The sequence below is a fragment of the Pseudomonas sp. TWRC1-2 genome, from assembly GCF_049896685.1.
In the GTDB taxonomy this organism is placed as follows: domain Bacteria; phylum Pseudomonadota; class Gammaproteobacteria; order Pseudomonadales; family Pseudomonadaceae; genus Aquipseudomonas.
Window position 1 is genome coordinate 1 of record NZ_JAFCUU010000003.1, and the last position, 56,268, is coordinate 56,268.

At 59.9% G+C, this 56,268-nt stretch carries 54 protein-coding genes and 1 pseudogene (1 of these 55 only partly in view); 33 read left to right on the forward strand and 22 right to left on the reverse strand.

Annotated elements, in window-relative coordinates; genetic code table 11:
* Positions 1-492: 492 nt before the first annotated feature.
* Positions 493-1,713 carry a CaiB/BaiF CoA transferase family protein gene (locus tag ACP7B3_RS08855; protein ID WP_262206009.1) on the reverse strand — a complete coding sequence of 407 codons (1,221 nt, stop codon included), beginning with the start codon at positions 1,711-1,713 and terminating at the stop codon, positions 493-495.
* A gap of 12 nt (positions 1,714-1,725) precedes the next feature.
* A complete protein-coding gene (locus ACP7B3_RS08860) occupies positions 1,726-2,907 on the reverse strand; it encodes an acyl-CoA dehydrogenase (protein WP_053253703.1) in 1,182 nt (393 codons plus the stop codon).
* A gap of 157 nt (positions 2,908-3,064) precedes the next feature.
* Here ACP7B3_RS08860 and ACP7B3_RS08865 point away from each other — a divergent pair, with 157 nt between their 5' ends.
* The 20 genes from ACP7B3_RS08865 to ACP7B3_RS08960 all read left to right on the forward strand — a co-directional run bounded on the left by ACP7B3_RS08865 (position 3,065) and on the right by ACP7B3_RS08960 (position 23,535).
* Complete coding sequence (locus ACP7B3_RS08865) at positions 3,065-3,964, forward strand: LysR family transcriptional regulator (RefSeq protein ID WP_426178655.1); 900 nt, start codon at positions 3,065-3,067, stop codon at positions 3,962-3,964.
* A 452-nt stretch (positions 3,965-4,416) separates the two neighbouring features.
* A complete protein-coding gene (locus ACP7B3_RS08870) occupies positions 4,417-5,538 on the forward strand; it encodes a Re/Si-specific NAD(P)(+) transhydrogenase subunit alpha (RefSeq protein ID WP_426178656.1) in 1,122 nt (373 codons plus the stop codon).
* Between the two features lie 15 nt (positions 5,539-5,553).
* Positions 5,554-5,874, forward strand: coding sequence for an NAD(P) transhydrogenase subunit alpha (locus ACP7B3_RS08875; protein ID WP_003187417.1), 321 nt, complete (start codon positions 5,554-5,556; stop codon positions 5,872-5,874).
* On the forward strand, positions 5,874-7,310 hold the full coding sequence (locus tag ACP7B3_RS08880; RefSeq protein ID WP_119741358.1) for an NAD(P)(+) transhydrogenase (Re/Si-specific) subunit beta: 1,437 nt from the start codon (positions 5,874-5,876) through the stop codon (positions 7,308-7,310). The genes ACP7B3_RS08875 and ACP7B3_RS08880 overlap by 1 nt, the downstream gene beginning before the upstream one ends.
* A gap of 179 nt (positions 7,311-7,489) precedes the next feature.
* Complete coding sequence (locus ACP7B3_RS08885) at positions 7,490-8,983, forward strand: acetyl-CoA hydrolase/transferase family protein (RefSeq protein WP_145158558.1); 1,494 nt, start codon at positions 7,490-7,492, stop codon at positions 8,981-8,983.
* Positions 8,984-9,301: 318 nt separating this feature from the next.
* Positions 9,302-9,517, forward strand: coding sequence for a DUF1127 domain-containing protein (locus tag ACP7B3_RS08890; RefSeq protein ID WP_003214752.1), 216 nt, complete (start codon positions 9,302-9,304; stop codon positions 9,515-9,517).
* Positions 9,518-9,780: 263 nt separating this feature from the next.
* Complete coding sequence (locus ACP7B3_RS08895; protein ID WP_426178657.1) at positions 9,781-9,960, forward strand: DUF1127 domain-containing protein; 180 nt, start codon at positions 9,781-9,783, stop codon at positions 9,958-9,960.
* A 157-nt stretch (positions 9,961-10,117) separates the two neighbouring features.
* Positions 10,118-10,438: a DUF2388 domain-containing protein gene (locus tag ACP7B3_RS08900; protein ID WP_106576061.1), complete on the forward strand. Its 321-nt coding sequence runs from the start codon at positions 10,118-10,120 to the stop codon at positions 10,436-10,438.
* 105 nt (positions 10,439-10,543) lie between these two features.
* Positions 10,544-10,852, forward strand: a complete 309-nt coding sequence (locus ACP7B3_RS08905) for a DUF2388 domain-containing protein (protein ID WP_106576060.1) — start codon at positions 10,544-10,546, stop codon at positions 10,850-10,852.
* A gap of 26 nt (positions 10,853-10,878) precedes the next feature.
* Positions 10,879-11,199 carry a DUF2388 domain-containing protein gene (locus tag ACP7B3_RS08910; protein ID WP_145158555.1) on the forward strand — a complete coding sequence of 107 codons (321 nt, stop codon included), beginning with the start codon at positions 10,879-10,881 and terminating at the stop codon, positions 11,197-11,199.
* Positions 11,196-13,157 (forward strand): DUF4105 domain-containing protein, encoded by a 1,962-nt coding sequence (locus ACP7B3_RS08915; RefSeq protein WP_426178658.1) that lies wholly within the window; start codon positions 11,196-11,198, stop codon positions 13,155-13,157. Before ACP7B3_RS08910 ends, ACP7B3_RS08915 begins: the two co-directional genes overlap by 4 nt.
* Positions 13,158-13,431: 274 nt before the next feature.
* Positions 13,432-14,739 (forward strand): CitMHS family transporter, encoded by a 1,308-nt coding sequence (locus tag ACP7B3_RS08920; protein WP_242200462.1) that lies wholly within the window; start codon positions 13,432-13,434, stop codon positions 14,737-14,739.
* A gap of 65 nt (positions 14,740-14,804) precedes the next feature.
* Positions 14,805-15,572, forward strand: a complete 768-nt coding sequence (locus ACP7B3_RS08925; RefSeq protein ID WP_106576056.1) for a TerC family protein — start codon at positions 14,805-14,807, stop codon at positions 15,570-15,572.
* Positions 15,573-15,783: 211 nt separating this feature from the next.
* Positions 15,784-17,442: a Na/Pi cotransporter family protein gene (locus tag ACP7B3_RS08930; RefSeq protein ID WP_106576055.1), complete on the forward strand. Its 1,659-nt coding sequence runs from the start codon at positions 15,784-15,786 to the stop codon at positions 17,440-17,442.
* 57 nt (positions 17,443-17,499) lie between these two features.
* Positions 17,500-18,882, forward strand: a complete 1,383-nt coding sequence (locus ACP7B3_RS08935) for a M16 family metallopeptidase (RefSeq protein ID WP_426178659.1) — start codon at positions 17,500-17,502, stop codon at positions 18,880-18,882.
* Between the two features lie 70 nt (positions 18,883-18,952).
* On the forward strand, positions 18,953-19,984 hold the full coding sequence (locus tag ACP7B3_RS08940; RefSeq protein WP_426178660.1) for a DUF5924 family protein: 1,032 nt from the start codon (positions 18,953-18,955) through the stop codon (positions 19,982-19,984).
* A gap of 54 nt (positions 19,985-20,038) precedes the next feature.
* Entirely contained in the window at positions 20,039-21,187 is a 1,149-nt protein-coding gene (locus tag ACP7B3_RS08945) for an ABC transporter permease (protein ID WP_145158549.1), read from the forward strand.
* A complete protein-coding gene (locus ACP7B3_RS08950) occupies positions 21,184-21,987 on the forward strand; it encodes an ABC transporter ATP-binding protein (RefSeq protein ID WP_426178661.1) in 804 nt (267 codons plus the stop codon). Before ACP7B3_RS08945 ends, ACP7B3_RS08950 begins: the two co-directional genes overlap by 4 nt.
* Position 21,988: 1 nt before the next feature.
* Positions 21,989-22,927: an MlaD family protein gene (locus ACP7B3_RS08955; RefSeq protein WP_262206017.1), complete on the forward strand. Its 939-nt coding sequence runs from the start codon at positions 21,989-21,991 to the stop codon at positions 22,925-22,927.
* Positions 22,924-23,535, forward strand: a complete 612-nt coding sequence (locus ACP7B3_RS08960) for an ABC-type transport auxiliary lipoprotein family protein (protein ID WP_426178662.1) — start codon at positions 22,924-22,926, stop codon at positions 23,533-23,535. The genes ACP7B3_RS08955 and ACP7B3_RS08960 overlap by 4 nt, the downstream gene beginning before the upstream one ends.
* 94 nt (positions 23,536-23,629) lie before the next feature.
* Here the strand turns inward: ACP7B3_RS08960 and ACP7B3_RS08965 are convergent, their stop codons facing one another.
* The 5 genes from ACP7B3_RS08965 to ACP7B3_RS08985 all read right to left on the reverse strand — a co-directional run bounded on the left by ACP7B3_RS08965 (position 23,630) and on the right by ACP7B3_RS08985 (position 28,013).
* Entirely contained in the window at positions 23,630-24,859 is a 1,230-nt protein-coding gene (locus ACP7B3_RS08965) for a nucleoside recognition domain-containing protein (RefSeq protein WP_145158541.1), read from the reverse strand.
* Positions 24,860-24,956: 97 nt separating this feature from the next.
* On the reverse strand, positions 24,957-26,288 hold the full coding sequence (gene gltP, locus ACP7B3_RS08970; RefSeq protein ID WP_145158539.1) for a glutamate/aspartate:proton symporter GltP: 1,332 nt from the start codon (positions 26,286-26,288) through the stop codon (positions 24,957-24,959).
* Positions 26,289-27,015: 727 nt separating this feature from the next.
* Positions 27,016-27,483 (reverse strand): inhibitor of vertebrate lysozyme family protein, encoded by a 468-nt coding sequence (locus tag ACP7B3_RS08975; RefSeq protein WP_119741338.1) that lies wholly within the window; start codon positions 27,481-27,483, stop codon positions 27,016-27,018.
* A 2-nt stretch (positions 27,484-27,485) separates the two neighbouring features.
* Complete coding sequence (locus tag ACP7B3_RS08980; RefSeq protein WP_003170804.1) at positions 27,486-27,650, reverse strand: DUF1328 domain-containing protein; 165 nt, start codon at positions 27,648-27,650, stop codon at positions 27,486-27,488.
* Between the two features lie 78 nt (positions 27,651-27,728).
* On the reverse strand, positions 27,729-28,013 hold the full coding sequence (locus tag ACP7B3_RS08985; protein WP_106576045.1) for a hypothetical protein: 285 nt from the start codon (positions 28,011-28,013) through the stop codon (positions 27,729-27,731).
* Between the two features lie 392 nt (positions 28,014-28,405).
* Between ACP7B3_RS08985 and algB the strand changes: the two genes are divergently transcribed.
* Positions 28,406-29,752, forward strand: a complete 1,347-nt coding sequence (algB, locus tag ACP7B3_RS08990; RefSeq protein ID WP_426178663.1) for a sigma-54-dependent response regulator transcription factor AlgB — start codon at positions 28,406-28,408, stop codon at positions 29,750-29,752.
* Positions 29,753-29,762: 10 nt separating this feature from the next.
* Entirely contained in the window at positions 29,763-31,550 is a 1,788-nt protein-coding gene (locus tag ACP7B3_RS08995) for a KinB sensor domain-containing domain (protein WP_369302746.1), read from the forward strand.
* A 3-nt stretch (positions 31,551-31,553) separates the two neighbouring features.
* Here ACP7B3_RS08995 and ACP7B3_RS09000 read toward each other — a convergent pair whose 3' ends face one another.
* The 6 genes and pseudogenes from ACP7B3_RS09000 to ACP7B3_RS09025 all read right to left on the reverse strand — a co-directional run bounded on the left by ACP7B3_RS09000 (position 31,554) and on the right by ACP7B3_RS09025 (position 37,131).
* Complete coding sequence (locus ACP7B3_RS09000; RefSeq protein WP_426178664.1) at positions 31,554-32,330, reverse strand: N-acetylmuramoyl-L-alanine amidase; 777 nt, start codon at positions 32,328-32,330, stop codon at positions 31,554-31,556.
* Positions 32,331-32,418: 88 nt separating this feature from the next.
* Positions 32,419-34,476, reverse strand: coding sequence for a diguanylate cyclase (locus tag ACP7B3_RS09005; RefSeq protein WP_426178665.1), 2,058 nt, complete (start codon positions 34,474-34,476; stop codon positions 32,419-32,421).
* A complete protein-coding gene (locus tag ACP7B3_RS09010; protein WP_119741332.1) occupies positions 34,473-35,351 on the reverse strand; it encodes an endonuclease/exonuclease/phosphatase family protein in 879 nt (292 codons plus the stop codon). The genes ACP7B3_RS09005 and ACP7B3_RS09010 overlap by 4 nt, the downstream gene beginning before the upstream one ends.
* 10 nt (positions 35,352-35,361) lie before the next feature.
* Complete coding sequence (locus ACP7B3_RS09015; protein ID WP_119741330.1) at positions 35,362-36,000, reverse strand: thiol:disulfide interchange protein DsbA/DsbL; 639 nt, start codon at positions 35,998-36,000, stop codon at positions 35,362-35,364.
* 169 nt (positions 36,001-36,169) lie between these two features.
* Positions 36,170-36,796 carry a c-type cytochrome gene (locus ACP7B3_RS09020; protein WP_106576039.1) on the reverse strand — a complete coding sequence of 209 codons (627 nt, stop codon included), beginning with the start codon at positions 36,794-36,796 and terminating at the stop codon, positions 36,170-36,172.
* A gap of 33 nt (positions 36,797-36,829) precedes the next feature.
* Positions 36,830-37,131, reverse strand: a pseudogene (locus tag ACP7B3_RS09025) (c-type cytochrome).
* Between the two features lie 192 nt (positions 37,132-37,323).
* Between ACP7B3_RS09025 and yihA the strand changes: the two are divergent.
* On the forward strand, positions 37,324-37,965 hold the full coding sequence (yihA, locus tag ACP7B3_RS09030; protein ID WP_262206022.1) for a ribosome biogenesis GTP-binding protein YihA/YsxC: 642 nt from the start codon (positions 37,324-37,326) through the stop codon (positions 37,963-37,965).
* A 268-nt stretch (positions 37,966-38,233) separates the two neighbouring features.
* Here yihA and polA read toward each other — a convergent pair whose 3' ends face one another.
* Positions 38,234-41,029 (reverse strand): DNA polymerase I, encoded by a 2,796-nt coding sequence (gene polA / locus ACP7B3_RS09035; protein ID WP_426178666.1) that lies wholly within the window; start codon positions 41,027-41,029, stop codon positions 38,234-38,236.
* A gap of 74 nt (positions 41,030-41,103) precedes the next feature.
* On the opposite strand from polA, the gene ACP7B3_RS09040 reads away from it, so the two are divergent.
* Together ACP7B3_RS09040 and ACP7B3_RS09045 are read left to right on the forward strand one after the other, a co-directional pair.
* Positions 41,104-41,394 carry a DUF2782 domain-containing protein gene (locus tag ACP7B3_RS09040; protein ID WP_145158523.1) on the forward strand — a complete coding sequence of 97 codons (291 nt, stop codon included), beginning with the start codon at positions 41,104-41,106 and terminating at the stop codon, positions 41,392-41,394.
* A gap of 56 nt (positions 41,395-41,450) precedes the next feature.
* The gene (locus tag ACP7B3_RS09045) at positions 41,451-42,404 is read left to right on the forward strand and encodes a homoserine kinase (protein ID WP_426178667.1); all 954 of its coding nucleotides are present in this window, start codon (positions 41,451-41,453) and stop codon (positions 42,402-42,404) included.
* Positions 42,405-42,548: 144 nt separating this feature from the next.
* On the opposite strand, the gene ACP7B3_RS09050 is transcribed toward ACP7B3_RS09045, so the two are convergent.
* Positions 42,549-43,478 (reverse strand): zinc ABC transporter substrate-binding protein, encoded by a 930-nt coding sequence (locus tag ACP7B3_RS09050; RefSeq protein ID WP_426178668.1) that lies wholly within the window; start codon positions 43,476-43,478, stop codon positions 42,549-42,551.
* 58 nt (positions 43,479-43,536) lie between these two features.
* Here ACP7B3_RS09050 and ACP7B3_RS09055 point away from each other — a divergent pair, with 58 nt between their 5' ends.
* Genes ACP7B3_RS09055 through ACP7B3_RS09070 form a run of 4 tightly spaced genes read left to right on the forward strand, consistent with a single transcriptional unit; the run spans position 43,537 to position 46,342 of the window.
* Positions 43,537-44,019: a Fur family transcriptional regulator gene (locus tag ACP7B3_RS09055; RefSeq protein WP_106576033.1), complete on the forward strand. Its 483-nt coding sequence runs from the start codon at positions 43,537-43,539 to the stop codon at positions 44,017-44,019.
* The gene (znuC, locus tag ACP7B3_RS09060) at positions 44,019-44,804 is read left to right on the forward strand and encodes a zinc ABC transporter ATP-binding protein ZnuC (RefSeq protein WP_426178669.1); all 786 of its coding nucleotides are present in this window, start codon (positions 44,019-44,021) and stop codon (positions 44,802-44,804) included. The genes ACP7B3_RS09055 and znuC overlap by 1 nt, the downstream gene beginning before the upstream one ends.
* Positions 44,797-45,585, forward strand: coding sequence for a zinc ABC transporter permease subunit ZnuB (gene znuB / locus ACP7B3_RS09065; RefSeq protein ID WP_094949676.1), 789 nt, complete (start codon positions 44,797-44,799; stop codon positions 45,583-45,585). The genes znuC and znuB overlap by 8 nt, the downstream gene beginning before the upstream one ends.
* A 37-nt stretch (positions 45,586-45,622) precedes the next feature.
* Positions 45,623-46,342, forward strand: a complete 720-nt coding sequence (locus ACP7B3_RS09070) for a PA5502 family lipoprotein (RefSeq protein WP_119741320.1) — start codon at positions 45,623-45,625, stop codon at positions 46,340-46,342.
* A 50-nt stretch (positions 46,343-46,392) separates the two neighbouring features.
* Here ACP7B3_RS09070 and katE read toward each other — a convergent pair whose 3' ends face one another.
* Complete coding sequence (gene katE, locus ACP7B3_RS09075) at positions 46,393-48,534, reverse strand: catalase HPII (RefSeq protein ID WP_426178670.1); 2,142 nt, start codon at positions 48,532-48,534, stop codon at positions 46,393-46,395.
* Between the two features lie 265 nt (positions 48,535-48,799).
* Between katE and ACP7B3_RS09080 the strand changes: the two genes are divergently transcribed.
* Genes ACP7B3_RS09080 through ACP7B3_RS09090 form a run of 3 tightly spaced genes read left to right on the forward strand, consistent with a single transcriptional unit; the run spans position 48,800 to position 51,305 of the window.
* On the forward strand, positions 48,800-49,807 hold the full coding sequence (locus ACP7B3_RS09080) for a methionine ABC transporter ATP-binding protein (protein WP_145158580.1): 1,008 nt from the start codon (positions 48,800-48,802) through the stop codon (positions 49,805-49,807).
* Positions 49,807-50,481 carry a methionine ABC transporter permease gene (locus ACP7B3_RS09085; protein ID WP_106576027.1) on the forward strand — a complete coding sequence of 225 codons (675 nt, stop codon included), beginning with the start codon at positions 49,807-49,809 and terminating at the stop codon, positions 50,479-50,481. Before ACP7B3_RS09080 ends, ACP7B3_RS09085 begins: the two co-directional genes overlap by 1 nt.
* Before the next feature lie 50 nt (positions 50,482-50,531).
* Entirely contained in the window at positions 50,532-51,305 is a 774-nt protein-coding gene (locus ACP7B3_RS09090; RefSeq protein WP_106576026.1) for a MetQ/NlpA family ABC transporter substrate-binding protein, read from the forward strand.
* A gap of 478 nt (positions 51,306-51,783) precedes the next feature.
* Here ACP7B3_RS09090 and ACP7B3_RS09095 read toward each other — a convergent pair whose 3' ends face one another.
* From ACP7B3_RS09095 to ACP7B3_RS09115, 5 genes are read right to left on the reverse strand one after another with little or no spacing between them, the layout of a single operon-like run.
* Positions 51,784-52,419 (reverse strand): SCO family protein, encoded by a 636-nt coding sequence (locus ACP7B3_RS09095; protein WP_145158510.1) that lies wholly within the window; start codon positions 52,417-52,419, stop codon positions 51,784-51,786.
* Positions 52,416-53,315, reverse strand: a complete 900-nt coding sequence (cyoE, locus tag ACP7B3_RS09100) for a heme o synthase (protein ID WP_106576024.1) — start codon at positions 53,313-53,315, stop codon at positions 52,416-52,418. The genes ACP7B3_RS09095 and cyoE overlap by 4 nt, the downstream gene beginning before the upstream one ends.
* Positions 53,303-54,382: a COX15/CtaA family protein gene (locus ACP7B3_RS09105; protein WP_426178671.1), complete on the reverse strand. Its 1,080-nt coding sequence runs from the start codon at positions 54,380-54,382 to the stop codon at positions 53,303-53,305. The genes cyoE and ACP7B3_RS09105 overlap by 13 nt, the downstream gene beginning before the upstream one ends.
* 10 nt (positions 54,383-54,392) lie before the next feature.
* Complete coding sequence (locus ACP7B3_RS09110; protein ID WP_426178672.1) at positions 54,393-54,977, reverse strand: hypothetical protein; 585 nt, start codon at positions 54,975-54,977, stop codon at positions 54,393-54,395.
* Entirely contained in the window at positions 54,943-55,707 is a 765-nt protein-coding gene (locus ACP7B3_RS09115) for an SURF1 family protein (protein WP_426178673.1), read from the reverse strand. The genes ACP7B3_RS09110 and ACP7B3_RS09115 overlap by 35 nt, the downstream gene beginning before the upstream one ends.
* A gap of 28 nt (positions 55,708-55,735) precedes the next feature.
* Between ACP7B3_RS09115 and ACP7B3_RS09120 the strand changes: the two genes are divergently transcribed.
* On the forward strand, positions 55,736-55,939 hold the full coding sequence (locus ACP7B3_RS09120; protein ID WP_016969525.1) for a twin transmembrane helix small protein: 204 nt from the start codon (positions 55,736-55,738) through the stop codon (positions 55,937-55,939).
* 6 nt (positions 55,940-55,945) lie between these two features.
* Here the strand turns inward: ACP7B3_RS09120 and ACP7B3_RS09125 are convergent, their stop codons facing one another.
* A protein-coding gene (locus ACP7B3_RS09125) for a cytochrome c oxidase subunit 3 (protein WP_145158502.1) crosses the window boundary here: on the reverse strand, positions 55,946-56,268 show its end. Its footprint extends 565 nt past the window's final position; 323 of the gene's 888 nt are visible here — the last part of the coding sequence; its start codon lies off the right edge, out of view; its stop codon occupies positions 55,946-55,948.

Consider the following 56,268-nt stretch of genomic DNA (forward strand, 5'->3'; position numbering starts at 1 on the left):
TGCTTGATTCAGTTGTTAAAGAGCGGTTGGTTAAGATCTTTCGTCTCAACCGAGGCGCGCATTCTACAGCAGCCTCATTTGCTGTCAAGTGATTATTTTCAGAAGTTTTCGAAGATTTCCTCAACAACTTCAACCACTTGCACTTCCGATCTCTCGTTAGCGGGAGGCGAATTCTACAGCGTTACACGCTGCTGTCAACACCTCTTTTTCTCCGCTTTCGACCGAGAAGATCGAAACGTTATTAGAGCCAAACAACACCGCCCTACCAACTCCTTCTGGGCTTCGATGAACTGAAGCAGCTCGCTGTCGAATCTCGCGTAACTCTTTGTTTACCAAGGAGTTTTCCGTTTCGACTGCGCCGGAAGTGGGGCGAATTATAGACTTCCAGAATCTGCCGTCAACCCTTAATTTTGCTTTTCTATCAATTAGTTAGGATTGATTAAAAAACAACCGACATTGAGCCCTTCACACCCTCTATATAGAGGGAAACGCTCATATAACCCCCGCCTCCTTTAAAGCAGCCACACTCGCCGGCCCCAGCCCAAGCACACCTTGCAGCACCTGAACCGTGTGCTCTCCCAATAGAGGAGGCGCGCTACGGTACTCCACCGGCGTCTTGGAAAGCCTTATCGGATTCGCTACCTGAGGCACCATCCCCGCCAACGCATGCGGTAATGCCATCGCCAACCCCCGCGCCTTGACCTGCGGGTCGGCGAACACCTGTGCCAAGTCATTGATAGGCCCGCACGGCACACCCACTCGCTCCAGCTGCGATACCCACTCAGCGGTGGTCTTAAAGACGGTAGCCTGGCGAATCAACGGAATCAGCTCCGCGCGATTAGCCACCCGCAGCTTATTAGTAGCAAAGCGCGGATCCTCTGCCCATTGAGGCTGCCCCGCCACCTCAGCGAACTTGCGAAACTGCCCGTCGTTACCCACCGTGAGGATGAAGTCACCATCAGCCGTGGGAAAATCCTGATAAGGCACGATATTGGGGTGAGCATTGCCCAAACGCTTTGGCGAAACACCCGTCGTCAGGTAATTCATCGCCTGGTTAGCCAGGCATGCTACCTGCACATCCAATAACGCCATATCAATGTGCTGCCCGCCACCGTCATGATCGCGATGAGCCAGCGCTGCGAGAATGGCCACCGTCGAGTAGAGCCCGGTCAGGATGTCGGTCAATGCCACGCCCACCTTCACAGGCCCAGCCCCTTCATCACCCTCTGGCCTACCGGTCAGGCTCATAAGGCCACCCAGCCCCTGGATCATGAAGTCATAACCCGCGCGTGTCGCATAAGGCCCCGTCTGACCAAAGCCCGTGATCGAGCAATAGATCAACTCGGGATTGATCTCCTTCAGCGATTCATAGTCCAGCCCATATGCCGCCAGGCCGCCCACCTTGAAGTTCTCGATCAGGATGTCGGACTTGGCCGCCAGGTCACGCACCAGCTTCTGCCCCTCCGGCCGCGTGAAGTCGATAGTCACCGACTCCTTGTTACGGTTGGCCGACAAGTAATACGCCGCTTCACTGGTGTTCTCGCCAAATGCATCCTTAAGAAAGGGCGGCCCCCATGCACGCGTGTCGTCGCCATTACCAGGCCGCTCGACCTTGATCACTTCAGCCCCAAGGTCCGCAAGGATCTGCCCGGACCAGGGGCCCGCCAGCACTCGCGATAAATCCAGTACACGCAGATGTGAAAGCGCGCCCATACCGTGCTCCTATTAATAGAACGCCTGAAGACCGGTTTGCGCACGCCCAAGAATCAAAGCGTGCACGTCGTGCGTTCCTTCATAGGTGTTGACCACCTCCAGGTTGACCAAGTGGCGCGCCACCCCGAACTCATCGGAAATACCGTTGCCACCCAACATGTCACGCGCCATACGGGCGATATCCAGGGACTTGCCGCACGAGTTGCGCTTCATGATCGAAGTGATCTCAACCGCCGCCGTTCCTTCATCCTTCATGCGCCCCAGACGCAGGCACCCTTGCAGCGCCAGCGTGATCTCGGTCTGCATATCGGCCAGCTTCTTCTGGATCAATTGGGTTGCCGCCAATGGACGCCCGAACTGATGACGATCCAGGGTGTACTGGCGAGCGGTATGCCAGCAGAACTCGGCGGCACCCAGCGCGCCCCAGGAAATGCCGTAGCGCGCCGAGTTAAGGCAGGTGAAAGGCCCTTTCAAACCACGCACATCCGGGAAAATGTTTTCTTCCGGCACAAAGACGTTATCCATGACAATTTCACCGGTAATGGAAGCCCGCAGGCCGACCTTGCCGTGAATCGCCGGAGCGCTCAGACCTTTCCAGCCCTTCTCAAGGACAAAACCGCGGATATCCCCGGCATCATCCTTGCCCCAAACCACAAACACATCGGCGATCGGGCTATTGGTGATCCACATCTTGGCGCCAGTCAGGCTGTAGCCGCCGTCTACCTTGCGCGCCCGCGTAATCATCGCGCCCGGGTCAGAACCATGGTTAGGCTCGGTCAGGCCGAAGCAGCCGATCCATTCCCCGGATGCCAACTTCGGCAGGTACTTCTGCTTCTGCGCCTCGGTACCAAATTCGTTGATGGGCACCATGACCAGTGACGACTGCACACTCATCATCGAGCGATAGCCAGAGTCGACACGCTCGACCTCACGGGCGATCAACCCATAACTGACGTAATTCAAGCCACTGCCACCGTACTGCTCAGGGATCATCGCGCCGAGCAGGCCGGTTTCGCCCATCTCGCGAAAAATCGCGGGGTCGGTCTTTTCATGGCGGAAGGCTTCGAGCACACGCGGCGCCAGCTTGTCCTGGGCGAACTGCTCAGCACTGTCACGTACCATGCGCTCCTCTTCGGTGAGCTGTTGATCCAGCAGCAGCGGATCGATCCAGTTGAAGCTTGCCTTACCAGCCATGAATAAGCCCTCGCGGAAAAAATCAGAAGTCGTAGGTGCAGCCTAGGCTGGGCAGACGCAGAGGGCAAACGAGGTTTCTGCATAGGGTTGTGCTAATTTCTCACTCCGAAACGACTGAGAAGGGCGCAGACGCGCTTTATAAGTGAGTACTCCGTACATGCGCAGAAAAATTCCCAGTACGACTGCTCTGGTCAGCTTTGAGGCTGCGGCCCGCCACGAGAGCTTTACCAAGGCGGCGCACGAGCTTTCCATCACCCAAGGCGCCATCTGTCGACAGATCGCCAGCCTTGAAGAGTTTTTGAGTGTCGAGCTATTTCGGCGCTCAAGGCGCGGGGTAAAACTGACGGAAGCGGGCCTGTCCTATAGCCGGCGCGTCGCCATGCAACTGGACGCCGTAGAGCGCGACACCTTGTCAGTAATGGGACAGCAGGGCGCCAACGTCATTGAATTGGCCGTGGTGCCAACCTTCGGTACCCAATGGTTGATCCCTCGCCTCAAAGATTTTCAACGACACCACCCAGAGGTGACCGTCAATCTCACCAACCGGACGCGCCCGTTTCTATTTGCCGATACCGAATTCGATGCTGCGATCTACTTCGGCGATGCCGACTGGTCCGGCACCGAGTCCCACCATCTGATGGGGGAAAATCCGCTGCCGGTGTGCAGCCCGCGCTTGCTGGGTGACCGTGACCACTTCAGCCCTCAGCAGATCGCGCAATTGCCGCTACTGCAGCAAACCACTCGGCCATACGCCTGGCGCCAATGGTTCAGCGCGCAACAACTGAACATACCCCGTGACATGACAGGCCCTCGTTACGAGCTATTCTCGATGTTGTCTCAAGCCGCCATGCATGACATGGGCATTGCGCTGATTCCGCCATTCCTTATCCAGCGCGAGCTTGAGGAGAAGCAATTAGTGATCGCAAGCCCCGAAGCCCTCAGCAGTTCGAAGGCGTATTACCTGATGATTCCCGAACGAAAAGTCGAATCCGCCTCACTGCACGCCTTCAGAGACTGGTTAATTGATCAATCACAGCGTTATAGCCCCAATGTTTAAAGGCTCTACGCTAGTTACTGACCCTGTAGTCAAGATATTCCAAATCCTACAGATGTACGGATATGTCGCATTTACGCAGACTGTACTTGCCAGCCAGAAATCAAGCTCAAAGCTATGATCCACATGGCTTGCAGCGACCATATGCGGCCAATGCCCGCCCATTCACAGCGACGATTGGAAAAAGTCTCAAAAAAGCCTGAACCCCTCTAAACACCTGTATTTAAAACAGTTATTAGGGTGCATTGCGACAATCAGTCACAGGGTGACTTGTAGTTAATTTTTCGTCACCCGTCATAATCCCTTGATGGCCGTAAAGTTCGCCTGCAAAATGCCGCGCCCCGCTGTCATTTCGGCGGGATCGTGCTGATCGGCCGCCCCAGTTGCGCCACTCGCGGTGCACTGGCCTTTTTACAAAAAGATCAAAAGCAAAAAGATCATGCAGGAGATTTGACGTGCACATTGGTGTTCCTCTCGAAACCCAGACCGGTGAAACGCGGGTGGCTGCCACCCCGGAAACCATCAAGAAGCTGATCGGCCAGGGCCATAAGGTCACTGTTCAAAGCGGTGCAGGCATTAAAGCCAGTGTCGTGGACAGCGCCTATGAAACCGCAGGCGCAACCATTGGCAGTGCCGAGGATGCGTTGGGTGCCGAGCTGATTCTCAAGGTGGTTGCCCCCAGCGACAGCGAACTGGCGCTGATCAAAAGCGGCACCGTGTTGGTGGGCATGCTCAACCCGTTCAGCAACGAAACCATCGCCAAGCTTGCCGAGCGCGGCATTACGGCCTTCGCCCTTGAAGCTGCACCGCGCACCTCGCGGGCCCAGAGCCTTGACGTGCTTTCATCGCAAGCGAACATCGCCGGCTATAAAGCGGTATTGCTGGCAGCCCATCACTACCCACGCTTCATGCCAATGCTGATGACTGCCGCCGGCACCGTCAAAGCCGCGCGCGTGCTGATCCTCGGCGCCGGCGTTGCAGGCTTGCAGGCCATTGCCACGGCGAAACGCCTGGGTGCAGTGATCGAAGCGTCCGACGTGCGCCCGGCAGTAAAAGAGCAGATCGAATCCCTGGGTGCCAAGTTCGTCGACGTGCCCTACGAAACCGACGAAGAACGCGAATGCGCCGTCGGCGTCGGCGGTTATGCGCGCCCCATGCCTTCCAGCTGGATGCAACGCCAGGCCCTGGCCGTACACGAACGCGCCAAGCAAGCCAACATTGTTATCACCACCGCGCTGATCCCGGGCCGCAAGGCACCGACGCTGTTGAGTGCTGAAACCGTCGCACAAATGAAACCCGGCTCTGTGGTCATCGACCTCGCCGCCGCCCAGGGCGGTAACTGCCCGCTGACGGTCGCCGATCAGGTGATCGTGGAAAACGGCGTGACCATCTGCGGCCCGACCAACCTGGCCGGCGCAGTCGCTGCTGATGCTTCTGCTCTGTATGCGCGCAACCTGCTGGACTTCCTGAAGCTGGTCTTCACCAAGGAAGGGCAGTTTGAAATCAACCTCGAAGACGACATCGTCGCCGCGTGCCTGATGTGCCGCGACGGCCAAGTCATCCGTAAAAACGCCTAAGCAGGGATTCAGACGATGGAAGAGCTTATCTCCCCCGGTATCTACAACCTGATCATCTTTGTGCTGGCGATTTACGTCGGTTACCACGTGGTTTGGAACGTCACACCCGCGCTGCACACGCCATTGATGGCCGTGACCAACGCGATCTCGGCGATTGTGATCGTCGGCGCCATGCTGGCGGCGGCCCTTACCGTTACCCCCTTGGGCAAGACCATGGGCACTCTGGCCGTGGCTCTGGCGGCAGTCAACGTGTTCGGCGGCTTCCTGGTAACGCGCAGGATGCTCGAGATGTTCAAGAAAAAAGCCCCGAAAGTAAAAGAAGAGGCGCCAAAGTAATGAGCATGAATCTTGTAACGACGCTCTACCTGATCGCGTCGATCTGCTTTATCCAGGCCCTCAAAGGCTTGTCACACCCCACCACGTCGCGACGCGGCAACCTGTTCGGCATGCTCGGCATGGCGCTGGCGGTGCTTACCACCGTGGGCCTGATCTATAAGCTGGGCGCTGAGCTGGCCACTGCTGGCATTGGTTACGTGATTGTCGGCCTGTTGATCGGCGGCACCGCCGGTTCAATCATGGCCAAGCGCGTAGAAATGACCAAGATGCCTGAGCTGGTGGCATTCATGCACAGCATGATCGGCCTGGCCGCGGTGTTTATCGCCATTGCCGCCGTGGTCGAGCCGCAATCCCTGGGCATCGTCAAACACTTGGGCGACTCGATCCCTGCCGGTAACCGCCTGGAACTGTTCCTCGGCGCGGCCATCGGTGCCATCACCTTCTCCGGTTCGGTGATCGCGTTCGGCAAGCTGTCGGGCAAGTACAAGTTCCGCCTGTTCCAAGGCGCACCGGTACAGTTCGGCGGCCAGCACAAGCTGAACCTGGTGCTGGGCCTTGCAACCCTGGGTCTGGGCCTGGCGTTCATGTTCACTGGCAACCTCAGCGCCTTCGCATTGATGCTGGCCCTGGCGTTCGTGCTTGGCGTGCTGATCATCATCCCGATTGGCGGCGCCGACATGCCGGTCGTCGTGTCGATGCTCAACAGCTACTCCGGCTGGGCAGCGGCGGGTATCGGCTTCTCGCTGAACAACTCGATGCTGATCATTGCCGGCTCGCTGGTGGGCTCCAGCGGCGCGATCCTGTCGTACATCATGTGCAAGGCGATGAATCGCTCGTTCTTTAATGTACTGCTCGGCGGCTTTGGCAACACAGCCGATGCGGCGGGCCCTGCGGGCTCGAAAGAAGCGCGCCCGGTCAAATCCGGCTCTGCCGACGACGCCACTTTCCTGCTGACCAACGCCGACACCGTGATCATCGTGCCGGGCTATGGCTTGGCGGTGGCACGTGCGCAACATGCGCTTAAAGAGCTGACCGAGAAGCTGACCCACCGCGGCGTGACCGTGAAGTATGCGATCCACCCGGTGGCGGGCCGTATGCCTGGCCATATGAACGTGCTGCTGGCCGAGGCCGAAGTGCCTTATGACCAGGTGTTCGAGATGGAAGACATCAACTCCGAGTTCGGCCAGGCCGACGTGGTGCTGGTGCTGGGCGCGAACGACGTGGTCAACCCGGCCGCCAAGAACGACCCTAATTCGCCGATCGCCGGCATGCCGATCCTTGAGGCGTTCAAGGCCAAGACCATCATCGTCAACAAGCGCTCGATGGCCAGCGGCTACGCGGGCCTGGACAACGAATTGTTCTACCTGGACAAGACCATGATGGTCTTCGGTGATGCCAAGAAGGTCATCGAAGACATGGTCAAAGCCGTCGAATAACACTGCGCCAGCGCAATACCCGAAACCCTGGCCTGCAGTAGGCTGGGGTTTTTTATTGCTGGATTAAAACCGACCAAAGGCTCTAAATCGCCGCCTGGCATTCGACCATGGTAGCGGGCCGAAATTTTTTGAAATCACTACACTGCCCACCTTGCTTCCGTAGCCTGAGATAACAATTCATGTACCGTGATCGTATCCGCTTGCCTTCGTTGTTGAACAAGGTCATGAGCGCGGCAGACGCCGCCGCACTGATCGAGGACGGCATGACCGTCGGCATGAGCGGCTTCACCCGCGCCGGTGAAGCCAAGGCCGTCCCTCACGCCCTGGCCGAACGCGCCAAGACTTCGCCGCTGAAAATCACCCTGATGACCGGCGCCAGCCTGGGCAATGACCTGGACAAGCAACTGACAGAAGCCGGCGTGCTGTCCCGACGCATGCCATTTCAGGTCGACAGCACCCTGCGCAAGGCAATCAACGCCGGTGAGGTGATGTTCATCGACCAGCACTTGTCCGAAACCGTCGAACAACTGCGCAACAACCAGCTCAAGCTGCCAGATATTGCCGTGATCGAAGCCGTCGCGATCACCGAGCAAGGCCATATTGTGCCGACCACCTCCGTGGGTAACTCGGCCAGCTTTGCGATTTTCGCCAAGCACGTGATCGTAGAGATCAACCTGGCGCACAACCCGAACCTGGAAGGGTTGCACGACATCTATATTCCCACCTACCGGCCGACGCGCACGCCGATCCCGCTGGTCAAGGTCGACGACCGCATCGGTAGCACCGCAATTCCGATCCCGCCGGAAAAGATTGTCGCCATCGTAATCACCAACCAGTCTGATTCCGCATCCACTGTGACGCCGCCGGACGCCGATACCCAAGGCATCGCCAATCACCTGATCAATTTCCTCAAGCAGGAAGTGGACGCCGGTCGCATGACCAACAAGCTCGGCCCGTTGCAGGCCGGGATTGGCAACATCGCCAACGCCGTGATGTGCGGTTTGATCGAATCGCCGTTCGAAGACCTGACGATGTATTCGGAAGTCCTGCAGGATTCGACCTTCGACCTGATCGATGCGGGCAAGCTGAGTTTCGCCTCCGGCAGCTCGATTACCTTGTCGGAACGGCGCAACGCCGACGTGTTCGGCAACCTGGAGCACTACAAGGACAAGCTGGTGCTGCGCCCACAGGAAATCTCCAACCACCCTGAGGTGGTGCGTCGCCTGGGCATTATCGGCATCAATACCGCGCTGGAATTCGACATCTACGGCAACGTCAATTCCACCCATGTGTGTGGCACGCGGATGATGAACGGTATTGGCGGCTCCGGGGACTTCGCGCGCAATGCGCACCTGGCCATCTTCGTAACCAAGTCGATCGCCAAGGGCGGCGCCATTTCCAGCGTCGTGCCGATGGTCAGCCATGTGGACCACACTGAGCATGATGTCGACATTCTGGTCACCGAAGTGGGCCTTGCCGACTTGCGCGGTCTGGCGCCACGGGAACGGGCTCGGGTGATCATCGACAACTGTGTGCATCCGGCCTACCGCGATGCGCTGAACAGCTACTTCAACGCGGCCTGTGCTATCGGCGGGCATACCCCGCATATCCTGCGCGAGGCACTGAGCTGGCACATTAACCTGGAAGAAACCGGGCACATGCTCAAGGCGTGATTGATACAGATTCGAGCTGATGCTCATACAGTTGCATCAGCTCGAATGCATCAGAATCAGATCTGCAAAAAACTGTACTGCTGTACCGGTCATTTCCCGCCGTATATTCCTACATACATCATCGAAATTGCTCATTTCGCACTGTTTCAGTGCGGACAGGTACAGTTGCCCCATTTCCGTACAGTACAGCGGGTATAAACAGTTAACTGGCCCTTCACAATACAGTTGAACTGTATCTACAGAGTCTTGCGTCGGAGGAGGATCATTGGCATCAGTTAAACCACTACCTAATCCCGCCACAAGCGGAAGGATGTCATCATGGAACGTACACTCAGTTCCGATCTGTTCTTCGAAGAAAAAGCTGTAAACACCCAGGCTTCCCTGCCTTTGCGCGTTCTCGCCAACCTGATGTTGTGGCAGCGCCGCATCTCCAGCCGCCATCAACTGGCTCGTCTGGATTCGCGTCTGCTGGCTGACGCCGGTATCAGCGAAGCTCAACGCTACGAAGAGCTGAGCAAGCCGTTCTGGCGCTAATTGGCGCCCGCTGGCCCTGACCCGCCGGGTCCACCGCCAGCATTCAGATTTGTCAAAGCAAAGCCCGCCCCGGGTAACCGGAGGCGGGCTTTGCTGTTTCTGGGATTCAGCTTTTTAGATCGCAAACAGATGAGCTGCTTCGTAACCAGTACAGTTTAAAAAATATTACAGTTAAGCAGTACAATTTAGACTTGGTGTATCTGTATTGGTGTCAGAGACACGCCCAACATGGAGTTCCACTACCTCATAAAAAGGCGCTCCCCATGCGAGCCTCGTCCAGTAAACGACTGATTATTCGTAGCGCCAGTGCACTGGCTCGATGGGCGAAACAGGCCCATGAACGCCAACAACTGGCACAACTCGACGCTCGCGAGCTGTCCGATGCTGGCATCAGCCAGGGCGACCGAATCGCCGAGCTGTCCAAACCGTTCTGGCGCGACTAAAACGGTGGGGCTTTCCGAATAGATAAACGGCAGCTTAAGATCGCGTCATCACGTGGCGAACCTTGTAGAACCGACGTCTGATGCTCAATTGCAACAACGTCGGTTTCACAGTGGCCGCTTTGCGCCGCTTTATTTGTTCATCTACAGGAGTCATTCCATGTCCCGTCTTCGCCTGCTGAGTGCTGCAGCCCTGTTGGCCGTGGCTGCCAATGCCAACGCAAGCAGCCTTATCGTGACCACCGATTCGATCGTCGGCGCGCTGAAAGCCACCTCCGATGCCAGCTCGGATGCCACGTCCTCCCTGCGGGACAACAAGGTCGTCCAGGCCGCTCGCGATGACGCCGCCAGCTTTGTTGCCAGCGAAGGCGCCATCCGTGGCGTGAAGCTGGAAAGCGCCTTGGCCCAGATCCGCCAACAAGCCCCCCAACTGAATGCGGCGAGTGACACGCAGCTCGCTCAAGCGATCCTGGCTATCTGACGCAGATCGACAGAGAAGGGCGCCAGCTGCTACCTCATGTGTCAGCGCTGGCTCTCGCCCGGGCGTTGCGCTAGCCTTGGCGCTCGCTTTCAGTTGTCGAGTCTCATGGTTTTTTCATACCGCCTGTTGATCGTTCCCGTATTATTTTCCGTCTGCTGGTCACCCTTGGCTTCGGCCTTTGATGTGTCCACCCAGAGCACCGTCATCAGTGCGTACGCCACCAGCAAGGTGACGTCAGCGCCCTTTGACAGAAAGTTGGTAATGGCCGCCCAGGATGACGCTGCCGCTTTTATCGCCACTGACGGCCAATGGCGGGGTGCTCGTCTGGAATCCGCGCTGGATTATCTGCGCCGCACCCAGCCAAAACTTCATGCAAGCGACCTTGAACTGGCGCAAGCAATTCTCGTCCAATAATCATCTTTGTATTTTGGAGTTATTTCATGCGTAGCCCGCTGATCGCCGCCGCTCTCGGCCTGCTGTTGTTGGCCGATGTCGCCCACGCGCAAACCTTGAAGGCCACCAGTAACATCGTCGTGCGTGCCTCGGCCCGCACCATCGACTTCACCTCGGACACCACCACCTCCATACGCGACTCCAAAGTCGTGCGCGAAGCCCACGACGATGCCGCCAGTTTCGTCGCCACCAATGGCGAGATCCGTGGCGCCCAATTGGAAGCCGCCTTCGACACCCTGCGAACCCGCGTGCCGGAAGCTCGCGATGCCAGTGACCAGACGCTCGCCGAAGCCATCCTCGCTCTGTGAGGCGCCTGGTCGCCTGGCTATTGGCCGGGACTGTGCTGCTCTGTGCAGGCGCAGCCCAGGCCAGCCTGCAACTGCGGCTCAAGACCGATGGCTTGAGCCCGGCCGAACAGCAGGCCAGCCAGGCATTGCTTGATGAAGCGATGCGCGCTTTGCCGCCGCGCTTTGTCGAGCAACTGGACCGACGTATCGATGTCGGCTGGACCGACAAAATGCCTGAAAACGCCTATGGTCAGGCCTCACTGGTGTCTGAGCTTGATCTGAATCAGAACCTGCTCGCCAGCCTGACCGACGGCAGCGCCGCCACCCAAAAAACCAATCGCCCACACGGCACTGTGCGCCGCGAAATGCTCGCCACCGTGCTGCATGAGCTGACCCACATCTATGACCGTGCGCGACTGTGGTCCAAAGACGACCGCACGCTCATCCAACGCTGCAGCCGCCAAAACAACATCACCGGCCTGATCGGCCTGCCCGATCAATGCCGTGGCCAGAATGATCGCCGCTTTACCTTGAGTGACGACCCGCGCCTGCTGGACCTCGCCGGCTGGCCGCAATACGTGGGCCGTCGCGGCGAACGTGAACAACACAACCACCAGGTTGCCCGTAGCCCGGACATCTACGAAACCACCAGCCCGCTGGAGTTCGTGGCAGTCAACATGGAGTACTTCCTCCTCGACCCGAGCTACGCCTGCCGTCGCCCCGCGCTGTTTCGCTACTACAAGGAACACTTCGGCTGGGCGCCGCCCGAGCAAGACACCTGCGCCAAAACCTACGCATTTCTGAATGCAGGCAACGATTTCGCCAAGACGCCACTGGGTCAGATCGATCCGGAGCGCGTGTACGAAATCGACTACCTGCTGGCCGAAGCCAACCAGAACCTGGTCAGCCGCTGGGGCCATAGCATGTTGCGCCTGGTGATCTGCGCGCCCGGTCGCCCGCGCGGCCCGGATTGCCGCCTGGATCTGGACCAACACCTGGTCCTGTCCTACCGCGCCTTTGTCGGTGACGTACAGCTGTCGAGCTGGGATGGCCTGGTGGGCAAATACCCGTCACGCCTGTTCGTGCTGCCACTGGCCCAGGTCATCGACGAATACACCAAGACCGAGCTGCGCGGGCTGGCCTCCGTACCGCTGAAACTCACCCGCCAAGAGATCAACGACACCGTCGAGCATGCCGCCGAAATGCATTGGAGCTACGACGGTAACTACTTCTTCATCTCCAACAACTGCGCGGTCGAAAGCCTGAAACTCCTGCGCAGTGGCAGCGCCAACCCACAGCTGACCGGGCTCGACAACATCACCCCCAACGGTCTGCTGGAAGTGCTCAGTGCACGCGGCCTGGCCGACACCAGCGTCCTCGAGGATAAACGCGAGGCATTGCGCCGGGGTTATCACTTCGACTCGTTCCGCGAGCGTTACCAGGCGATGTTCGATGTCCTGCGCAAACACTTGCCGATCAAGCAGACCGAGGTCGAAGACTGGCTGTCGCTCAGCGCAGAAGAACGCCGCCAATGGTTCAGCCAGGCCGACCTGCGCACCAGCGCCGCGCTGTTGCTGCTGGAACAGGCCAGCTATCGCAAACAGCTGATGCTGGCCCAGGATGAAGTCAAACAACGCTACCTCGGTGCCCGCGAGCTGAAAAACGGCGGCATGGAAAAAGCCAACAACACACTGCAACAGATCCTCGCCAACAGCGGCTTCCTCAGCCGCCCGGCGGAACTACTGGGCAGTAGTGGCTACGGCCTGCCACAACCTTCGGAATCCAAACGCCTGGAATCGGAAAGCGCCGAGCGCCAGAAGCAGCTGCAATCGTTGACCGGCGATCTGGATAAAGAGGTGAGGGTGCTGCTCGAGCCTTCCCGCGCCGCCGAAATTGCTGCGTGTGAAGCCAATCTCAAACAGGTGGGCGAGCACCTGCGCGCGCTGCACAAAGCGGCGGGCGGCCTTGAGCTTCCATAATTCGCCCCACACAAGCTGACTTGCCCTACAGAAGAAACAGAAAAACCTCTCATCACCTGATTACACAGCGAAAGCTGGCTGAAAGCTTCCACGTCTAGGATCGCCCCCACTGTCGGCAACAGACCGGCTGTTAACAACAACAATGGTGATTCCCGATGTCCGCTCGTCCTTGCCCTTTCGCTCCAACTCCACCCGTACGCCACGTGCCTTTCGTACTGCGCTGACCCCAAACCGGTTCGCCATTCCCTAGCCGCGCTACGCCTGGAGTATTCCTATGCTGACTTTCCTTGGCTTTGCCATGGTCATCACGTTCATGTTCCTGATCATGACCAAGCGCCTTTCCGCGCTGATTGCCTTGATCATCGTGCCCATCCTGTTCGCCCTGTTTGGTGGCTTTGCACCCGAGATCGGGCCGATGATGCTTGCGGGCATCACCAAGCTTGCGCCGACCGGCGTGATGCTGATGTTCGCCATTCTCTACTTTGCCCTGATGATCGACTCCGGCCTGTTCGACCCGGCCGTGCGCAAGATCCTCAAGATGGTCAAGGGCGACCCGCTGAAAGTGTCGGTCGGTACCGCCGTGCTGGCGCTGGTGGTGTCCCTCGACGGTGACGGCGCGACTACCTACATGATCTGCGTCGCCGCCATGCTGCCGCTGTACCAGCGCATCGGCATGAGCCCACGGATCATGGCCGGCCTGATCATCCTCGCCGGTGGCGTGATGAACATGACGCCATGGGGCGGCCCGACCGCCCGCGCCGCCAGTGCGCTGCACGTAGACCCCTCGGATATTTTCGTACCGATGATCCCGGCCATGGCCGCCGGCGTAATAGCAATCCTGGCGATTGCTTACATGTACGGCAAACGCGAACGAGCGCGCTTGGGCGAACTGCACCTGCAGGGTGACGAGATCGACCACAGCGAGATCAGCGTGTCGCAGTTCCCGGATGCTCGCCGTCCGAAGCTGATCTGGTTCAACGGCGCCCTGACCTTTGCCCTGATGTGCACCCTGATCGCCGGCTTGTTGCCGCTGCCAGTGCTGTTCATGGTGGCGTTCAGCATCGCGATGATCGTCAACTACCCGTGCCTGCAACAACAGAAAGACCGCGTCGCTGCCCACGCAGGCAGCGTACTGGCGGTGGTGGGGCTGATCTTCGCCGCCGGTATTTTCACCGGCATCCTGTCGGGCACCGGCATGGTCGACGCCATGTCCAAAAGCCTGCTGGCGGTCATCCCTGAAGCCATGGGCCCTTACCTGGCGGTGATCACCGCGCTGGTGAGCATGCCGTTTACTTTCTTCATGTCCAACGACGCGTTTTACTACGGCGTACTGCCGGTACTCGCCGAAGCCGCCAGCCACTATGGCATCACCGCCGTGGAGATGGCCCGCGCGTCTATCGTCGGCCAACCCGTGCATTTGCTCAGCCCGCTGGTCCCTTCGACCTACCTGCTGGTAGCCCTGGCCGGTATCGAATTTGGCGATCACCAACGCTTTACCCTCAAGTGGGCAGTGCTGGTGTGCCTGTGCATAATGTTCGCCGCTTTGCTGATGGGGATTTTTCCGCTGTTCAGCACTCTATAATCGTACCCACTCACCCGCGCGGCGCTGCAGCTTGCGCGGTTTAACATTTGCTCAAAGGAATACACATGGAATGGCTGACCAATCCGGAAATCTGGATTGCCTTCTTCACCCTGACGGCCCTCGAGATCGTCCTGGGCATCGATAACATCATCATGATTTCGATCCTGGTCAGCCGCATGCCCAAGCATATGCAGGCGCGCACCCGGATCTTCGGCCTGGCCCTGGCCATGGTCACGCGAATCCTGTTGCTGCTGTCGATCACCTGGGTCATGCAATTGACCGCCGACCTGTTCGTGGTCTTCGGCCAAGGCATTTCCGGCCGCGACCTGATCCTGTTCTTCGGTGGCCTGTTCCTGCTGTGGAAAAGCTCCCAGGAGATGTACCACGCACTGGAAGGCGAAGACGAAACCCACGATGAGCCGAAAGGCGCCGGCGGCAAGTTCATCTACACCATCATTCAGATCGCCATCATCGACATCGTGTTCTCGCTGGACTCGGTGATCACTGCGGTCGGCATGGTTTCTCACGTGCCGGTGATGGTGGCGGCGATCGTGGTGGCCGTTCTGGTGATGATGCTGGCTGCCGGCACCATCAGCGAGTTCATCGACAAGCACCCGTCGCTGAAGATGCTCGCGCTGTCGTTCCTGCTGGTGGTGGGTACGGTGCTGATTGCCGAATCCTTCGACGTGCACGTGCCAAAAGGCTACGTCTACTTCGCCATGGCGTTCTCGCTGGCGGTGGAAGCGATCAATATCAAGATGCGCACCGCTATCGCGAAAAAGAAGAAACAGCAGGATCCAGTGAAACTGCGCAAGGACATTCCGGGTCAATAACACTGACCCGCTGCTGAAAAAGGGGCTTTCGAGCCCCTTTTTTTCATCTGCAAAAAACTGATTTCATGACAGTTTTATTTCAAACACGACTTTAGCTATGCGATGCTGGCGCGCAGCCCATTCGCCAACTACAGCTTAAGTACAAGACGTAGAGCGGCACGCGGCAATTCTTATTTGCTCTTTTTGAGCTAACCCACACGGGGGGCCGAGCATGCTGACCTTGCTCAATCTGCTTTCCGCCGTGACCCTGCTTATCTGGGGCACGCATATCGTCCGTACCGGCATCTTGCGGGTCTACGGCTCTAACTTGCGCCAAGTCATCGGGCAGAACATGTCCAAGCGCTGGCTGGCGTTTGTCGCCGGTATCCTGGTGACGGCCATGGTGCAAAGCAGTAACGCCACGGCAATGCTGGTGACATCCTTTGTCGGCCAGGGCCTGATGGGGCTCACGCCTGCCTTGGCGACCATGCTCGGTGCCGACGTCGGTACAGCGTTGATGGCGCGCGTGCTGACCTTTGACTTGTCCTGGCTGTCGCCGCTGCTGATTTTTCTCGGGGTGATTTTCTTCCTGTCGCGCAAACAGACGCGAGCAGGGCAGATGGGCCGCGTCGGCATCGGCCTGGGCTTGATCATTCTGGCACTGCAACTGATTGTCGAAGCCGCCGGGCCCATTACCCACGCCCAAGGCGTCAAAGTGCTGTTTGCCTCGCTGACCGGCGACATCCTGCTGGATGCCTTGGTCGGTGCATTGTTCGCGATGATTTCCTACTCCAGCCTGGCTGCCGTACTGCTCACGGCAACCCTGGCCGGGGCGGGCGTGATCGGCCTGCACGTGGCCATCGGCCTGGTGATCGGCGCCAACATCGGCAGTGGCGTGCTGGCGTTTCTTAGCACCAGCATGCAGAACGCGGCCGGTCGGCAAGTGGCACTGGGCAGCCTGCTGTACAAACTGATCGGCTTGCTGCTGATCATCCCGGTGCTCGACCCGCTCGTAGGCTGGATGGACGGCCTGGACTACAGCGCCCAAGGCATGGTCATTACCTTCCACCTGCTCTACAACGTCAGCCGCTGCCTCATCCTGCTGCCGACGATCGGCCCAATGGCGCGCCTGTGCGCTTGGTTGCTGCCGGAACAGGCCGAGACCAACGGCAAAGCCAAACCGCGCCACCTCGACCTTGCCGCGCTCGACACCCCAAGCCTGGCATTGGCCAACGCCGCGCGCGAAACCCTGCGCCTGGGCGACCTGATCGACAACATGCTCACCGCAATGCTCGAAGTGTTGCGCGGCAAGCAAACCGCCATCACTCAGGAAATGCGCAGCCTCAGTGACGACGTTGAAGCCCTGTACAGCGCGATCAAGCTTTACCTGGCGCAAATGCCGCGTGAAGACCTCAGCGAACAGGACAGCCGTCGTTGGGCCGAGATCATCGAGCTGTCGATCAACCTGAAACTGGCTGGCGACCTGATCGAGCGCATGCTGCGCAAAGTTCAGCAGCAGAAAACCTCGCAACGTCGGCAGTTCTCCGAAGTAGGTCTGGAGGAGCTGGCCGGCCTGCACACCCAGCTGATTGCCAACCTGCGTCTGGGCCTGTCGGTGTTCCTCAGTGCCGACCCGGAAAGCGCCCGCCAACTGCTGCGCGAGAAGCGCCGCTTCCGCGCTCAGGAACGCCGCCTGGCCCACGCCCACGTCAGCCGTCTGCAACGCAAGATCGTACAGAGCCTGGAAACCAGTTCCCTGCACCTGGAGCTGATTGCCGACATGAAACGCCTCAACTCGCTGTTCTGCAGCAGCGCCTACGTCGTGCTCGAAACGTCCGACACCGGCGCGCTCTCGGCCGAAGATATCGCCGACATCACCCATTCACCCTGAACGTACGACGGTGAGTGAAGTCAGTTAACAGTGGACCTCACTCGCCAGGAAGCTGTTATGCGTCGCCTGTTATTCGCCTGCCTGCTCATGGGCTCGGCACATACCTTTGCCTTTGACCGCCTGCAAGTCGAGGGCTACACCTTGCCCAACGGCCTGCAGCTGCTGCTCAAACCGGGCACCGAGCGCGGGCACGTGGCTATCCGCCTGGTGGTAGGCGTAGGCCTGGATGACTTCCCTTGTGAAGAAAAAGAGCTGCCGCACCTGCTCGAACACTTGTTGTTCAGTGGCATCGACGGCGGCGGCGAAGGCGACCTCGAAGAACGCATGCAGGCCTTGGGCGGCGACTGGAACGCCTACACCAGTAACGCCGACACCACTTTCGTGATTGAAGCGCCCGCGCAAAACCAGCGCAAAGTGCTGGATTTGCTGTTGGCCATCATCACTCGCACAGAATTGACCGACGCCAACATCTCTGCGGCCAAGCGCGTGGTCGAACGCGAAGACGGCGGGCATTACTCGCACCTGCAACGCCTGCTCGACCGCCAGGACCTTGGCCACACCGCCAGCAACCAATTGGCCGTTGAGCTGGGGCTCAAGTGCGCTGAGCGCGCCGAGGTCGACCACTTGACCCGCGATCAATTGCAAGCGCTGCGCAAAAACTGGTACGCGCCCAACAACATGACCCTGATCATCGTCGGCGACCTCGACAAGCTGCTGCCAGCCTATCTGGAACGTACTTACGGCCAACTTGACCCCATCGAGCCGAGCGAGCATTTGCCGCTTCCGGAAATTCAACACGCCGCCGCCAACCATCGCGACCTGATACACGGCTGGATCGGTGACAGCGCCAAACTGCACTGGCTGTTCCCGGAACCGGTACTCGACGACCAGCATGATGAAACCTACGACCTGCTCAAGGACTACCTCGACTGGGCGCTGTACCGCGAACTGCGCCTCAAGCACGGTTTGTCCTACGGCCCGTGGAGCGAGCGTGAAGTGCTCGGCGGCGTCGGTTTCCTGAGCCTGAATGCCGACCTTGAGCGTGAAAACCTGCCGCAGGCCGAACAGGTGCTGCAAGCGCTCAAGGCGCAACTGCTCAAGGACGGCCTCGACGCGGCCACCTTCGCCCGCCTGCAGCAAGCTGCTATCGCGCGCCAGGCGTGGGCCGTGCAGGGCAACAGTGCGCTGGCCGATTACTACTGGAGTGCATCCGGCGACTACGCCGACGGCCACTTCAGCGACCCGGTTAAACGCATCAAGGCCGTCAACCTGAAACAGGCCAACCAGGCCATGCGCCAAGTGTTTGACCAGGCGGGCTATTGGCGTATCGAAAAACCGCTGTTGAGCTACGACAGCCTGACCTGGATCGGCGCGGGCGTGCTCGGGCTGATCGCCATTGTGTTGGGCGGCCTGCGGCTTTATCGCAAACGGATCGCGTAATGAGGCACCGAACACAGGACTAAGACGTTATTCTGTCCGGGTTTTTTCCTACACACATTGTGGATCGCTCATGCCAAAGCTGCCGCCCCTTATCCAGCGCATTCTCGTCCTGATCAAGCGCTACCCTGGGGTCATCGCACTCGGCGGCTTTATCTCGGGTGTGTGCAGCTTCATGCTGGTGGATCGCCAGCAGGGCATGGCCAGCTGGATCGCCGTGATCATGCTGGTGAGCTGGCTGTGGCTGATGCTGGAAAACAGCTTCACCCAGCTGTTCGCCAAGGTCTTCAAACGCGAAATCCCCGAACCCCTGCTGCGCTACGCCACCCAGATGATCCACCAGGAAAGTCTGTTTTTTGTGTTGCCTTTCTTTTTCGTCACCACCACCTGGAACAGCGGCCAGTCGGTTTTCACCGGCCTGCTCGGCGCGGCGGCACTGGTGTCGATCACCGACCCGCTGTACTACAAGTGGCTGGCGCCGAAACGCTCACTGTTCCTGGCGCTGCACACACTGACCTTGTTCGCCGCGCTGCTCACCGCGCTGCCGATCATCCTGCACCTGACCACCGCCGAAAGTTACAAATTGGCGCTGGGTGTGGCCATGGCGCTGTCGATCCCGAGCCTGGCGGTCAGCTTGCCGCTGCGCAGCTTCAAAGGTTGGGCGATGCTGCTGGGGGTGACGGCCGCCATTGGCTGCGCCGGCTGGTTCCTGCGCACGTGGGTGCCGCCGGCCACGCTGTGGATGACCGAAGTGGCGATCAGCACCCAACTGCAGGACCGTACGCCCGGTGACGACCTCAAGGAAGTCACCGCCGCCCAACTGCGCAGTGGCGGGCTGTACGCCTACACCGCGATCAACGCGCCGCGCGGGCTGGATGAGCGGATTTACCATGTGTGGAAATTCAACGGCAAAGAGGTCGACCGCATTGCCCTGGATATCCACGGCGGGCGCGACGAAGGCTACCGCGCCTGGACGCACAAGCAGAACTTCCCCGCCGACGCGGTAGGCCGCTGGCAAGTGCGGGTGCTGACGGAGGACGGCCAGGTCATTGGCGTGCTGCGATTCAAAGTCACTGACACAGTACAAACGGACACGCCAAAGTAGGCCGTATCGTGCTATTACGTAGGAATTCTGGATAGCCAAACAAGCTCGGAGCTTATGACCACCAGTACCACGGCGGGCGCCGCCCATCTCGACACGACTACCGCTCCTCCGTTACTCAGGATTACGGGGGACTGGACGCTTGCCCACTATGCAAACCTCAAGAAGCTGTCGGACACACTCGACGGCCAATACGACGCCGGCGCACGCATCGACCTCAATGGATTGGGCGCCCTGGATACCGCGGGCGCGTCGCTGCTGGTAGAGCTGCTGGGGCCGCACCGTATCGAGCAATCGGCCGAACAGACCGATTGCAGCCTGTCCGCCGCCGACCGCGCGCTGCTGAAAACCGTCTACCGCTCGCTGAATGATTTTTGTGTGCCGGACAAAGCCCCGGAAGAGGCCGCCGGCATCCAGGTGCTGGCGCGCATCGGCCGCGCGGTGGACACCGTGTGGCAAGACAGCAAGAAGCTGCTCGGCTTTATCGGCCTGATCCTGGAAACCTTTGCCCGCGGCATCTTGCGCCCCAAGCGCTGGCGCATTACGCCCATGGTTGCGCATATCGAACAGACCGGCCTCGACGCCGCCCCCATCGTGGCCTTGCTGACCTTCCTGGTCGGCGCAGTGGTGGCATTTCTCGGCGCTACGGTGCTCAAGAGTTTCGGCGCGACCATTTTTACCGTGGACTTGGTGGCGTTCTCTTTCCTGCGTGAATTTGGCGTGCTGCTCACTGCGATCCTGATCGCCGGCCGCACCGCCAGCGCCTTCACCGCGCAAATCGGCTCGATGAAGGCCAACGAAGAAATCGACGCCATCCGCACCCTGGGCCTGGACCCGATGGAGCTGCTGGTGCTGCCGCGCGTGATGGCGCTGCTGGTGTCGCTGCCGATGCTGACCTTTCTGGCGATGCTCTCCGGGATCGTCGGCGGCGGCGTGGTGTGTGCGGTGGCACTGGATATTTCACCGGCGATGTTTCTCTCGCTGCTGCAATCGGACATCGGTGTACAACATTTTCTGGTGGGCATGGTGAAAGCGCCGATCTTTGCCTTCCTGATCGCCGCGATTGGCTGTCTCGAAGGCTTCAAGGTCAGCGGCAGCGCCGAATCGGTCGGCGCCCACACCACCTCCAGCGTGGTGCAATCGATTTTTGTGGTGATCGTGCTGGACGCAGTTGCTGCGCTGTTCTTTATGGAGATGGGCTGGTGAGTCGTCTACACCGTGCGCCCACCGAGGCGGTGATCGAAGTGCGCGGCCTGTGCAACCGCTTTGGCAGCCAAAGCGTGCACGAGTACCTCAATCTGGATTTGTACAAGGGCGAGATCCTCGCGGTGGTGGGCGGTTCCGGCAGCGGCAAGTCGGTGTTGCTGCGCAGCATCGTCGGCCTGCGCCGCCCCAGCGAAGGCGAGGTGCGGGTGTTCGGCAAGAACCTGCCGAGCCTGCCGGAACAGCAACGCTCACTGGTGGAGCGACGCTTTGGCGTGCTGTTTCAGAAGGGCGCGCTGTTTTCCTCGCTGACCGTCACCGAAAACGTCGCCCTGCCGCTGATCGAGCACGCGGGCCTCAGCCGCGCCGACGCCGAGCACCTGGCCGCGGTCAAGCTTGCCCTGGCGGGGTTGCCGCTGTCGGCGGCCGACAAGTACCCGGCGTCACTCTCCGGCGGCATGATCAAGCGTGCGGCTCTGGCCCGAGCCTTGGCGCTGGACCCGGACATCCTGTTTCTCGACGAACCCACCGCCGGCCTCGACCCGATTGGCGCGGCGCAATTCGACCAACTGATCCTGACCTTGCGCGACGCGTTGGGCCTGAGCGTGTTCCTGGTCACCCACGACCTCGACACGCTGTACACCATCACCGACCGTGTGGCGGTGCTGGCACAGAAAAAAGTGCTGGTGGCCGATGCCATTGATGTCGTCTCGGAAACGAACGACCCCTGGATTCACGAATATTTCCACGGCCCCCGCGGCCGCGCGGCATTGGATGCCGCTCAATCGCTCAACGAGGTATGACATGGAAACCCGAGCCCATCATGTGATGATCGGTCTGTTCAGCGTAATCGTGGTGGTCGGCGCGATGCTGTTTGGCCTGTGGCTGGCCAAGTCCAGCGTCGACAGTGCCTTCCAGGATTATGAAGTGGTGTTCAACGAGGCGGTCAGCGGCCTGTCGCAAGGCAGCTCGGTGCAGTACAGCGGGATCAAGGTGGGCGACGTCACCAGCCTGCGCCTGGACCCCAACGACCCGCGCCGCGTACTGGCACGTATCCGCCTGGCCGGGCAGACGCCGATCAAGGAAGACACACAGGCCAAGCTGGCCCTGACCGGCATCACCGGCACCTCGATCATCCAGCTCAGCGGTGGCACACCGCAAAGCCCGGAACTCAAGGGCAAGGACGGCAACCTGCCGGAAATCATCGCCTCGCCATCGCCGATCGCGCGCCTGCTCAATAACAGCAACGACCTGATGACCAGCATCAACTTGCTGCTGCACAACGCCAACCACATGTTCTCCCGGGAGAACGTCGAGCGCCTGAGCAACACCCTGGACAACCTGCAACAAACCACTGGCGCCATCGCCGAGCAACGCGGTGACATCAAGGTGGTGATGCAGCAACTGATGCAGGTGAGCAAACAGGCGACGGCCGCCCTGGAGCAAACCACCGTGCTGATGCGCAACGCCAACGGCCTGCTGAACGATCAAGGCAAGCAAGCCTTCGGCAGCGCCGAGCAGGCAATGAGATCGCTCGAACAAAGCACCGCAACCATCAACACCTTGCTGACCAATAACAAGGACTCGGTGAACAGCGGCATGCAAGGCCTCAATGAACTGGCGCCGGCCGTGCGCGAACTGCGCGAAACCCTGGGCTCGCTGCGCGCCATCTCCCGCCGCCTGGAAGCCAACCCCAGCGGCTACCTGCTGGGCAGCGACAAGAATAAGGAGTTCACGCCATGAAGCGCGCTTATCAACTGATCGCCCCTGTGGCCCTGGTGCTGGTCAGCGCCTGCTCGATCCTGCCCAAGCCCGACCCTTCGGACGTGTACCGCCTGGCTTCGGCCCAGACGACCACCCAAGGCGCGCCGGTGAGCTGGTCGCTGCGCGTGAGCAAGCCGCAGAGCAGCGAGTTTCTCGACAGCCCGCGCATTGCCGTGGTGCCCAACGGTGACCTGATCAGCAGCTATGCGAACTCACGCTGGAGCGACCCGACGCCCGTGTTGCTGCGCAACCGGTTCATGGACGGTTTCCAGCGCGATGGACGGGTGACGCTGTTGAGTACCGACGAGACCAACTTGCAGGCCGATTACGAGCTGGGCGGGCAATTGCAGGCGTTTCAGAGCGAGTACCACGGCAGTGCTGTAGAGGTAGTCGTCCGCCTGGACGCAAGGCTGGTGCGGGGCAGTGATCAGCGCATTATTGCCAGCCGGCGGTTTGAGGTGAAGCAGCCGGTGGGTGCCACCCAGGTGCCGGCGGTGGTGGCCGCGTTTGGGCGGGCGGGGGATCAGTTGAATAAGCAGGTGGTGGATTGGGTGGTGGCGCAGGGCAATGCGGCACCGAAAGGCTAAGGGCCTCATCGCAGGCAAGCCAGCTCCCACATTTTTGAATGTATTTACACATCAACATGTGGGAGCTGGCTTGCCTGCGATAGCCATTTAAGCCTTAACCGAAGAACCAGTAGCACACCGAAATCGCCGCCACGACACCGGCAAACTCCGCCAGCAACGCACACCCCACCGCATGCCGCGCCCGCTGGATCCCCACCGAGCCGAAGTACACCGCCAACACGTAGAAGGTGGTTTCCGTACTGCCCTGAATCGTCGCTGCCACCAACGCCGGGAAGCTGTCCACACCCTTGGTTTGCATGGTCTCGATCAGCAGCGCCCGCGCGGCACTGCCGGAGAAGGGCTTGACCATGGCGGTCGGCAACGCGTCGACAAAACGCGTGTCCAAACCCGTCCAGGCCACCAGGTGGCGAATGCCTTCAAGGCCAAAGTCCAAGGCTCCCGAGGCGCGTAACACGCCCACCGCGCACAGCATCGCCACCAGATACGGCAGCAGGTTCTTGGCAACGTCGAAACCCTCTTTGGCGCCTTCGACGAACGCCTCGTACACCTTGACCTTGCGCAGCGCACCGATCAGCAAAAACAGCATGATCAACCCGAACAGCGTCAGGTTGCCAAGGATCGATGACAAACCGGCCAGCGCCGTGGCGGACAAGGTCGCCAGCAACGCCATAAAGCCACCGAGGATCAATGCGCCGGGAATCAGGTAGGCCAGCACCACCGGATCCCACAGCCGCAGGCGCTGCATCACCGCCACCGACAATAGGCCGACCAGGGTCGAGGCACTGGTTGCCAGCAGGATCGGCAGAAACACCAGCGTCGGGTCCGCTGCGCCTTGCTGGGCGCGGTACATGAAGATGGTCACCGGTAACAGCGTCAGCGACGACGCGTTAAGCACCAGGAACAGAATCTGCGCGTTACTGGCGGTGTTGGGGATCGGGTTGAGTTCCTGCAGCGCCTTCATGGCTTTCAGGCCAATCGGGGTGGCGGCGTTGTCCAGCCCAAGGCCATTGGCGGCGAAGTTGAGGGTGATCAAGCCGATAGCGGGGTGGCCGGCCGGCACTTCCGGCATCAGGCGGCGAAACAGCGGGCCAAGGGCCTTGGCCAACCAGTCGACGATCCCGGCTTTTTCGGCGATGCGCAAAAAGCCCAGCCATAAGGTCAGGGTGCCGAACAGCAGCACCATGACTTCCACCGACAATTTGGCCATGGCGAAAATACTTTCCACCATCGCCGCAAAAATCCCGGCATTACCGCCAATCAGCCATTGCGCCAGTGCTGACACCATTGCCACGACAAAGAAGCCAAGCCACAGGCCATTGAGCATCTGTTGAATCCCCCGAAAGATGGGGCGAATGATAGCGGGGCTGGCAGAAACGACAAACCCCGGAATTTTCCGGGGTTTGTGTTCACGCCGCGGGCTATCAGCCGCGAGTGGCTTGGGCGGTTGGCGAGGCCTGTTTGCTGCGCCAGTGCGGCAGGGAGTTCCAGTAGCGCTCGCCTTTGGCGTCGTCGTACATGCCTTCCCAACGGGAGATGACCAACACGGCCAAGGCGTTGCCGATCACGTTGAGTGCGGTACGCGCCATGTCCATCACACGGTCGACACCGGCGATGAACGCCAGGCCTTCCAGCGGAATGCCCACGCTGCCCAGGGTAGCCAGCAATACGACGAAGGACACACCCGGTACGCCGGCGATGCCTTTGGAGGTCACCATCAGGGTCAGCACCAGCATCAGCTGCTGGCCGATCGACAGGTCAATGCCGTACAGCTGGGCGATGAAGATCGCCGCGATGCTCTGATACAGGGTCGAACCGTCGAGGTTGAACGAGTAGCCGGTCGGTACCACGAAGCTGCAGATGGCCTTCGGCGCGCCGTAGGCTTCCATCTTCTCGATGACGCGCGGCAGCACGGTTTCGGAACTGGCGGTGGAGTAGGCCAGCACCAGCTCATCCTTGAAGATGCGCATCAGCTTGATCACCGAGAAGCCGAACAGGCGAGCGATCAGGCCCAGCACCACGAAGGCGAAGAACAGAATGGCGACATAAACCAGAATCACCAGCTTGGCCAGCGGCAGCAGCGAGGCGAAGCCGAAGTTGGCGACGGTCACCGCGATCAACGCGAATACGCCGATCGGGGCGTACTTCATGATCATGTGGGTGACTTTGAACATGCTCTCGGAAACGCCCTGGAACATAGTGACCAGAGGCTCACGCAGTTCCGGCTTGAGGCTCGAGAGGCCGAGGCCGAACAGCACCGAGAAGAAGATGATCGGCAGCATGTCGCCACGGGCGACGGCGGCGAAGATGTTCGAGGGAATCAGGTTGAGGATGGTCTCGATGAACGCATGCTCATGCTGCACTTCGGCAGCGGTGGCGGTGTACTTGGAGATATCGACGGTACCCAGGGTACTCATGTCGATGCCAGCGCCTGGGTGGAACAGGTTGGCCAGCAACAGACCGACCACAATGGCGATGGTGGTGACCACTTCGAAGTAAAGGATGGTTTTGACGCCGATGCGACCGAGCTTCTTCGCGTCACCCACGCCGGCGATGCCAACGATCAGCGAGGAAATCACAATCGGGATCACGATCATCTTGATCAGGCGGATAAAGATATCGCCCGCCGGCTGCAACACATTGCTGATCCACCAGGCTTTTTCAGCACTGAAATGGTTGAGCACTGCACCGATTGCGATCCCCAGCACCAAACCGATGAGGATCTGCCAGGCGAGGCTTAGCTTTGCCTTCTTCATGTCATTACCCTTACTTCAAGTGGACTTAAGGCACATGCGCCATCTGGAACGCTCGGAAGCGAAAAAGTGTGTGCATCTGCCTCCGTAGAAGGTCACCGCAGCGTGGCCGAAATGGCTTACTGGCAGGCGAAAAAAGGCGCAACTATTCCCATGCAAGGGGGCGACGTCTAATGCCGTAAACGCCTACCCTATGCCGAATCGGCATGGCTTTTTTTGAAAATAGTTTTCTGAACGGTCAGTTCGATTCCGCCATTCCGTCCGGTGAATATGCCGTGAACCGGCCACGAGCGGCTCGCTCAGAGAGGTTGGACGTCTGTGAGTCATCGGCAAAAATGCCTGGAATTAGATGGGGTTGGCGCGCGAAGAGTCCTATAGCGCGAGCATAATTTTCTAGATAGAAGGTCGCACCGACACACCAAGTAACGGTTGGGAGGAAGCGAGATAGAAAATAGCGACTATGGGCGACATACAAGAGGATTAATGCGCGATAAGCCCGCCGCAAGTTCAGCAAGCTTGAGGACTTGTGAACTTGCGTCGCAGCTTTTCGCCTGACCCGGCCCTTGCGCAGGCACTCCCTGTACCCGTAGGTCACGCCGATCCGAATCGATCAGAGCAACCCGGCCCCCTGGTCATGCACCACCCTTGGCGAGTGGTGCAGACAGAAAGAAGCAAAGGGCTTCTTTCTATGGACGCCGGCTCCGTTGACGACAGAGGCGTCAGACGGAACCTAGTACCAATTCGGGTCTTTCTTAAGCTGTTCCATCAGCAGTTGTTTCATGCCTTCGTTCGGCTTACCGATAAAACGGTAATCGGCATGCCGCGTCGGGGATTTGTCTGCCGGCAAACCGGCCGGGACTTCCACCAACATGGCATAGGCGTCTTCCTTGTCGTAGCTGAAGGCGACGATCAGGCGCTTGTTCAGGCAGGTGTCTGCAGTCTCGCAGAGTGGCCCGACCAGGTACTTATCGCCATCTTCTTCCACGGCATTCATTTGTTCGGCCGTACCGGACAGGTTCATCACCCATTCCGGCAGGCGTTGTTCTTTCTTCACCACGCTTTGCCAGGTTTCGCGGTACTGCTTGTCCGCACTGAGCAATTCGTTAGCCCGGGATTGACCGTCATTGGCGGCCATCGCCAAGCCGCTACCGCCCAGAATCAGGGCGGCAGCACAGGCTTTGATAAACAAAGTGGTCATATTCAGCCTCGGCCGCGACGACCAAAGAAGAACGAAGCGATGAACATCACCAGGAAGACCACAAACAGAATTTTTGCGATACCCGTGGCGGTGCCCGCGATACCACCGAAGCCCAGGACTGCAGCCACAATGGCGATGATCAGAAATGTGATTGCCCAACTCAACATGGTGATTCTCCTTACGCTTTTATAGGGGTAACAGCGGTAGTGCCGTGCAGCCGCTCAACACAAGCGGCCTTTTGTTGCCTAGAACACCCAACGTTCTTGAGCAGGCAACTCGCCAAGAGTCGAATCCTGGTCTGCCACTCTCAATTGCGGGGCGGTAACGTCGGCAGCCACGCTGCTGACGGAACTGAAATGGTGCTGGGTCATCACCGGACGTTCGAATTGCAGGGTTTGCTGCTGACTCTGCTGCCAATGCTGGAATTGCTGGCCCGCAATCAACGTGACCATCAAGGCCAGGCTGGCAAACAGACCTTGCTGCAAGCGCAGTGGCGATACACGCAATTGGCTGAGGCTTTGGCGAGTCATGCTGCATTTCTCCCGCATTCTGATTATTCGGTCATGACACTGTTGAGAGGGATATTGCAGGGCGCGTGCCAGTTTTTTTACAAAATAAAACTCAATAAAATCAATGATTTAATAATACATCTCGGATCGATAGCCCAGCATCCTGCACGATGCCCCTATCCAGGCCGTGCGAAATGCACGATGGTCAGTGGTCGGGTCAGGGGATCGAAAAGAGAAATAGCATTGCCGAAGTGGCTACGAGGCATGAAAAGGCCAGCAAATCGCGCGTTTGTAGGCAGTTGTGCAGATACCTGCGCGAAGACGGCTTTTATCGATCAGAATAAACCATGCAACTTGCCCGATTATTCCGGGACTAAACACCATCATTCATAGTTAAGGGGAGCGCGGGACAGATGGAATCAGCCAAGGAACTTCAAGGCCGCATTCTTTTAGTGGATGACGAATCCGCGATCCTTCGCACCTTCCGTTACTGCCTGGAAGATGAAGGCTACACCGTAGCCACCGCCAACAGCGCCGCGCAGGCGGATGCGCTGATGCAGCGCCAGGTGTTCGACCTGTGCTTCTTGGACCTGCGCCTGGGCGAGGACAATGGTCTGGACGTGTTGGCGCAGATGCGCATCCAGGCGCCATGGATGCGCGTGGTGATTGTGACCGCACACTCTGCCGTGGATACCGCAGTCGACGCGATCCAGGCTGGCGCCGCCGACTACCTGGTGAAGCCATGCAGCCCAGACCAACTGCGCCTCGCTACCGCTAAGCAATTGGAAGTGCGCCAACTCTCCGCTCGCCTCGAAGCCCTGGAAGGCGAAGTTCGCCAGCCCAAGGACGGCCTCGACTCCCACAGCCCGGCCATGATGGTAGTGCTGGAAACCGCGCGCCAAGTCGCGGGCACCGACGCCAACGTCTTGATCCTCGGCGAGTCAGGCACGGGCAAGGGTGAATTGGCGCGCGCCATTCACGGCTGGAGCAAGCGCTCGAAGAAGTCCTGCGTGACCATCAACTGCCCGTCACTGACGGCAGAGCTGATGGAAAGCGAACTGTTCGGTCACAGTCGCGGCGCCTTTACCGGCGCCAGCGAAAGCACCTTGGGCCGAGTCAACCAAGCGGATGGCGGCACGCTGTTTCTCGACGAGATCGGCGATTTTCCCCTCACCTTGCAACCAAAATTACTGCGTTTCATTCAGGACAAGGAATATGAACGCGTGGGCGACCCGGTCACCCGACGCGCTGATGTACGCATTCTCGCGGCGACCAACCTGAACCTGGAAGACATGGTGCGCGAAGGCCGCTTCCGTGAAGACTTGCTCTACCGCCTGAATGTCATCACCTTGCACTTGCCACCGTTGCGTGAGCGCAGTGAAGACATTCTGACCTTGGCCGACCGCTTCCTGGCGCGCTTCGTCAAGGAATATGCCCGACCGGCACGCGGCTTCAGCGATGAAGCGCGCGAAGCACTGCTCAATTACCGCTGGCCGGGGAATATCCGAGAACTGCGAAACGTTGTGGAGCGAGCCAGCATCATCTGCCCCCAGGAAAAGGTTGAAATCAGCCACCTCGGGATGGCCGAGCAGCCCACCAACAATGCGCCGCGCATTGGTGCGGCGCTGAGCCTGGATGAGTTGGAGAAAGCCCACATCGGCGCGGTACTCGCCACCAGTGACACGCTGGACCAGGCGGCCCGCACTCTCGGTATCGACGCGTCGACCCTGTACCGCAAACGTAAACAGTACAACCTGTGAGCTGTACCCTATGAAGCTAGCGATGAAACTGCGCACTCGTTTGTTCCTGAGTATCTCAGCGCTGATCACCGTCGCCCTGCTGGGACTGGTTCTGGGACTGGTCAGTGTCATGCAAATGGCCAAGAGCCAGGAGTCGCTGATCCGCAGCAACTTCATCACGCTGGACCTTGGCCTCAAGCTGCGTCAGACCTTGGGCGACCAGTTGATCCTGATGCTGCAGGAGCAACCGGACCCCGAGGTACTGAAAACCTCAAAAGAGCAGTATTTCGCCTTGCTGGATGAGGGCATCGCCCATGAACAGCAAGACGGCAAGCTCAGCGGGTTCAGCCAGGCACGCGTTGACTACCTGAACTTCCTCAAGGCATTTGATGAAGCCCAGCAAAGCTCAGTGGCAAATAGCAAAAACCCGAAGCTGACCGAAACCTTTAACGCCTTGCGTAATGGCCTGATCGCCGAGCACAAGCACGCGCTGGATAATATCAACGAGAGTGAACACAAATCCCGCGACCGGGCGCTGTTGATTGCCGGTCTTCTGGGCCTGGTCGGGCTGGCAGTGTTGATCATCGGCTTCATCACGGCACACGGTATCGCCCGACGCTTTGGTGGCCCCATCGAAGCCTTGGCCAAAGCCGCCGACAAGATCGGGCAGGGTGATTTCGAAGTGACGCTGCCCATCTCGTCGGCCGCGGAAATGAACCAGCTGACCCGCCGCTTCGGCATCATGGCCGAAGCGTTGCGCCAGCATCAGGCAACCAATGTCGACGAATTGCTGGCCGGCCAGCAGCGTCTGCAAGCGGTGCTCGACAGCATCGACGATGGCCTGCTGATGATCGACCGCCAAGGTCGCCTCGAACACCTCAACCCTGTGGCACAGCGCCAGCTGGGCTGGGACGAGGCACGCTTGGGGCAGGGCTTGGGCGAAGCATTGGGTCGCCCGGAAATGGATGAGCAACTGCAACTGGTGCTGCGCGGCGGCAACCTGGAGCGGGCACCTGAAGATCTGGAAGTGGAGGTCGAGGGCGAATTGCGCCTGCTGACCTACAGCCTGACGCCAGTCAGTCATACCCAAGGGCATATTCTTGGGGCGGTGATGGTGCTGCACGACGTGACCGAGCAGCGCGCTTTCGAGCGCGTGCGGAGCGAATTCGTCTTGCGGGCCTCCCACGAACTGCGCACGCCCGTCACCGGCATGCACATGGCCTTCGGGCTGTTTCGCGAGCGTGCGAAGTTTCCCGCAGAATCCCGTGAAGCGGACCTGCTGGATACGGTTAATGAAGAAATGCAGCGCTTGATGCAGTTGATCAACGACTTGCTCAACTTCTCGCGCTACCAGAACGGCCTGCAAAAACTCACGCTAGGACCGTGCGATGTCACCGACCTGCTGGAACACGCACGGGCACGCTTTACTGAGCTGGCAAATGCTCAGCACGTCGAATTGCTGGTCGAAGCCCAATCCGGGTTGCCCAGGCTGTACGCAGACCAGGCCCAGCTTGAGCGCGTACTCGACAACCTTTTAGGCAACGCATTGCGCCATACCGCCGATGGCGGGCAAATTCGCCTGCAGGCGCGTCGGCATGGCGAGCGGGTGATTATCAGCGTCGAGGATAACGGCGAAGGTATCGCCTATGGTCAGCAGGGACGCATCTTCGAACCGTTCGTGCAGGTTGGACGCAAGAAAGGCGGCGCCGGCCTGGGGCTGGCGCTGTGCAAGGAAATCGTGCAACTGCACGGCGGGCGCATGGGCGTCTACTCGAGGCCGGGGCAGGGCACGCAGTTCTACATGGCGCTGCCGCTTTAGCGCCTAACTCCGGTTCAATGCGCGCAGGATCGCGGCGCTTTCGGCATCCGGCGTGCCATCAAACAGCGATGGCCGGAAATGCATCTGGAACGCCGCGATCACGTGCCGCGTGGCAACATCCAGCTCGCCGGTCTGTGGTGTCTGATAGCCCAACCGTGCCAACTCTTCCTGGAACCAGGTGATGCTCGGCAGATTAGCGGCGTACTGCATCTGGAATCGAGCGACGGCCTGCGCATTCGGCCAGGCTCCCAGCCCTTCAGCCGCCAAGCGCTTCCACGGGAACAACGGGCCCGGATCGAGCTTGCGCAACGGCGCGATATCGCTATGGCCAATGATGTTCTTGGGATCGATGCCATTGCGCTTGCTGATGTCCTTGAGCAACACCACCAACGACTGCACCTGCGCCTCGGAATACGGGTACCAGACGCGGCCAGTCGGCGTGTCGCGATAACCTGGGTTGACGATTTCGATACCAATGGAGCTGGAGTTGAGCCAGGTGCGGCCCATCCACTCGCTTTCCCCGGCGTGCCAGGCACGCTGGCTCTCATCCACCAGCTTATAGATGGTGCCTGAAGCATCATCGCCGATCAGGTAATGACTGCTGACCTGGCCATGCGTCAATAGCGCCAGGGAGCGTTCAAGGTTGGTGGAGGTGTAATGGACGACAACGAATTGCACACGATTGTCGTGATTGAGCGAAGGATGGTTGGTGTTCAGGCGAGGGCCGCTCGCGCAGCCGGCGAGCAGGAGCAGTACGAAGGCGAAGTAAAAGGATTTCATGGCAGAAGACATTACGCTGAAGACGATAATGCAACAGTGTAACGTACGGATTGTGCTTGAGCGGTCAAATTACAAAATGGAACATCTTTTACGCCGCCTGCACCTGATTACGTCCCGCCGCCTTCGCTCGATAAAGTGCTTCGTCGGCACGCTTTAGCGCCAAGTCACTGCGCTCACCCGGCTGGAACTGCGCCACTCCCATGGACACCGTAATCGTCACCGGCTCGCCCTTGAAATGGAAAGGGCACGCTTCGATGGCCGCGCGCAGCACCTCGCCCACGCCCAACGCATCCACCAAGGCGGAGTCAGGCATCAGCAACACAAACTCTTCACCGCCAAACCGCGCAATAAAGTCAGTCGGGCGCAGGTACTTGCGCAGCACATTGGCGATGATCTTCAACACTTTGTCGCCCGCCAAGTGCCCATAGCCGTCGTTGACGCGCTTGAAGTGATCAAGGTCCAGCATGGCCAGCGACAGGCCGTTGCCGCGCTGGTGCCAGGCGTTGACTTCGTGGTCCAGACGTTCGCTCCAGGCCGCCCGGTTGGGCAGGCCGGTGAGCGGATCGATCAACGCCTTCTGGCGCTGGACCTCCAGATGCTCGCGATACCCCTGGGCTTCCTGTTCCATATTCGCCACCCGCTCAGCCAGCCCCTTGAGGCGCGCCGCCACTTCCTGCTCTCGCTGATCACGCTGCTGCTGATGTTGATCCATGGTGCCGAGCAGGCCTTCAAGGTGGCTCTCCAGCACGTACTTGAGGCTGTCCAGGTCGGCCGCCTCCTGCACGCTGCTTTGCAGGCCGTCGACTTGCTCGCGAATCTGCGTGTCCAGCTCGCGCGCAGCCGAGCGGCTGTCAGCGTGGCCATCACTGGCCACTTGCAGATGGCCCTGGAACGCTTCGAGGCGCTCATTGAGCTGTTTGAGGTAAGCCTCGAACTCGTGCTGGCCACTGTCGGTGATCGCCAGCATCAACACCGCCAGGTCATCGAGAATCGGCAACAGTTCGTACCAGTTCAAGCCATGAGCCAGGCGCTCGCGCATGGCTTCAGCCTGAGGACGGTGACGCTCGGGCAGTGACAGGTCTTCCAGCAGGCCAAGCAAGGTGTCTTCGATGTGCTTGGCAACCGAGCTGTACGAAGGCTCCGGCGAGTCAGGCAGTGCGTAGACGCCATCCGATTCCAACGCATCCGGGTCAGGCTCGGGACTTTCCAGCACAGGCGGGAGAGACAAGCTGCCAATGGCGGTTTCGTTCGGAGTGTCGACCTCGACCTGCGCTTCTTCGATAAAAGCGGCAAGTGCGCTTTCTGGAGCGGTTTCTTCAACCAGCGCCTCCACTGCTTCAGGTTCAGGTACCTCGGCGGCCAGAACGACAGGCGCCTCTGCAGCCGGCGCCTCGAAGACAAAGGTTTCGCCGGCAACCTCCGCCACTTTGACAGGCACAACGTGTTCGGGTTGTGACGCTGCCGGCGTTTGCGGCAGTGGCGCAAAGGCGCGCAAGGCTTGTGTCAGTTCTTCGGATTGCTCCGGCTCCTGAGGCTCAGGGGCGGGCTCGGGCGCAGCGGATTTTGGCGCAGCCGGCGCGGGTACAGCTTCAACCACCGGCGCTTCATTCGAACCCTCTTTCGCGCCAAACAGGCGTTGCAGCAAACCCGGCCCAGGGCGCGGGGTTTCGCCATCCGGGTCCAGGTTATTCAGCGCCTGACCTTGCAGGCTGCTCAGCTCGCTGAGCAACAAAGGAATCTCGCGTGCCTGGCCGACTCGACCATCGAGTTGCTTGGCAAAGGTTTTCAGCGGGCGTGCCACTTCACGCGGCAGCGGCAGTTTTTGCAGCTGCGCAACCAGGGCCGTGAGCGCAGTGCTGATCTGGTCAACCCGGGTTTCGCGGCGCTGTTCCGAATCCAGCACGGCCTTTTCAAGGCGCGGCAGCAGGGCTGCGAGGGCGGCGTCCATGTCGTCGGTACGCACGACGTCGCGCATCTCTTTCATGCACTGGTCAACCGCGCGATCGGTGCCCTCAGCCGCCAGCGTGCTGCGCACCAGGCCTCGACGTAACAGGTCGAGACGGGCAGCCCAGCGACGTTCGAGCTTGTCTTGCTGCTCGACGCTTTTCAGGTATTTCTCTTTCCAGCGCTGGGCGTCGTCGCTCATGCAAGGGGTCCGCGAGGGCCTGGGCTCAACGCGGGTAATGCATCAGCCGTAAGCGAACCCGGCAGACGAATCTCTACCGCGACCGGCAGGTGATCGGAGATGGGCTGCGCCAATACTTGCACACTTTCGAGTGTGAGTGTCGGACTGAGCAGGATGTGGTCGAGACAGCGTTGCGGGCGCCAACTGGGGAACGTGGCTTCGACTTGCGGCGCCAGTAACCCGAGGTCCCGCAACGGGGAATTCTGCAGCAGGTCGTTGGCATGGGTGTTCATGTCACCCATCAGTACCTGGTGCTTGTAGTTGCCAATTAATTCACGAATGTAGGCGAGCTGCAGGTTGCGCGTACGCCCCCCGAGCGCCAGGTGCATCATCACCACCACCAAGGCTTCGGGGCCTTCGCCGAAACGCACGAGGATCGCCCCGCGCCCTTTGGGGCCTGGCAAGGGGTGATCTTCGATGGCGGTCGGTTTCAAGCGGCTGAGCACACCATTACTGTGCTGCGCCAGACGCCCGAGGTTGCGGTTGAGTTGCTGATACCAGTACGGGAACGCGCCGAGCTGCGCCAGGTGTTCCACCTGGTTGATGTAACCGGAACGTATGCTGCCGCCGTCAGCTTCCTGCAGGGCGACCAAATCGAAGTCGTTCAGCAGGTTGCCGATTTTTTGAAGGTTAACGGCACGCCCATTGTGGGGCAGCAAATGCTGCCAGCCACGGGTGAGGTAGTGCCGATACTTTTCGGTGCTGATGCCCACCTGAATATTGAAGCTGAGCAAGCGCAGGCGGCTATCTGCCGGAAGGCCTGTGGATTCCAGGTGATGCTCGTTGACCTTCGCATCATGCAGGCCAACGACACGTTCAGTACCCCAGCGGCGCATGGTAGGCCCCTTACTTGGCTGCGCGCTCTTTGGCGATCAGTTGGTCGGCAACGTTCAGCGCTTGCTCTTCGCCACCAGCACTGCCGATGTCGAAACGGTATTTACCGTTAACGATCAGCGTAGGTACGCCTTGTACGCCGTACTTCTGGGCAAGCTCTTTGTATTGGGCCATCTTGCCCTTCACAGCGAACGAGTTGAACGTTTCAAGGAATTTGGTTTTATCGACGCCCTGAGTGGCGACGAAATCAGCCATGTCTTCAGGTTTGACCAGGCGCTTGCCTTCTTTCTGAATGGCATTGAACACCGCTGCGTGCACTTTGTGCTCTACACCCATGGTGTCCAGCGTGATGAAGAGTTGACCATGAGCATCCCATGGGCCGCCGAACAACGCTGGAACGCGTTTGAAATTCACATCCTCAGGCAGCTTCTCGACCCATGGATTGATGACCGGCTCAAAAGCATAGCAATGCGGGCAGCCATACCAGAACAGCTCCACGACTTCGATCTTGCCTGGCACCGAAACCGGCACCGGGTTGGCCAATTCAACGTAGGTTTTACCGGCTTCAAGCGGCACATTATCGGCAGCTTGTGCGGTCATGCCGAAGAGGCTGGCAGTGACGAGAGCGGCGCTGAGGATCAGATTACGCATGCTTTACTCCTGGACAAATAAAGTCGCCTCACGCGACCTTTAGGTGTGACAGGTCTACGCGGGCATGAGTTCGTTAGTGTAACGGCACCGGCCACAAAAAAGGGCGGCCTAAGCCACCCTTTTTATGCTTGCATCGATGGATTAATCGAGCGTTAACGTCCTGCCCGGATCAGTGCAGACCCTGGATGTAGCTGGACAGCGCTTCGATGTCTTTATCCGACAGCTTGGCCGCAATATCAGTCATCATTTTGTTACCCGCGTCGCCATCGATATAGCGAACCTTCTCGCGAAAATCCTTCAATTGCTTGGCCGTGTACTGAGCATGTTGACCACTCAGGTGAGGGAAGCCCGCCGCTGCGACACCGCCGCCGTCCGGAATGTGGCAAGCCTTGCACGCCGGCATGCCGCCGATAGGCTGGTCTTCGGCGAGTTTGCCACCGCGGAACAACGCTTGGCCTTTTTCGACCAGTTTCGGGTCGGCAGCTCCCACACTGCCTTTCTGGCTGGCAAAATACGCCGCGATGTCCGCCAGGTCTTGATCGCTAAGGTTGGTCAGCAAGCCGGTCATTTCCAGCACCGTGCGCTTGCCGTCCTTGATGTCGTGCATCTGCTTGGTCAGGTAACGTTCACCCTGGCCGGCGAGTTTGGGGAAGTTCGGCGCCGGGCTATTGCCATCCGGTCCATGGCAAGCACCACACACGGCGGCTTTCGCCTGACCCGCTGTAGCGTCGCCTGCAGCATGGGCAACACCGGTGATGCCCAAGGTCAACAGCAGACTCACGATCAGTTTGTTCATCAGCTAATCCAACTACGGCTAAGGGTTTAAGAGTTATCTACCGGGTTTACTCACCATCAATTCAATGATGGCCTGGTAATCCTCAGTACTGCAGTCCATGCACAAACCACGCGGCGGCATTGCCTTGAAACCCTGGGTCACGTGTTGCACCAACGTGTCCATGCCCTTAGCCAGTCTTGGCTGCCAGGCTGCCTGGTCACCCCGTTTGGGGCGTTAGGCAGCTGGCCGGCATGGCAAGCTACGCAAACTCGGTTGTACACCGCCTCCGGATCCTGTGTAGCCTGAGCGCCGTAAAGCGGAATCAGGACACCAAAAGCGAGCAACCATCGGGTCATACATCGACCTTTTCAGGGTTTGAGAGCGTTTTGCGTTCTAATGCGCAATGAAGGTCTTTCGCTCCCGTGAACCTCATCCTTCGCTGGGACAAAGCACACACAAAATCTGCGGCATTATATACTGGCGCTACTGAAACGGAAACGACACCGCTTGCCGCACCCTTTTTCGGCACCGCCCACATCGGAAATCTCATGCAACTCAAGAATCCCATCCTCGGCCTGTGCCAACAGTCCACGTTTATGCTCAGCGCCGCCAAAGTAGACCAATGCCCCGATGACGAAGGCTTTGAAGTCGCCTTTGCCGGTCGTTCCAACGCCGGCAAGTCCAGCGCGTTGAACACCCTGACCCATGCCAGCCTGGCACGCACCTCGAAAACCCCGGGCCGCACGCAACTTCTCAATTTCTTCAAGCTAGACGATGATCGGCGTCTGGTCGACCTGCCGGGCTACGGTTACGCAAAAGTACCTATCCCGTTGAAGCTGCACTGGCAGCGTCACCTGGAGGCTTACTTGGGTGGCCGGGAGAGTTTGAAGGGTTTGATTTTGATGATGGACATCCGTCATCCAATGACCGACTTCGACCTGCTGATGCTCGATTGGGCCGTCGCCAGCGGCATGCCGATGCATATCCTGCTGACCAAGGCAGACAAGCTGACCTACGGCGCAGCCAAGAACACCCTGCTCAAAGTGCAGTCCGAGATCCGTAAGGGTTGGGGTGATGCGATCACCATCCAGCTGTTCTCGGCGCCCAAGCGCATGGGCCTTGAAGACGCCTACACTGTGTTGGCCGGTTGGATGGAATTGGCGGACAAGGGCGCGCAAGACGCGGAATAACTTTTCTGCAGGCAAAAAAAACCCCGGACTTCGTATGGGGAGGGGAAGTTCGGGGTCCAAGTTCCGGACCGCTAGGGCGGGGTCCAGATATCTGCCAACACTTAACACAACATAGGAGCATTGAAGGGCTTCACCACCCATTCAGTAACTCTGAGTAGCAGTTCACAGGTTAAGTTCCGGCAGGTTAAAAAAACTATTGGAAATAACTGACACCGTTTTCCGATCTAAAGCGCTCTGCCACCACCCCGGCAGTGGCAGAGCCGCGAAATCAGTGCGCCTCATCCCAGTTATCGCCCACGCCTACGTCCACCACCAACGGTACATCCAGCTTGGCCGCTGCGCTCATGTACTCGCGCACCTTCTCGCTGACGTGCGCAACCAAGTCCTCGCGCACCTCAAGCACCAGTTCATCGTGCACTTGCAGGATGACCTTGGCATCCAGGCCCGACTCCGTCAGCCAGTTATCCACCAACACCATGGCCTTCTTGATGATGTCCGCCGCGGTGCCCTGCATCGGCGCGTTGATCGCCGTGCGCTCTGCAGCTGCTCGCTCCTGAGGCTTGTTGGAATTGATATCCGGCAAGTACAGCCGACGCCCGAAGAAGGTTTCTACATAGCCTTGATCGGCCGCTTGAGCACGCGTGCGCTCCATGTACTCGCGAACGCCAGGGTAGCGCGTGAAATACACGTCGATATACGCCTTGGCGGTCTTGGTATCGACGCCGATATCCTTACCCAGCTTCTGCGCGCCCATGCCGTAGATCAGTCCAAAGTTGATCGCCTTGGCACTGCGACGCTGGTTGGAACTGACCTCAGCCAACTCAACCTTGAACACCTCGGCCGCTGTAGCGGTGTGCACGTCCAGGTCGTTACGGAACGCGTTCATCAAGCCCTCGTCCTTGGACAAGTGCGCCATGATCCGCAGCTCGATCTGCGAATAGTCCGCCGCCAGCAGCTTGTAGCCCTTGGGCGCGACAAACGCCTGACGAATCCGCCGCCCTTCAGCGGTGCGCACCGGAATGTTCTGCAGGTTCGGATCGCTCGAAGACAAGCGCCCGGTCGCCGCCACAGCCTGATGATAAGAGGTGTGAATACGCCCGGTACGCGGGTTGATCTGCTCGGGCAGTCGGTCGGTGTAGGTGCTTTTCAGCTTACTCATGCTGCGGTACTGCATCAGCACTTTGGGCAGCAGGAAGTCGTCTTCGGCCAACTTGGCCAACACTTCCTCGGCCGTGGACGCCTGCCCCTTGCCCGTCTTTTTCAACACCGGCAGCCCAAGCTTCTCGTAGAGAATCGCCCCGAGCTGTTTGGGCGAACCCAGGTTGAATTCTTCACCGGCGATCTCGAACGCCTGGCGCTCCAGCTCAACCATCTTGTTACCCAGCTCGATGCTCTGGATGCCCAGCAGGTCCTTATCCACGAACGCGCCCTGGCGCTCGATACGCGCCAGTACCGGCACCAACGGGATTTCGATATCCGTCAGCACACTGGCCAGGCTCGGTATGGCTGACAGCTGTGCATGCAACGCCTGGTGCAGGCGCAGGGTTATATCTGCATCTTCAGCCGCGTACGGGCCAGCCTGCTCAAGCGCGATCTGGTCGAATGTCAGTTGCTTGGCGCCTCTGCCGGCGATGTCCTGGAAGCTGACAGTGTCGTAGTCCAGATACTTCTTGGCCAAGCTGTCCATGTCGTGCCGGGTCGCGGTGGAATTCAACACGTAGGATTCAAGCATGGTGTCGAAGGCGATGCCGCGCACGGTGATGCCGTGCGCAGGGTCACCACCGATGGCGCAATTGGCCAGGATGTTCATGTCGAACTTGGCGTGCTGGCCGACCTTGAGTTTGGTCGGGTCTTCGAGCAGCGGCTTCAACGCCAACAGAACCGTGTCGCGATCCAACTGCTCGGGCGCACCGACGTAGGAGTGGGTCAACGGGATGTAGGCGGCTTCATGCGGCTGCACGGCGAAGGAAACCCCAACCAACTGCGCTTTTTGCGCGTCGATCCCGGTGGTTTCGGTATCGAATGCGAACAACTTAGCGTCGTTGAGCTTCTTCAGCCAGCTATCGAAAGTCGCCTGGTCCAGGATGGTCGTGTAGGACGCCTCCACCGGCGCGGCCGCTACTACCTCAGCCACGGCTTCGGCAGACGGCGCCGCCTCGGTCGAAGCCTTGAGCTCGACACGCTTGGCGTCGCGCTGAATCTCATCAATCCAGCTCTTGAACTCCAGCAGCGTGTACAGCTCCAGCAGCTTTTCGCGGTCAGGCTCGATCAGGTGCAGATCTTCCAGGCCTACATCCAGCGGTACGTCGATTTTGATCGTCGCCAGTTGATAGGACAGGAACGCCATCTCCTTGTGCTCTTCCAGCTTGGCCGGCAGGTTCTTGGCCCCGCGAATCGGCAGGGTCGGCACGATATCCAGCTGCTCATAAAGCTCTTTAAGGCCGCCATTCACGCCTACGAGCAAGCCGGACGCGGTCTTCGGGCCAATGCCCGGAACGCCCGGGATGTTGTCGGACGAATCGCCCATCAGCGCCAGGTAATCGATGATCTGCTCGGGAGCGACACCGAATTTCTCCTTCACGCCCTCAATGTCCATCGCGCTACCGGTCATGGTGTTGACCAAGGTAATGTGCCCGTCGACCAACTGCGCCATGTCCTTGTCGCCGGTAGAAATTACTACCGGGCGGTCCGCCGCCGCACTGCTGCGGGCCAAAGTGCCGATGACGTCATCGGCCTCAACGCCTTCGACGCACAGCAGCGGGAAGCCCAGTGCAATAACGCTTTGGTGCAGCGGCTCGATTTGCAGGCGCATGTCATCGGGCATGCTCGGGCGGTTGGCCTTGTATTCGGCGAACATTTCATCGCGAAAGGTCCCACCCTTGGCGTCGAAAACAACGGCAAACGGGCTGTCCGGGTACTGCCTGCGCAGGCTTTTGAGCATGTTCAACACGCCCTTGACCGCACCGGTCGGCAGGCCTCTGGAAGTGGTCAGCGGTGGCAGCGCGTGAAAGGCGCGGTACAGATAAGAAGAACCGTCCACCAGGACGAGGGGGGCTTGGCTCATGAGCAGGATCAACCTTTTCGGCGGGTCAGGCGCTAGAATAGCCGGACCAATGACGACAAAGGGACAAGGTTATCATGCGTACAGTAAATCGCCTGTTGTTGACCGGCTTGATTGCGTTCTTGCCGCTGGCCGCCACGGCAGCTGACAGCGCACCCTCGGCAGACCCGGAAGTCACGATCCGCACCGAAGGTGACAGAACCATCCAGGAGTACCGCCAAAACGGTTTCCTGTACGCGATCAAGGTCACCGTAAAGGGCGCGCCACCGTATTTCCTGGTGCGCGCGGACGGAACCGATGCGAACTTCATCCGTTCTGACCAGCCGGATATGCTGATTCCGTCATGGAAGATCTTCGAATGGAAATGATTTCTTAACTTAAATTGGCGCCGCCCCTCGCGGCGCCCGTACTGGCAGTTTTAACCATGTCTGTGTTCACCCCGCTGGCTCGGCCCGAGCTGGAAACCTTTCTCGCCCCTTACGGGCTCGGCCGCCTGCTTGATTTCCAGGGGATTGCCGCCGGTAGCGAAAACACCAACTTCTTTGTCAGCCTGGAACAGGGCGAATTCGTCCTGACCCTGGTTGAGCGCGGCCCAGTCGCAGAAATGCCGTTTTTCATCGAACTGCTCGACGTGCTCCATGACGCTGACTTGCCGGTGCCCTATGCGCTGCGCACCACCGACGGCGTGGCCTTGCGCGAATTGAAGGGCAAACCGGCGCTGCTGCAACCACGCCTGGCCGGCAAGCACATCAAGGAAGCCAACGCACAGCATTGCGCCCAGGTTGGCGACCTGCTCGGCCATTTGCACCTGGCCACTCAGGGCGAGAAAGTGCTGGAGCGCAAGACTGATCGCGGGCTGGACTGGATGCTCACCGAAGGTGCGCAGCTGATTTCGCACCTTAACGACGCGCAGCAGCGCCTGCTGCAAGACGCGCTGAGCGAGATCGAAGCCCACAAGGCTCACATTCTCGCGCTGCCACGCGCCAACGTTCACGCCGATCTGTTCCGCGATAACGCGATGTTCGAAGGCACACACCTGACCGGGCTGATCGACTTTTACAACGCTTGCTCAGGCCCGATGCTGTACGACGTGGCGATCGCCTTGAATGACTGGTGTTCGGACGCCGAGGGCGCGATTGATGGGCAACGCGCCCGTGCACTGCTAGGTGCCTACGCGGGCCTGCGGCCATTCACGGCCAAGGAAGCGGAGTTGTGGCCAACGATGCTGCGGGTGGCGTGTGTGCGCTTCTGGCTGTCACGCCTGATCGCCGCGGAGTCGTTTGCCGGGCAGGATGTATTGATTCATGACCCTGCGGAGTTCGAGCATCGGCTGGCGCAGCGTCAGCAGGTCACGCTCCATCTGCCGTTCGCACTCTAAAGCTGCACTCGGTCAAAAAATGTGGGAGCGGGCTTGCTCGCGAATGCGGTTGGGTCAGTAACAGAGGTATTTACTGACACTCCCATTCGCGAGCAAGCCCCGCTCCCACACAAGCCCGCTCCCACAGTAGTTCTGTGTTGGTTGTTATAACGATTCCAGGCACCCAGCCAGGTCATTCCCCAACTTCTCCAGCACCTGCTCGTAACCCTGCGCTGTGGCCGGGGTGTAACCGCCCAACGCATCCAACTCCGCCAACTTCACCGGCAACCCCGCCACCAACGTCTCAGCCAAGCGCGGACGCAACGGCGGCTCGCTGAACACACAGGTCTTGCCGACTTCCTGCAACCGCGTACGCATTGCTGCCACGTGCTGGGCGCCGGGCTGCACTTCGGCGGCCACGCTGAACACGCCAGTGTGCTTGAGCCTGTAAGCGTCTTCGAAGTAATCAAAGGCCTCGTGGAACACGAAGTAAGGCTTGTCGCCCACACTCGCCAAGCGCGCCTTCAAACGGGCATCCAACGCATCCAGACGCTCATCGAATGCCTGCACGTTGCTCTGATACCGCGCAGCATTGGCCGGGTCGGCAGTGCTCAGGTCAGCCGCCATGCGCGCCGCAATCACCCGAGCGTTGACCGTCGACAACCACAAATGCGCATCCAGGCTGCCTGGGCGGTGATCATGGTCATGTTCGTCAGCATCATCGGCGTGCGAGTGGCTATCTTCGGCGAAACGCCGCAACTTCATCCCCGCAAGATCCTGCACCGCCACGGTTGGCAGGCTTCGGCCTTTAAGCACGCGCGGCAGAAAGCTTTCCATGTCCGGGCCGATCCAATAAAGCAGGTCCACCGACTGCACGCGCCGTACGTCGGATGGGCGCAGGGCGTAGTTGTGCGGCGATGCGCCGGGCGGCAACAACACCTCGGGAATGGCCACACCGTCCTGCACAGCCGCGGCAATCAACTGCAACGGCTTGATGCTCGTCAGCACCTTGACCTCGGCCTGAGCGGCCCCAGCAATGAACAAACTGGTGACAAATACGACAAAAACGGGAAAAAGTCGGGACACGATGACCACTCAATGACGTAGGAACGGGTAACATAATAACGTCTCTATCAAATGTCTGTCGCCGCTCATGCCTAAAACACCCATTGCCAGCCGCCCCCACGACCACTCTCACTGCGTGCACACCGCGCTGTCGGAGGCCGATACCCTGTGCGCACAGAAGGGCCTGCGCCTGACCGCGTTGCGTCGTCGGGTGCTGGAACTGGTGTGGCAAAGCCACAAGCCGCTGGGCGCCTACGACATTCTTGGCGTGCTCAGCGAGCAGGACGGCCGCCGCGCCGCGCCGCCGACGGTGTACCGCGCGCTGGATTTCCTACTGGAAAACGGCCTGGTGCACCGCATCGCCTCGCTCAATGCCTTTGTTGGCTGCAACCACCCGGAACACGCGCATCAGGGCCAGTTCCTGATCTGCCGCGAGTGCCATGCGGCCATCGAGCTTGAACAAAAAAGCATCAGCGACGCCATCATCAAAAGCTCGGCCGACGTCGGCTTCAGGGTTGAAGGGCAAACGGTCGAAGTGGTCGGGCTCTGCTCGGGTTGCCAGGGGGCTTGATGAGCAATGCGTTAATCCGCCTCGAAGGGGTTGGTGTCACGTTCGCCGGGCAAAACGTGCTGGATAACATCGGGCTGAGCGTCGAGCCGGGCCAGATCGTCACGCTGATCGGCCCCAATGGCGCCGGCAAGACCACGCTGGTGCGCGCAGTACTCGGTTTGTTGAAGCCGGACAGTGGCAGCGTATGGCGCAAGCCCAAGCTGCGCGTCGGTTACATGCCGCAAAAATTGCACGTCGACCCGACACTGCCGCTGTCCGTGCTGCGCTTTTTGCGCCTGGTGCCCGGTGTAGACCGCGCCCGCGCGCAGGCTGCGCTCAAGGAGGTCGGTGCCGAACAGGTGATCGATAGCCCGGTGCAAAGCATCTCCGGCGGCGAAATGCAGCGCGTGCTGCTGGCCCGCGCCTTGCTGCGCGAGCCTGAACTGCTGGTGCTCGATGAACCCGTGCAAGGCGTTGACGTTGCCGGCCAGGCCGAACTGTACAGCCTGATTACCCGCCTGCGTGACCGCCACGGCTGTGGCGTGTTGATGGTCTCACACGACCTGCACCTGGTCATGAGCACCACCGATCAGGTGGTGTGCCTCAACCGCCACGTTTGCTGCTCCGGCCACCCGGAGCAGGTCAGTAGCGACCCGGCGTTTGTCGAGCTGTTCGGCAAGAATGCCACGAGCCTGGCGATCTACCACCACCATCACGACCACGCCCATGATTTGCACGGCGCCGTGGTTGACGATCCCGCCACCCCTCACACACATGTTCATGGAGATAGCTGCAAGCATGGCTGATTTTCTGCTCTACGCCCTGCTGGCAGGCTTGGCTCTGGCGCTGGTGGCGGGCCCGTTGGGCTCGTTCGTGGTCTGGCGGCGCATGGCCTATTTTGGCGACACGTTGTCGCATGCCGCGCTGCTGGGTGTGGCCATGGGCTTTTTGCTGGACGTGAGCCCGACCATCGCCGTCACCGTGGGCTGCCTGCTGCTGGCGGTGCTGCTGGTGACCCTGCAACAGCGCCAACCGCTGGCCTCCGACACACTGCTGGGGATCCTGGCGCCGAGCACCCTGTCCCTGGGCCTGGTGGTGCTGAGCTTCATGCATGAAGTGCGCATCGACCTGATGGCCTACCTGTTCGGCGACCTGCTGGCGATCAGCCCTACAGACCTTGCGTGGATCCTCGGTGGCAGCGCCGCCGTGCTGCTCTTGCTGGTGGCTCTGTGGCGCCCGTTGCTGGCGATCACCGTGCATGAAGAGCTGGCCACGGTGGAAGGTTTGCCCGTGCCCGCCCTGCGCATGACCCTGATGCTGTTGATCGCGGTGGTGATTGCTGTCGCGATGAAGATTGTCGGCGTATTGTTGATCACCTCGCTGCTGATCATTCCCGCAGCCGCCGCCCAACGCCATGCGCGCTCACCCGAGCAAATGGCGATCGGCGCCAGCCTGTTGGGCATGCTTGCAGTGTGCGGGGGCCTGGCGCTGTCGTGGTTCAAGGACACGCCAGCCGGCCCGTCGATTGTCGTCACGGCGGCCGCCCTCTTTCTGCTGAGTTTTGTCCTGCCCCGTCGAGGGGTGTAGACTTGCTCGCTTTTTGCGCAACTAGAGAGTCGCAGGAATGAAGCTGTTCAACGCCCGTTATCTGCTCCTTGCCGCATTTTCCCTGCTGCTGGGCGCCTGTCAAAGTACGCCGCCCGCCGCCCCCGAGGTACCGGACGCACGCGCTGCGGCTATCGCGCAGCTGGAGCAAAACCTGGCCAGCAGCGAGCTTGCCACTGCCGAAGACGAATTGGCCGCGTTACAGGCCCAGTCGCCCAACGACCCGGCCCTTGAGCCTTACCAGCGTCAATTGGCCGAAGCCTACTTGCAGCGCAGCCAGATTGTGCTGCAAAAAGGCGATGTCAACGCTGCCGCCACGGCCCTGAGCCGTGCACGTGCGCTGATGCCCAAGGCCCCGGCACTGACCGGTGGCGTCAACAGCGCCATCAGCCATGCGCGCAAAGCCGAGCTGGATAAAGCCGAAGCCGCCTTGAAAGCCGCTGAAGCCAAGCCGCCGGCCAAGGTCATCGACCCGGCCGCTGAAAGCACCACTGTGGCGCTGAACCTCGTCGATATCGAAGAACTTCGCCATCAACTGGACGCGATCGCCACCGACGTGGTGAATTACCAGTGCGACGTGACCATTCAGGCGCCGCGCACGCAGGACTACCCATGGCTGGCCACATTGCTGACCAAACGGGTGAAGCGAATTGATTCGGGGTATGACCTGAAGATTCACCGGCAGATTGTGAAACACATTCCGGCGCAGGTAGTGCTGATTCCGCGCAAGGCGCAATAAAAAGCATCGCGGGCAAGCCCGCGATGGCGATCTAACAAACAGCCGATAACTTAAGCCGGAATAGCCTTAGCCTTCGGCTCACGATCCCAAACCCGGTGCTGTGCAATCGCGGCAAAGAACGCCTTGAACGCTTTCGCATCCGACCCCACGATCAGCCCCGCATCCACTTCAAGCTTCAGCAGATCCAGCAACGGCTTGGCATCATTGGCAACCGTGATCGCCTTCAGGTGCTTGTACGCCTCCAGCAGGAAGTGCAACGCCACACCATCCCCGCTCAATGCCTGCACCGACTTGGCGCCGCCCGGTACGAACACCGCGTCAAAGGCAATCGACGGCATGCCTTCCATCGACGCATCCACCTTCAGGCTCTTGCCATCGGCGGTGGTCACCGGCGCCGAAGTTGGCCCCAGCAGCTTGGCGTGTGCACCTTCAGCCTCCAGCGCTTTCTTCAACGCAGCAATTGCCGCGCCGTCCACGCCGTTAGCCGCGAGGATCGCAACTTTGCGCGTTTTGATATCGCCCGACAGCAGGTTCACCTGGCTCAACGCCGGCGACTCTTTGAGCGACGACTCACGCGGTGGCACGGTGCCTTTGGTTGGTGCCGGCAAACCGAGCTTCTGTGCTACGCGCTTGGCCAGCTCCAGGTCGATGTTGGCCAGAATCTCGTTGACCTGACGGGCGCGGATAAACTCACGCTCCACCTTGCCCAACTCGAAGCTGTACGCCGCGATGATGTGCTCTTTCTCGTGGTGGCTCATGCTGTGGAAAAACAGCGTGGCTTGCGAGAAGTGATCGCCAAACGACTCGCTGCGCTCACGCACTTTGTTGGCGTCGACACGTTCGTAATAGGTCTCGAAACCGCCATCCTGCGCAGCCGGTGGCGTTTCTTTTGGCCAGCCGCCGTCAATCGAGTTCGGCTCGTAGGCCGCGCGGCCTTTGTCGATCACGGTGCGATGCTGAGCGTCGCGCTGGCCGTTATGGAACGGCGTGACCGGCCGATTGATCGGCAGCTCATGGAAGTTCGGGCCACCGAGACGGCTAATCTGAGTATCCGTGTAGGAAAACAGACGGCCTTGCAGCAGTGGATCGTTGGTGAAGTCGATACCCGGCACGATATGGCCTGGGCAAAAAGCCACCTGTTCAACCTCAGCAAAGAAGTTATCCGGGTTACGGTTAAGCACCATTTTGCCCAGCGGCGTAATCGGCACCAATTCTTCAGGGATGATCTTGGTCGGATCGAGCAGGTCGAAGTCGAACTTGTGCTCGTCTTCTTCCGCAACGATTTGCACGCCCAATTCCCACTCAGGGTAGTCGCCGCTTTCAATCGCTTCCCACAGGTCGCGACGGTGGTAATCGGTATCTTTACCGGCAAGCTTTTGCGCTTCGTCCCACACCAGCGAGCAGGTGCCCACTTTTGGATGCCAGTGGAATTTCACAAAGCTCGACTTACCTTCGGTGTTGATCAAGCGGAAGGTGTGAATGCCGAAGCCCTGCATGGCGCGCAGGCTTTTGGGGATGGCACGGTCGGACATGGCCCACAGCACCATGTGCGCGGATTCTGGCTGCAGCGAGACGAAATCCCAGAACGTGTCGTGGGCAGAGCCGCCGGTGGGAATCTCGTTATGCGGCTCAGGTTTGACCGCGTGCACGAAGTCAGGAAACTTGATCGCGTCCTGAATAAAGAACACCGGCATGTTGTTACCCACCAGGTCGAAGTTACCTTCGTCGGTGAAGAACTTCACAGCAAAACCGCGCACGTCACGCACCGTATCGCCCGAGCCACGCGGGCCCTGCACGGTGGAGAACCGCACAAACACCGGGGTTTTATGCTCGGGGTTACGCAGGAAACCGGCCTTGCTCAGCGCCGAATGGTTCTCATAGGTCTGGAAATAGCCGTGGGCGCCAGTGCCGCGAGCATGCACGATGCGCTCCGGGATACGCTCATGGTCAAAGTGCGTGATTTTTTCACGCATGATGAAGTCTTCCAGCAGCGATGGGCCACGGGCGCCGACTTTCAGGGTGTTCTGGTTGTCAGAAATCTTTACGCCTTGATTGGTGCGCAGCGCCTGGCCGGTTGCGTCGGAACGGAACGCTTCCAGGGCCTGCAGCTTGGCGTTGGTGTTGCCACGGTCCAGGGTATCGGTGCCCGCGAGTTCACTCTTCGGCGGGGTAGCTGGCTTCTTGGTACTCATCAGTCAAAACTCCTTATTCAAATTGGCCAGAGCGGTCCCCGGCTCGTTTGAGCAAACCCCCAGGCACGGCACCTGGGAAATTGAGTTGCTTAAGTAGTGACTGACACGGATTTGCACCGTTCCTTTTTTATGACCTTTGATCGCGTTATTGCCAAATCGCTGGTTGAATGCGAAATAAATGCTAAGAAACACTATACGGACAGGCTAAAATGCGCGCCCGGCTAACCGCTGATCCCTTTTCCATGCGCCCCACAAGGTTCGCTACGTGATCGAGTTTCATAACGTCCATAAAACCTACCGCGTCGCCGGTAAGGAAATCCCCGCGCTGCACCCCACCAGCCTGCGTGTCGAAAACGGCCAGGTGTTCGGCCTGATTGGCCACTCCGGTGCGGGAAAAAGTACCCTGTTGCGTCTGATCAACCGCCTGGAGCAACCCAGCGGTGGCCAGATCAATGTCGACGGCGAAGAAGTCACCGCCCTGGACGCCAATGGCCTGCGCCGTTTCCGCCAGCAAGTCGGGATGATCTTCCAGCACTTCAACCTGCTGGCCTCCAAGACCGTTGCCGACAACGTGGCGCTGCCGCTGACGCTGGCTGGCGAACTGTCGCGCAAGGAAATCGACCAGCGCGTGGCTGAGCTGCTCGCCCGTGTCGGCCTGTCGGACCACGCCAAGAAATACCCGGCGCAGTTGTCCGGTGGCCAGAAGCAGCGCGTCGGCATCGCCCGCGCCCTGGCAACCAAGCCAAAAATTCTGCTGTGCGACGAAGCCACCAGCGCCCTCGACCCACAAACCACCGCCTCGGTGCTGCAATTGCTGGCCGAGATCAACCGCGAGTTGAAGCTGACCATCGTACTGATCACCCACGAGATGGACGTGATCCGCCGCGTATGCGACCAAGTGGCGGTGATGGATGCTGGCGTGATCGTCGAGCAAGGTTCGGTGGCCGATGTGTTCCTGCACCCCAAGCACCCGACCACCAAGCGCTTTGTGCAAGAAGCGGATCAGGTCGACGAAAGCGAGCAGCGCGATGACTTTGCTCACGTGCCAGGCCGTATCGTGCGTCTGACGTTCCAGGGCGAAGCAACCTACGCGCCGCTGCTGGGTACCGTCGCCCGCGAAACCGGCGTGGACTACAGCATCCTCGCCGGTCGTATTGACCGCATCAAAGACATTCCCTACGGCCAACTGACCCTCGCCGTGACCGGTGGGGACATGGACGCCGCTTTCGCCCGCTTTACCGCGGCAGACGTCCACATGGAGGTTCTGCGCTAATGGAAATCCTGTTGAGTTTCTTCGCCAATATTGACTGGTCCGAGATCTGGCTCGCCACCGGCGACACCATGACCATGCTGCTCGGTTCGCTGTTCTTTACCATCCTGCTCGGCCTGCCACTGGGTGTGCTGCTGTTTCTGACCAGCCCGCGCCAACTGTTCGAACAAAAAGGCCTGTACGCGCTGCTGTCGCTGATCGTGAACATCCTGCGTTCGCTGCCGTTCATCATCCTGCTGATCGTGATGATCCCGTTCACCATATTGATCACCGGCACCTCGCTGGGCGTGGCCGGTGCGATTCCGCCACTGGTCGTAGGCGCGACGCCGTTCTTCGCGCGCCTGGTGGAAACCGCCCTGCGTGAAGTGGACCGCGGCATCATCGAAGCCACACAGTCCATGGGCGCCAGCACGCGTCAGATCATCATCAATGCACTGCTGCCCGAAGCGCGCCCCGGTATTTTCGCTGCGATTACGGTGACGGCCATTACACTGGTTTCCTACACGGCCATGGCCGGTGTTGTCGGCGCCGGCGGCTTGGGAGACCTGGCGATCCGCTTTGGTTACCAGCGGTTTCAGACTGACGTGATGGTTGTCACTGTGGTGATGCTGCTGATCCTGGTGCAAATTCTGCAAACCGTCGGCGATAAGCTGGTGGTGCACTTTTCTCGAAAATAACGGCCGTGTCCGGCCCCCGCCGGCGCATGCCCGAACAAGGAGCTTGCTGGATGAAAAAACTACTGGTTGCTTTCGCCGCCGTTGCCGCGTTTTCCGCCCACGCTGCCGAGACCCTCACGGTCGCCGCGTCGCCAGTGCCGCACGCGGAAATCCTGGAGTTTGTGAAGCCCGCACTCGCCAAAGAAGGCGTGGACCTGCAGGTCAAAGTCTTCACCGACTACGTGCAGCCGAACGTACAAGTGGCTGAAAAGCGCCTGGACGCCAACTTCTTTCAGCACCAGCCGTACCTGGATGAGTTCAACAAGGCCAAGGGCACTCACCTGGTGAGCGTCGGTGCCGTGCACCTGGAGCCCTTGGGCGCCTACTCCAGCAAGTACAAAAAACTCGAAGACCTGCCGGATGGCGCCAATGTCGTGATCCCGAACGACGCCACCAACGGTGGCCGCGCGTTGCTGCTGCTGGCCAAGCACAACCTGATCACCCTGAAGGACCCGACCAACATCCTGTCGACCATCAAGGACATCTCCGGTAACCCGAAAAACCTCAAATTCCGCGAACTGGAAGCCGCCACACTGCCGCGCGTGCTGACCCAGGTCGACCTGGCGCTGATCAACACCAACTACGCCCTGGAAGCCAAACTGGACCCATCCAAGGACGCCCTGGTGATCGAAGGCAACGACTCGCCTTACGTGAACATCCTGGTGACCCGCGAAGACAACAAAGACTCAGACGCCGTGAAGAAGCTGGTTGCAGCCCTGCACACGCCGGAAGTGAAAGCGTTCATTCTTGAGAAGTACAAGGGCGCGATCCTGCCGGCGTTCTGATCTGCCCCGATCTTCAAAACTTTGAAGATCAAAAAATGTGGGAGCGGGCTTGCTCGCGAAAGCGCAGTGTCAGTCACCGAATTTATCGGCTGAACCACCGCCTTCGGGGGCAAGCCCCCTCCCACATTTGTTTTTGTGTTGTTTGGAAGATCAGGCCGGCGCACTTGCCTGCTTACGCATTGCTCAAACCTTGCACAACCCCCCTGTGGGAGCGGGCTTGCTCGCGAAGGCGCAGTGTCAGTCACCGAAGATGGTGACTGGCCCACCGCCTTCGGGGGCAAGCCCCCTCCCACATTTGTTTTTGTGTTGTCTGGAAGATCAGGCCGGCACACTTGCCTGCTTACGCGTAGTGCAAACCTTGCACAAAGCACTGTGGGAGCTGGCTTGCCTGCGATGGCGGTGGGTCAGTCAGCCTATCAGCCTCTGATCCACCGCCCTCGCAGGCACGCCAGCTCCCACATGTATGGTGCGGTGCCTGCTATTTACGCTGCAGCAACCCCGGCAACTGCGCTACCAGCTTTTGATTGTTCAGCGGCGCACGAATAAACCCGCGCTGCGTGCCGTCCGGCCCGATCAGCGCCAGGTTGCCGCTGTGGTCGACGGTGTAGTTGGGCTTGCTGGTATCCGCTGGAATAAACGGGATGCTCACCGCATTCGAGACCTTCTGCACATCGTCCACATTCGCGCCGGTCAGGCCTTCGAATTGCGGGTCGAAGTAGCCCAGGTATTGCTTGAGCTGAGCCGGCGTGTCGCGGTTCGGGTCGACGCTGACCAGAATCACCTGCAACTTATCCACCGCCTCTTTGGGCAGCTCGCTCTTGATCTGGCGCAGTTGGGCGAGCGTGGTGGGGCAGATGTCGGGGCAGAAGGTGTAGCCGAAAAACAGCAGGCTCCATTTGCCTTTCAACTCGTTGACCACCACCGGCTGGCCGTTCTGGTCTGTCATGGTCACCGGCGGCAGCTGGCGGCTTTGCGGCAGCAGGATGATGCCCGCGTCGATCAGCGCAGTAGGGTCGCCCTGGCCTTTGCCGCTGAGCACTTTGTTGACGGTCAGGCCCATGATCAACGCGACGATGGCCACAAGGATAAAGACGGTTTTTTGAGTTCGAGTCATAGGTTCAACAGTAAGTAGTGGTCTACGAGCAGGGCGATAAACAGCACAAACAGGTACCAGATAGAGTACTTGAAGGTGTTGATCGCCGCGTGCGGCTGGCTGCCACGGTACAGCACCCAGGCCCATTGCAGAAAGCGTGCGCCCAACACCAGCGCACACGCCAGGTACAGCAGGCCACTCATGTGAATCACATACGGCATCAGGCTCACCGCCAGCAGGGCGAAGGTGTAGAGCAGGATGTGCACCTTGGTGTAGTGCTCGCCGTGGGTGACCGGCAGCATCGGGATGTCGGCCTTGGCGTATTCCTCCTTGCGGTGAATGGCCAGGGCCCAGAAGTGCGGCGGGGTCCAGGCGAAGATGATCAACACCAGCAGTAGCGGCTCGGCGCTGACATGCCCGGTCACGGCAACCCAGCCCAACAGCGGCGGCGCCGCGCCGGCGAGGCCGCCGATGACGATGTTTTGTGGCGTTGCGCGCTTGAGGAAGCCGGTGTAGATCACCGCGTAGCCGAGCAGCGAAGCCAGCGTCAACCAGGCCGCCAGTGGATTGGTGAACGCCAGCAGCAAGGCCAAGCCTGCAACAGCCAGAAACAAAGCAAAGGCCAATGCCGCCACCGGCGACACCCGCCCTTCGGCCATCGGCCGCTTATGCGTGCGCGCCATCACCGCATCGATGCGCCGATCCACCACATGGTTGACCGCCGCCGCACCACCGGCACACAGCGCAATGCCCAGGTTGCCGAAAATCAGCACCGCCCATGGCACCCCGGCGCGGGTCGCGAGGAACATACCCACCAACGAGGTGATGAGCATCAGCACCACCACTTTTGGCTTGGTCAGCTCCAGGTAATCTCGCCAGATCGCCTGATCGCGGCGCGCGTCGATCAAGGTCGCCATGGCGTCTCTCCTTTAAGGGTGATGAGGCCCGAAACGTGTTTGCGTGGAATAAAGCGCCAGCCGAACGGCAACTGATGGCGCACCCGGACCAGGCTGGTGCGTGCGTGGTAATTGACCAGCACCAATGTCAGCAGCAACGCTGCGCCGCCTGCGTTATGGCCGACCGCCACCGGCAGCGGCAGGCCGAACGCCACATTGCTCACGCCCAGGCTGATTTGCACCGCCAGGGCGATCAGCAACAAGCCCGCCAGTCGCGTCATTCCTACTGCGCGCAATTGCCAGGCCAGCCCCACCAGCACCAGTGTCACCAACATCGCGCCAAGGCGATGGGTCAGGTGGATAGCGGTACGCGCTTCGCTGTCGAGCTGGCCACCGAGGTAGTTGGGCCCGATGTGCTGAGTGAGATGAAAGCCGTTGGCAAAGTCCGCCGCCGGCCACCACTGGCCATGGCACGTGGGCAGGTCGATACAGGCCACCGCCGCATAGTTGGAACTGACCCAGCCACCCAGCGCAATCTGGCCGATCACCAGCACCAACCCGGCAGTCGCCCAATATTGCAGGCGCCTGGGCACAATCAACGCGGGCAGCACGCCGGACAGTCGCAGGGTCAGCAGAAACAATAAGCTCAAGGTGGCAAAACCGCCGAGCAGATGACCGGTGACAACTTGCGGCCACAGCTTCAATGTCACCGTCCACATGCCAAACGCGGCCTGGGCGAACACCACCGCCAGCAAAAACAGCGGCAGTTTCACCGGCTGGCCTGGATCACGCCGATGGCTCCAAGAGCGCGCCGCCAACAGCACGATGAGCAACCCCAAGGTGCCGGCAAAGTAGCGATGGGTCATCTCGGCCCAGCCCTTGTCGGCCTGCACCGGCGTATCAGGGAAGTGCAGCTCGGCGTGCGCCAGTTGGGCTTCGCTCTGCGGCACGCTGATAAAACCGTAACAACCGGGCCAGTCCGGGCAACCGAGGCCGGCATGGGTCAGGCGCGTATAGGCGCCGAGCAGCACGACGATCAGCGCGAGCAGGGTGGCAAACAACGCGAGGCGAAATCCAGGTTTGGCCATGACGATGCCCTTATCCAATGTTCGACAGTTTCAGCAGCAAGCGCAGGTCGTTGAGCAGGTCCTTGCCCTTGACCTTGGCGTCGTAGCGCAGCACCAAGTTGCCGTGCGGGTCGACGATCCACAGTTGCGCATCGCCGGGTGCGGCGGCGTCCTTGGTGAAGGTCGACAGGTCCAGCGGATAGCGTTGCAGTTGCGGGTATTCGGCTTTGAGCTTGGCCGCGTAGGCGCTGCTCACTGGCTGCGCACTGGCCAAGGCATGGCTGGCGCGCGAGGCATCACGGCCCAAGCTGATTTGCAGTTGGCGCGCCAGGTATACCAACTGCTGGCACTCAGCGGCGCAGGCGGTGGGCGCGGTGACCAGCAGTTGCCAGCGATCTTCATCGGCCTGCACGCCAATGTCGGCGCGGGTCTGGCCGTTGCCGATCAGCTCGCCGTGGTAGCTGCGGCTGTCCGGCACCCAGAACTGCAACTTGTACATGAAGGTGGCCAGCGCCATCGGGCCGATCACCATCATCAGGATCAAAATCAGCTGCCAGCGGCTTTTGCGCCGGTCGGGCGCCTCAGACATGCTGGGTGGATTCATGGCCGCTCCCATGGGACTTCTCCTTTTTGTTGTGCCATCCGAGGTAGAGGTACAGCGCCAGCAGCGCCAAGGCCATGGCGAACCACTGCACGGCGTACCCCAAATGTTTTTCCGGGCCCATGGCGACTACCGGCCACGTGGTGTCGTAAGTGCCCGGGCCAGGTTCGGCGCGCAGTTCGTAGGCAAAACCGTCACGGCCCAACTCACTCCACAGTGCGTCAGGGTGCAGCGCGGTGAGCAAGCGCGGCCATTGCGTGGTGGCTGGGTCGGCGTGCAGTTGGAAGGTTTCGCCGGGGGCGACGTAGACCCAGGCGTCGAGATTCAACGGTTGATCGGGTGTGGTGAAGACCGGCGGCGTGCGCCGGTCCGGCCACGGCAGCCAGCCGCGATTGAGCAACAGCCACTGGCCGCTGGCCTGATCATGAAAGGGTTGCAGCAACTCGACGCCGGCCTTGCCGTCGCGCATGCGGTTGTCGAGCAACACGCTGTGCTCGGCGTCGAACTGGCCGCGCAGGCGCACGCGGCGAAAGGCGGGGTCGGGCATCTCATTGAGCTGAACACTGCTGATGGGGTCGGCCACACGCCGCTCGGCGTAGCTGTCCACCAGCAACTGTTTTTCATGGCCGCGCGCCAGTTGCCAGAACCCCAGGCCCATCATCAACGGCAGCAGCACCAGCACCACCAGCGTGGGTGCGAGTCCTGGGCGAAAGTCTTTTATGGCGCTGGCTATACTTGTTTTCATTGCCCGCCCATCCGAAAGGAACCTGACCATGCTCAAAGCAGCCATTGCCCTGATGCTGATCGCGACTGTCGTGAGCCTGTTCAGTGGTTTGTTCTTTCTGGTCAAGGACGAGGGCAACTCCAACCGCCTCGTCACTGCCTTGACCGTGCGTGTCGTACTGGCCGCGATCACCGTGGGCTTGATCGCCTGGGGCTTTTTCAGCGGCCAGCTGGTGTCTCATGCGCCGTGGTAAGGCGCCTCACAGCACATACACGAAGAAGAACAGGCCGATCCATACCACATCCACAAAGTGCCAATACCAGCTGGCAGCCTCGAAACCAAACTGGTGCTCGGCATTGAAATGCCCGCGCAGGATGCGCATCAGCATCACGAACAGAATGATGGTGCCGATGGTTACGTGAGCGCCGTGAAAGCCTGTGAGCATGAAGAAGGTCGCGCCGTACACGCCCGAGCCGAGGGTCAGGCCCAGTTCTTTGTAGGCGTGCATGTACTCCTCGGCCTGGAAGGCCAGGAACGCCCAGCCCAGCAGCACGGTCAGCGCCAGCCAGATTTTCAGTGCGC

Excerpts from the sequence above, each read along its gene's own strand:
- ACP7B3_RS09000 (WP_426178664.1), bottom strand. The coding sequence starts at position 32,330 with ATGAAATCCTTTTACTTCGCCTTCGTACTGCTCCTGCTCGCCGGCTGC.
- ACP7B3_RS08980 (WP_003170804.1), bottom strand. The coding sequence starts at position 27,650 with ATGTTGAGTTGGGCAATCACATTTCTGATCATCGCCATTGTGGCTGCA.
- ACP7B3_RS09005 (WP_426178665.1), bottom strand. The coding sequence starts at position 34,476 with ATGAGCGACGACGCCCAGCGCTGGAAAGAGAAATACCTGAAAAGCGTC.
- ACP7B3_RS09020 (WP_106576039.1), bottom strand. The coding sequence starts at position 36,796 with ATGAACAAACTGATCGTGAGTCTGCTGTTGACCTTGGGCATCACCGGT.
- ACP7B3_RS08985 (WP_106576045.1), bottom strand. The coding sequence starts at position 28,013 with ATGACTCGCCAAAGCCTCAGCCAATTGCGTGTATCGCCACTGCGCTTG.
- ACP7B3_RS08930 (WP_106576055.1), top strand. The coding sequence starts at position 15,784 with ATGCTGACCTTGCTCAATCTGCTTTCCGCCGTGACCCTGCTTATCTGG.
- ACP7B3_RS08860 (WP_053253703.1), bottom strand. The coding sequence starts at position 2,907 with ATGGCTGGTAAGGCAAGCTTCAACTGGATCGATCCGCTGCTGCTGGAT.
- ACP7B3_RS08865 (WP_426178655.1), top strand. The coding sequence starts at position 3,065 with ATGCGCAGAAAAATTCCCAGTACGACTGCTCTGGTCAGCTTTGAGGCT.
- polA (WP_426178666.1), bottom strand. The coding sequence starts at position 41,029 with ATGAGCCAAGCCCCCCTCGTCCTGGTGGACGGTTCTTCTTATCTGTAC.
- cyoE (WP_106576024.1), bottom strand. The coding sequence starts at position 53,315 with ATGGCGACCTTGATCGACGCGCGCCGCGATCAGGCGATCTGGCGAGAT.
- ACP7B3_RS08890 (WP_003214752.1), top strand. The coding sequence starts at position 9,302 with ATGGAACGTACACTCAGTTCCGATCTGTTCTTCGAAGAAAAAGCTGTA.
- ACP7B3_RS08885 (WP_145158558.1), top strand. The coding sequence starts at position 7,490 with ATGTACCGTGATCGTATCCGCTTGCCTTCGTTGTTGAACAAGGTCATG.
- ACP7B3_RS08995 (WP_369302746.1), top strand. The coding sequence starts at position 29,763 with ATGAAGCTAGCGATGAAACTGCGCACTCGTTTGTTCCTGAGTATCTCA.
- algB (WP_426178663.1), top strand. The coding sequence starts at position 28,406 with ATGGAATCAGCCAAGGAACTTCAAGGCCGCATTCTTTTAGTGGATGAC.
- ACP7B3_RS08900 (WP_106576061.1), top strand. The coding sequence starts at position 10,118 with ATGTCCCGTCTTCGCCTGCTGAGTGCTGCAGCCCTGTTGGCCGTGGCT.
- ACP7B3_RS09110 (WP_426178672.1), bottom strand. The coding sequence starts at position 54,977 with ATGGGAGCGGCCATGAATCCACCCAGCATGTCTGAGGCGCCCGACCGG.
- ACP7B3_RS09015 (WP_119741330.1), bottom strand. The coding sequence starts at position 36,000 with ATGCGTAATCTGATCCTCAGCGCCGCTCTCGTCACTGCCAGCCTCTTC.
- ACP7B3_RS08910 (WP_145158555.1), top strand. The coding sequence starts at position 10,879 with ATGCGTAGCCCGCTGATCGCCGCCGCTCTCGGCCTGCTGTTGTTGGCC.
- ACP7B3_RS08895 (WP_426178657.1), top strand. The coding sequence starts at position 9,781 with ATGCGAGCCTCGTCCAGTAAACGACTGATTATTCGTAGCGCCAGTGCA.
- ACP7B3_RS09045 (WP_426178667.1), top strand. The coding sequence starts at position 41,451 with ATGTCTGTGTTCACCCCGCTGGCTCGGCCCGAGCTGGAAACCTTTCTC.
- gltP (WP_145158539.1), bottom strand. The coding sequence starts at position 26,288 with ATGAAGAAGGCAAAGCTAAGCCTCGCCTGGCAGATCCTCATCGGTTTG.
- ACP7B3_RS09115 (WP_426178673.1), bottom strand. The coding sequence starts at position 55,707 with ATGAAAACAAGTATAGCCAGCGCCATAAAAGACTTTCGCCCAGGACTC.
- yihA (WP_262206022.1), top strand. The coding sequence starts at position 37,324 with ATGCAACTCAAGAATCCCATCCTCGGCCTGTGCCAACAGTCCACGTTT.
- ACP7B3_RS09095 (WP_145158510.1), bottom strand. The coding sequence starts at position 52,419 with ATGACTCGAACTCAAAAAACCGTCTTTATCCTTGTGGCCATCGTCGCG.
- znuC (WP_426178669.1), top strand. The coding sequence starts at position 44,019 with ATGAGCAATGCGTTAATCCGCCTCGAAGGGGTTGGTGTCACGTTCGCC.
- ACP7B3_RS08975 (WP_119741338.1), bottom strand. The coding sequence starts at position 27,483 with ATGACCACTTTGTTTATCAAAGCCTGTGCTGCCGCCCTGATTCTGGGC.
- ACP7B3_RS08960 (WP_426178662.1), top strand. The coding sequence starts at position 22,924 with ATGAAGCGCGCTTATCAACTGATCGCCCCTGTGGCCCTGGTGCTGGTC.
- ACP7B3_RS09055 (WP_106576033.1), top strand. The coding sequence starts at position 43,537 with ATGCCTAAAACACCCATTGCCAGCCGCCCCCACGACCACTCTCACTGC.
- ACP7B3_RS08945 (WP_145158549.1), top strand. The coding sequence starts at position 20,039 with ATGACCACCAGTACCACGGCGGGCGCCGCCCATCTCGACACGACTACC.
- ACP7B3_RS09105 (WP_426178671.1), bottom strand. The coding sequence starts at position 54,382 with ATGGCCAAACCTGGATTTCGCCTCGCGTTGTTTGCCACCCTGCTCGCG.
- ACP7B3_RS08925 (WP_106576056.1), top strand. The coding sequence starts at position 14,805 with ATGGAATGGCTGACCAATCCGGAAATCTGGATTGCCTTCTTCACCCTG.
- ACP7B3_RS09090 (WP_106576026.1), top strand. The coding sequence starts at position 50,532 with ATGAAAAAACTACTGGTTGCTTTCGCCGCCGTTGCCGCGTTTTCCGCC.
- ACP7B3_RS08920 (WP_242200462.1), top strand. The coding sequence starts at position 13,432 with ATGCTGACTTTCCTTGGCTTTGCCATGGTCATCACGTTCATGTTCCTG.
- katE (WP_426178670.1), bottom strand. The coding sequence starts at position 48,534 with ATGAGTACCAAGAAGCCAGCTACCCCGCCGAAGAGTGAACTCGCGGGC.
- ACP7B3_RS08940 (WP_426178660.1), top strand. The coding sequence starts at position 18,953 with ATGCCAAAGCTGCCGCCCCTTATCCAGCGCATTCTCGTCCTGATCAAG.
- ACP7B3_RS09010 (WP_119741332.1), bottom strand. The coding sequence starts at position 35,351 with ATGCGCCGCTGGGGTACTGAACGTGTCGTTGGCCTGCATGATGCGAAG.
- ACP7B3_RS08955 (WP_262206017.1), top strand. The coding sequence starts at position 21,989 with ATGGAAACCCGAGCCCATCATGTGATGATCGGTCTGTTCAGCGTAATC.
- ACP7B3_RS09120 (WP_016969525.1), top strand. The coding sequence starts at position 55,736 with ATGCTCAAAGCAGCCATTGCCCTGATGCTGATCGCGACTGTCGTGAGC.
- ACP7B3_RS08905 (WP_106576060.1), top strand. The coding sequence starts at position 10,544 with ATGGTTTTTTCATACCGCCTGTTGATCGTTCCCGTATTATTTTCCGTC.
- ACP7B3_RS09040 (WP_145158523.1), top strand. The coding sequence starts at position 41,104 with ATGCGTACAGTAAATCGCCTGTTGTTGACCGGCTTGATTGCGTTCTTG.
- ACP7B3_RS09070 (WP_119741320.1), top strand. The coding sequence starts at position 45,623 with ATGAAGCTGTTCAACGCCCGTTATCTGCTCCTTGCCGCATTTTCCCTG.
- ACP7B3_RS09085 (WP_106576027.1), top strand. The coding sequence starts at position 49,807 with ATGGAAATCCTGTTGAGTTTCTTCGCCAATATTGACTGGTCCGAGATC.
- ACP7B3_RS08855 (WP_262206009.1), bottom strand. The coding sequence starts at position 1,713 with ATGGGCGCGCTTTCACATCTGCGTGTACTGGATTTATCGCGAGTGCTG.
- ACP7B3_RS08875 (WP_003187417.1), top strand. The coding sequence starts at position 5,554 with ATGGAAGAGCTTATCTCCCCCGGTATCTACAACCTGATCATCTTTGTG.
- ACP7B3_RS08880 (WP_119741358.1), top strand. The coding sequence starts at position 5,874 with ATGAGCATGAATCTTGTAACGACGCTCTACCTGATCGCGTCGATCTGC.
- znuB (WP_094949676.1), top strand. The coding sequence starts at position 44,797 with ATGGCTGATTTTCTGCTCTACGCCCTGCTGGCAGGCTTGGCTCTGGCG.
- ACP7B3_RS08935 (WP_426178659.1), top strand. The coding sequence starts at position 17,500 with ATGCGTCGCCTGTTATTCGCCTGCCTGCTCATGGGCTCGGCACATACC.
- ACP7B3_RS08965 (WP_145158541.1), bottom strand. The coding sequence starts at position 24,859 with ATGCTCAATGGCCTGTGGCTTGGCTTCTTTGTCGTGGCAATGGTGTCA.